This is a genomic window from Seonamhaeicola aphaedonensis, assembly GCF_003386195.1.
GTDB lineage: Bacteria > Bacteroidota > Bacteroidia > Flavobacteriales > Flavobacteriaceae > Seonamhaeicola > Seonamhaeicola aphaedonensis.
Map to the genome: position 1 here is coordinate 230,686 of NZ_QRDX01000006.1, position 57,671 is coordinate 288,356.

Sequence of the window (57,671 nt, forward strand, 5' to 3'; positions counted from 1 at the left end):
TTGTGAATCAAATTTTAAACGAATTACCCGAAGGAGAAGTTGGTATTATTTCTCAAGATTCCTATTATAAAGACACATCGCATTTAACTTATGATGAACGGGCAAACATTAATTTTGACCATCCGCGTTCTATAGATTTCGAACTATTAGAGACACATCTCAAAAAACTTAAAAAAAATAAACCTATACAGCAACCTGTTTATTCATTTGTTAACCACAATAGAACTGGAGACACCATTTTAACGCATCCAAGAAAAGTCATGATTGTTGAGGGTATTTTAATTCTTACCAATCCTGAATTAAGAACCATGTTCGATATAAAAATTTTTGTTCATGCCGATTCTGATGAACGTTTAATTAGACGATTGAAAAGGGATATTGCTGAACGCGGCAGAGATTTAGACGAGGTTTTAACACGCTATCAAAACACCTTAAAACCTATGCATGATCAATTCATTGAGCCCATGAAAGAATATGCAGATATCATAATACCCAACAATAAATACAATACGGTAGCGGTAGATATTGTTAGAACCATAATTAATGAGAAGTTATAATGAGCCTTTTTAAACATAAATTTTTTAAACCTTTTAGGAATATTTTTATTCTCATTTTGGTGGCATTTGTTGTGTGGATGTTATTTTTCGATGCTAATTCTTGGCTAATTCATCATGAATTAAATTCTGAAATTAACGATTTAGAAGCTGAAAAAAAATATTATCAAAAAGAAATAGAAAAAGACAATAAAGAAATTAAAAAACTAAGTACAGAGGAAGGCTTAGAAAAGTTTGCACGTGAAGAATATTATATGAAGCGTGAAAACGAGGAAATCTTTATAATTGAATACGAAGACAGTTTAAAACTTAAAAAGAATGAGTAAACGCTTGTTTAGCGAATTTGATTCAGTATCAGCAAAGCAGTGGAAACAAAAAATCCAGTTCGATTTAAAAGGGGCTGATTACAATCAAGCACTTGTTTGGAAGACAAATGATGATATTTCGGTTAAACCTTTTTACCATTCTGATGATTTTGATGAGCCCCCAATGCCCTCAAAAACCAAAGCTAAAGAGTGGAATATCTGCGAAACTATTTTTGTAGCCAATGTCAAAAATTCCAACCTAAAAGCTCAAGAATCTCTAAGCAGAGGAGCTGAAAGTATTAAGTTTATTATTCCTTCAGAAGATATTTCAATTAAATTATTATTAGAAAATATTGATGTATCATCCACCCCTATCTATTTCGAACTACAATTTTTATCACCAGATTTTGTAAAAAAAATAGCCTCTTTTTCAGAAAAAGGAAAAATCTATATAAACAGCGATATTATTGGAAACATAGCTAAAAACGGTAATTGGTTTAAAAATTTAAACATAGACTTTTCAAAATTTGAAACCATAGTAAATCTAACCCAATTATTTAGCATTGACACATGCCTTTACCAAAATGCAGGAGCTATTACTGTACAGCAATTAGCGTATGGCTTAGCACATGCTAATGAATATTTAAATAGATTGGATAATGAGCAATCATTTAACGCAATTTTCAATGTGTCAATCGGCACTAATTATTTCTTTGAAATAGCCAAGATTAGAGCCTTACGTTTGCTTTGGCATACATTGGCTGCGGAATATCAAATGAATACAGAATGCCAGATTTTTGCAACACCAACAAAGCGTAATAAAACCCTTTATGACCACAACACCAATATGTTACGCACAACAACCGAATGTATGAGTGCTATCTTAGGTGGCGCCAATACTATAAGTAATTTACCTTACGATACACTTTACCGTAAGCGCAATGAATTTGGAGATAGGATAGCAAGAAATCAGTTGTTAATACTAAAGCATGAAAGCTATTTTAACAAGGTTAACAATCCTGCAGATGGTGCCTATTATATAGAATCTATTACCCATCAGTTAGCAGAAAAAGCATTAGAATTATTCAAAAATATTGAAACTAATGGTGGCTTTTTAAATCAGTTAAAGGATGGCACTATTCAACGAAAAATAAAGGAAAGTGCCAACAAAGAACAAGAACAGTTTAATACAGGAAAAGAAGTTCTTTTAGGCTCCAATAAATACCCCAATGAAAAGGATAAAATGAATGATCAGTTAGAATTGTATCCATTTTTAAAAACCAACAAACGAAAAACATTAATTGAACCAATATTAGAAAAACGATTATCAGAAAATTTAGAACAACAACGATTAAAAAATGAAAATTAAAATGAAATCTATTTTAAAGCTTACAACAGTCACCCTAATACTTATTTTATTCAATTGTAAAAATAAAACTGTCCAAATAGAGTATCATTACTCTGATAAGCCTGTGGCAGTAACATGTAACGATTTAAATACTAAATTATATCATGAAGCACTTTATTCTTTTGAAAATGACATTTTAAACTTTTATGGAAAAAACAGAGGGAACACGAATGCCACACCAAATCTTACTATGGCGTACAATCAATTTGTAAGGAATGCCATTTCAGGCAGAGTTCCTTATCAAAGTATTGTATCTACTCATACTAAAAGAGTTTTTGAAGCATTAAAACAAGACAAAACGTTGTGGGATTCAGAAAACACTAAAAGTCATCTAAATTATAGCAGTCCATTAATTGATTGTATTGCTAATAACATAAATGATAACAATTTAAAAACTACTTTTAATGCTCTTTTATCCATAAACGACTTAAGTCCAAAACTTTTTGGTGCACCACTTACCAGTAAATATAGAAATGCACTTAACGATAAATATCTAGCATCATACATAGCCTTTGACTTATATTATTCGAGGCTTTTTGATGTAGACCTATCGATGGTCAATTTAGAAACACTAGAAACAAACGTTGATTTTAACAATATACCTTCTCAAAATGACCCTCATGCTGGACATAATCACTAATTAGCAATCTTGAGAAAAAACATTCAACATATTACCATAAAAGTTTCTGAAGAGATTAAGAAAACTGAAAATTCTAGTTTTTCTACTGCTGAAGGTATTAATATAAAATCATCATATTCTAAAGATGATATTCAAGGTTTAGAGCATTTAGATTTTGTTGCAGGAATAGCCCCTTATTTACGCGGTCCATACAGCACCATGTATGTTCGAAGACCCTGGACTATTAGGCAATATGCGGGTTTCTCAACAGCTGAAGAAAGCAATGCATTTTACAGACGTAATTTAGCTGCTGGCCAAAAGGGTCTGTCTATTGCTTTTGATTTAGCCACCCATAGAGGTTACGATAGTGACCATGAACGTGTTGTTGGTGATGTTGGAAAAGCTGGTGTAGCCATGGACTCAGTGGAGGACATGAAGGTACTTTTCAACCAAATTCCTTTAGATAAGATGTCGGTCTCTATGACCATGAATGGTGCTGTACTACCTATTATGGCATTTTATATAGTAGCTGCTGAAGAACAGGGTGTTACCCCACATCAACTTTCAGGTACCATTCAAAATGATATTCTAAAGGAATTTATGGTACGTAACACCTACATTTACCCACCAACGCCTTCCATGAAAATCATATCCGATATTTTTGAATTTACAAGTAAACATATGCCTAAATTCAATAGTATTAGTATTTCTGGATATCACATGCAAGAAGCTGGTGCCTCCTGTGATATTGAATTAGCTTATACATTGGCAGACGGATTGGAATATATCAGAAAAGGATTAGCTATTGGAATGGATATTGACACTTTTGCACCGCGTCTTTCCTTCTTTTGGGCTATTGGTATGAACCATTTTATGGAAATTGCCAAAATGCGAGCTGCTAGAATGCTTTGGGCTAAATTGGTAAAACAATTTAACCCTAAAAACCCAAAATCTTTGGCGTTAAGAACACATTGCCAAACCTCTGGCTGGAGTTTAACAGAACAAGACCCCTTTAACAATGTAGCCAGAACCACCATTGAAGCTGCTGCCGCGGCATTTGGTGGCACACAAAGTTTGCATACCAATGCTTTAGACGAAGCCATTGCTCTACCAACCGATTTTTCAGCTAGAATTGCTAGAAACACGCAAATATATCTTCAAGAGGAAACAAAAATTACTAAAACCGTAGACCCTTGGGCAGGAAGCTATTATGTAGAAAAACTAACTCATGATATTGCGCAAAAAGCCTGGTTACTGATTGAAGAAATTGAAGCTCACGGTGGCATGACCAAAGCCATTGAAGCAGGAATCCCAAAAATGCGTATTGAAGAAACCGCTGCAAGGAAACAGGCTAGGATTGATTCAGGCAAAGATATAATAATAGGTGTAAACAAATACGGGCTAGAAGAAGAAGCTCCTATTTCGACGTTAGAAATTGATAACCAAACTGTAAGAAATCAACAAATTGAGAGTCTTCAGCAAATAAAAGCAAAAAGAAATTCTGAAAAAGTAAAAGCAACACTTTTAAAATTAACAGAAGCTGCTAAAGAATGGCGAGATTCTAAAGATTCCCTTTTGCAAGGAAACAAGAATTTATTAGCTTTAGCTATTGAAGCTGCTAGAGAGCGAGCTACCTTAGGAGAAATTAGTGATGCGCTTGAGGAAGTTTTTGGGCGTTACAAGGCTCAAATCAAATCGTTTTCGGGTGTTTATAGCAAAGAAGTGAAAGAAGACAAATCATTCAAAAGAGCACAGGAATTAGCTGATATATTTACAGAACAGGATGGAAGACGTCCGCGTATCATGATTGCTAAAATGGGTCAAGATGGTCATGATCGTGGAGCCAAAGTGGTTGCCACTGGTTACGCCGATGTTGGCTTTGATGTAGATATCGGACCATTATTTCAAACACCACAAGAAGCCGCTAAACAAGCCGTGGAAAATGATGTTCACATTTTGGGCGTATCCTCTTTGGCCGCAGGTCATAAAACACTGGTTCCTCAGGTTATCGAAGAGCTAAAAAAATACGGTCGGGATGATATTATGGTTATAGTTGGTGGCGTCATCCCAAAACAAGATTATCAATTTTTATTTGATGCTGGAGCTATTGCAGTTTTTGGTCCTGGAACTAAAATAAGTGAAGCCGCCATAAAAATTTTAGAGATCTTAATTGATAATTAAACCTTACATCTTTTGAGAAAAAAGAAAACCATCTTAATTATTCTTATTGTAATTATTCTTATTGCAATTATTATGATGCTTATCCCTATGTTTCATTCTGTTAGAAGTGGCTCACCAGATTTTATGCCAAAAAGTACTGATGAAGCCATAGAACTTGAACCTCAATATAGCTGCCCCATGGATTGTGAACCGGGTAAAACATATTCAAGAAATGGTATTTGTGATGTTTGTGAAATGCCCTTAAGAATAGTACAAACAAAAGATGTTTTTGACAATGTTCTCAAGGAGGAAAACTCTATACAAGAACACAAAGAAAAACCATCGAGTTCTAGCCAGAAATAAAACATTTCTTTTAAAAATTGTCGATTGAATATAAGTATCATAATTTTTGTAACACTGTTAACAAGTTACGTTTTTATTACTCATAAATAATCGTATTTTTACCACTTAATAAACCAAATCATTTAATGGGTAAAATCATAGCAATTGCTAATCAAAAAGGTGGCGTAGGAAAGACAACAACATCTATCAATTTAGCAGCATCCCTAGGTGTTTTAGAGAAAAAAGTATTATTAATTGATGCTGACCCGCAAGCCAATGCTACTTCTGGAATAGGTGTTGATGTTGAGACTGTAGAAGTAGGAACATATCAGCTTTTAGAACACTCTAATTCTGCCAAAGAAGCTATTGTAAAAACCGAAACTCCAAATCTTGATATTATTCCTGCTCATATAGACTTGGTTGCTATTGAAATTGAACTGGTTGATAAAGAGTCTCGTGAGTATATGCTAAAAACAGCTATTGAACCAATCAAAGATGAATATGATTATATTTTAATAGATTGTGCACCATCATTAGGTTTATTAACCCTTAATGCCTTAACAGCTGCTGATGCAGTTATCATTCCAATACAATGTGAATATTTTGCTTTGGAAGGTTTAGGGAAATTACTCAACACTATCAAAAGTGTTCAAAAAATACACAATCAAGATTTAGATATAGAAGGTTTATTATTAACTATGTATGATTCGCGTCTGCGTTTGTCTAACCAAGTGGTTGAAGAAGTTCAAAAACATTTTAATAATATGGTTTTTCAAACCATTATTCAAAGAAATGTACGTTTAAGTGAAGCCCCCAGCTATGGTGAAAGCATAATTAATTATGATGCCAGTAGCAAAGGTGCTAACAATTACTTAAGTTTGGCAAACGAAATTATCAATAAAAACGCTTAAAAATGGCCAAAGCAACCAAGAAACAAGCTTTAGGTAGAGGCTTATCAGCACTTTTGAAAGATCCAGATAACGATATACAATCGGTTCAGGATAAAGATGCCGATAAAGTTATTGGTAATATTATTGAACTCGATTTAGATTTTATAGAGGTTAATCCGTTTCAACCTAGAACCAATTTTAGTGAGGAATCCTTGCAAGAACTGGCAACCAGCATTAAAGAATTGGGTATCATTCAACCTATCACAGTAAGGAAATTAGGTTTCAACAAGTACCAATTGGTTTCTGGAGAGCGTCGTTTTAGAGCCTCAAAACTGATTGGTTTAGAAACTATTCCTGCTTATGTAAGAATAGCAAACGACCAGGAGTCTCTTGAAATGGCCTTAGTTGAAAATATTCAACGTCAGGACTTAGACCCCATTGAAATTGCATTATCCTATCAGCGATTAATTGATGAAATACAACTAACACAGGAACAATTAAGTGAGCGTGTAGGTAAAAAGCGTTCAACAATTACAAACTACCTCAGACTTTTAAAATTGGACCCTATCATTCAAACTGGTATGCGTGATGGTTTTATTTCTATGGGTCATGGTAGAGCACTCATTGCAATTGAGGACCAAGCTTCTCAACTTGATATTTACGAAAAAGTGTTAGAAAATGAACTTTCTGTTAGAGCTACCGAAAACTTAATTAGAAACTTCAATACCTCTAAAGAGGTTCAAGTTCCTTCAAAAGAAAGTACTGTAGAGACTCCTAAATATATTAAAAAAGGGGTTAGTGTATTTTCAGAATACTTTGGGCACAAAATTGACGTTAAAGTCTCTAAAAATGGAAAAGGAAAAATAACCATTCCCTTTCATTCAGAAGAAGACTTTAATCGTATTAAAAAATTAATTCAGGGTGCTAAATAAATCGCTAATATTAAGTGTATTTGCCTTATTATTTTGTTTTTCGGTAGTCGCTCAAGAAAAAGAGAAAAAAACAAAACGCAAAAAACTTCCAAAAGAAATAGTAATAGATACCGTGCTCACTAGAGAGCCCATTAACCCTCTATCACCTGCAAAAGCTGCTTTTTATTCGGCTATTTTACCAGGTTTAGGTCAAGCTTACAACAAAAAATACTGGAAAATCCCCCTTGTTTATGGAGCTTTAGGTACTGGTATTTACTTTTACAGCACCAATAATAAAGAATACAACCGTTACCGAGATGCCTACAAAAGACGATTAGCTGGTTTTACTGATGATGAGTTTTATTTTGATTCTAACGGTAACCAACTATCATCTCCCAGAGTAACCACCCAAGGATTGGAGCGTGGACAGAAATTTTACCGAAGGAATAAAGAAATATCGCTCTTAGTTACGCTTGGTTTATATGCTTTAAATATTATTGACGCCAATGTTGATGCTCATTTATTGCAATATAATGTAGATGAAAACTTATCTTTGGCACCGCATTACAGGTTCAATGAGTTTGATGCAAAAAGTAATGTTGGACTAACCTTAAATTTAAAATTCTAGTCCATAATGGACATCTAACAATATAAAATAGTACAAAATGAAAATTGCTTTATTAGGATACGGACGCATGGGGCAAACCATAGAGAAAATAGCAATTAGCCGAGGGCATGATGTTGTTCTTAAAATTGATAAAGACGACAAAGACTATGATATAACAAAGGCTGATGTTGCCATAGATTTTAGTTTACCCTCTGCAGCATTTGGCAATATTACCAATTGCCTCAACAATGGAGTACCTGTGGTTTCTGGGACTACAGGATGGTTAGAAAATTATGATAAAGCTTTAGCACTTTGCAAAGAAAAAAAGGGTGCTTTTATTTATGCCTCTAACTTTAGTTTAGGAGTTAACATTTTTTTTGAGCTAAATAAAACACTAGCAAAAATGATGCGTAATTTAAAAGAGTACCAAGTGACCATGGAGGAAATTCATCATACCAAAAAATTAGATGCACCTAGTGGAACAGCTATTACATTGGCAGAGGGTGTCATTGAAAACAACAACAACTATAATGCTTGGGAATTAGATACTACAAATAAAAAAAGTACTATTCCTATTGCTGCCAAACGCATTGAAGATGTTCCAGGAACACATTCTGTAAATTACGCCAGCGAAGTTGACACTATTAATATTGAACATATAGCCCATAACAGGCAGGGGTTTGCGCTGGGGGCTGTTGTAGCCGCCGAATGGCTTGTTGGAAAAACAGGGGTTTTTTCAATGAAAGATGTGTTAGGGCTGTAAAAACTTAGAATTGATAATTTGTAAATCTTTGTTAAATGAAGCTTCTGAACTAACCAAAATTTTTATTTCATCTAGAAAAACTGCAAATTTGAACCTTAAATATTAATCAATTGTCATCAGGCAATTATCAATAAACTAAGATTATGACGTTAATGCAATGGTTTATATTCATTTTAATTATTCAAGTTGTTCATGGTTTAGGTACTTGGAAACTTTACACTAAAGCAGGAAGACAAGCTTGGGAAGCTTTTGCTCCCATTTATAATGGTATTGTGTTGATGAAAATAATAAACCGTCCATGGTGGTGGATTATCTTATTATTTCTTCCCATTGTAAACCTAATCATGCTCATGATTGTTTGGGTAGAAACCGCCAGAAGCTTTGGCAAAAATAAAATAGCAGATACCTTTTTAGCCATTGTTTCTTTAGGGTTTTACAACTATTATTTAAACTATGTTGCTGATGTAAACTATGTTGAAAACCGTGATTTAAATCCTAAATCATCATCGGGTGAATGGACCAGCTCTATTTTATTTGCTATTGTTGCTGCTACCATTGTGCACACCTATTTTATGCAACCGTTTACCATTCCGTCATCATCATTAGAAAAATCGTTGTTGGTGGGCGACTTTCTGTTTGTAAGTAAATTTCATTATGGCGCCAGAGTACCTATGACAACCGTTGCAGCCCCCATGGTACATGATACCATACCTAAATTAGGCACAAAATCTTATTTGTTTGACGACCATAAAGGCAGTAATTCTTGGATAAACAAATTGCAACTACCCTATTTAAGAATTCCAGGGTTTGAAAAGATTGAACGTAACGATATTGTTGTTTTTAACCAACCTGCGGATACTCTATTAGATATGAATAATTTCCATCCAGACAGAAATTATTACAAGCCTATTGATAAGAAAACAAACTTAGTAAAACGTTGTGTTGGTATTCCTGGTGATTCCTTGGAAGTTAGAGATGGTTTTGTGTACATCAATGGTGAGCAAAATGTATTACCAGACAGAGCACATCTTCAATTCAGTTATCTTGTGCAACCCAAAACGCATCAATTTAATCCTGAAATCATGAAGAAACGCTATGATATTACAGATGGTTTTGGTATTATTAATAGTAATAACACATATCTTTTTTCTGCAATTTCTGACGAAGCCCTATCTAAATTTAAAAACCACCCTAACGTTGGCGGTATAACCCCAAATAAGCAACCCAAAGGCGAAAGAGATTCAGACATTTTTCCTCACGACCCAAATTATTCTTGGAATAGGGATTTCTTTGGTCCACTGTATATTCCTGAAAAAGGAAAAACTATAGACCTAAATTTAGATGTTTTACCGCTTTACAAACGAGTGATTTCAGAATACGAACGTAACGAATTACAAGTAAAAGGAAATCAAATTTTAATTAATGGTGAAGTGGCTAACACTTACACTTTTAAACAAGATTATTATTGGATGATGGGAGATAACCGTCATAACTCCATTGATGCTCGTGCTTGGGGATTTGTGCCTTTTGACCATGTTGTTGGAAAACCCGTTTTCATTTGGATGAGTTGGGATGGTATAAAAAATCCGCGTTGGGAGCGTTTCTTTACAACTGTTGGTGGAAAAGGTAAAGCTACTTCTTATTTTATTCCTTTTCTGGCTATTTTGATTGCCTCTATTGGATTTAATAAATGGAGAAAACGTAATAAAAAGTCTAAAAGTTAATAATATCTGTCATTCCTGCGGATGCAGGAATCCACTTTAATAGATTTCTACTAAATTTATGAGATTCCCACCTTCGTGGGAATGACAAAACGTAATGAACATCATCATCCACCCCACATATTTCTCAAGCATTGCTCATTTTGTAGTAATGCTACAGGCAGATAACGTTGTATTTGAAGTGCATGATAATTTTTTGAAACAGACTTATAGAAACCGCACCTATATCTATGGAGCCAATGGTAGGCAAACCCTTAATATTCCTGTAGTTCATTCTCAAAAAAACAGGCAAAAGTATAAAGATGTAAAAATTTTTAATGAAGAACCGTGGCAAGCAAATCATTGGAAATCGTTGCTTTCAGCATACAGAACTTCTCCTTTTTTTGAATTTTACGAAGACGACATTCAGCCTTTATTCCATCAAAAAACCGATTATATTTTAGATTTTAACCTAAAATGTTTTGAGGTTATTTGTGATTGTTTGCAATTAGATTTAAACGTATCAGAATCTCAATCTTTTGAAAAAATTGTTGAAGATAAAACAGATTACAGATATTTGGTAAACGCTAAAAAGGAACAATCGCAACCATTTGATTCTTACACTCAAGTTTTTAGCAACAAACATGGTTTTATCAGTAACTTAAGTATCTTGGATTTATTATTTAATGAAGGTCCTAATACCTTAAATTATTTGGAATCTCAAACCATAAACCCTTTGTAATGCTACAGCCGATTGCTCATTACGGTTGTCATTTTTTAATGCCGCTAGTTGTGGCTCTAATTTGGTATAAACCCAAATGGATGATGGCTTACTTTATTATGATTTTGGGTATGTTAATAGATTTAGATCATTTAATTGCCACACCTGTTTTTGACCCTAATAGGTGTAGTATTAATTTTCATCCGTTGCACACCTACTATGCTATGGTGTTTTACATTTTACTGTTAATCCCAAAGAAAACACGCTTGATTGGTTTAGGATTGGTAATTCACATAATTGCGGATGTGGTAGACTGTTCTTTTATGTAAACTATTCTTTCAAAGCCAGCGTTGTCATTATAGGAAAGTGATCTGAAAACTGTTCTGTGTACGACTTAAATCCGTTTATTTGGAATGCCTCATCTGCAAAAACAAAATCAATTCTAACAGGGAAAAACTTAAAGTTGTAAGTACGTCCAAAACCACTTCCGGCTTCTTTAAAAGTATCTTGTAAATCACCTTTAATTTTCTTGTAAACATAAGAGAACGCAGTATTATTAAAATCGCCACAGATAATCATTTTATATTTACACTGTTCTTTATGTATTAAAAACAATTCCGTTTGAAACTGTTGCATTTTAAATGTTGAACCAATACGTTTTAATAACCTTTCAGAATCTTCATTTTTAAGACTTTCTACGTCTGCATTGATATGTAACGATTCTAAGTGAATATTATAAACTCTCATGGTATCATTGCCTTTTACAACATCAGCAAAAATAGCATTGTTACCTGTGTTTGGAAATTCAATTGAACCTGAATTTATAATAGGGAATTGCGAAAAAATAGCCTGACCGTATTTGGTTTTCTTTCCAGAAAGCTTTTCAAATTTGTATTTAAAAAAAGACAGGTTAATGTCTTTGTGAGGATGATACTCCTGAACACTCAAAATATCTGGTGCTTCGGTTTTTATTAAATCAACAATTTTAGTTTCAATAGCGTCTTCTTTTATCCATTCGTATAAATTAAACAACCTAACGTTATAATTCATAACCTTAAAGTTATCCTCATTTTCTATGTCTTTTGAAGATGAAAACTTGTATAACGACCCATAAGAAATATAACCAATTAATAACACCAAAAAAGACAATACAAACTGTCTTTTAACTCTTATTAACCAGTACAATGCCAGTAGAATATTAAGCATAATTAATAAAGAAACTCCCAAATTAAGTACTGATAAAACGGCAAATGTTTTTGGTGGCAAATACGGAAGAACAAATGATAACAGAAGCGCCAGAGCAACAACAACATTGATGAAGTAAATAATTTTATTTAAAAAACTCAACTTTTTCATTCTTCAAGTACCACAATTAGAGTATTATGCTATAATGTTGTTTTTTATCATAAGATTGATTTCTTGTCATGCTGAATTCATTTCAACATCTCAGAAAAATTGTATTAATATAGTGCAAATAGACCCTGAAATAAATTCAGGGTGACAGATGAGTTCATAACTTATGAGACATTCGTTTTTCTAATTATCATTTTATTGACTGTTCATAAGTGATAAAGGTTTCTATTTTCCAGCCCTAAACAGAAAATCTTTTTCTTCGTTAGTTAAACTATCATAGCCACTTTTACTTATTTTATCTAAAATAACATCAATTTTTTTCTGGTTGTTGAACTCGTTAAATTCGGTTTTAGCATACCCACCTACTTTACTTTTCTTTTTATGAACGGTTTTTAACTTACTCTTTTTTGAAGACTTAAACATACTTGTTAAAGTATCCATGAAACGTTCAAAGCCTTTACCAATATCTGTTCCTTTAGCCAATTGTTTCGCATACAGATATCCTAAAAAAGCCCCACCTAAATGTGCTAGATGTCCGCCTTGGTTGACTAAACCAAATAAACCAATGATATCTAAAACCACAATAGCGGCGCCAATGTACCAAAGCTTGAGGTTAAAAGCAATTAACCTAACTTCTTGATTGGGCATATAGGCACAAACAAAAATTAATAAGGCTCTCACCGCTGCCGAAGCTCCAACCAATTTAGCATTAGCTCCAAACAAACTAGGAAACAATTGATAGCCTAATATAAACAAGAGTCCGCCACAAATAGCCCCTAAAAAATAAATATTCAGTGCCATTTTAGGGCTAAATAGGTTTAAAATCATTCGACCGATAAAATACAACCAAAGCATATTAAAAAGAATATGCAGTACATCGCCATGTAAAAAAGCATATGAAATAAGACTCCAAGGTTGTACAATAAAATCTAAAAAACCACTGGGTAACTTAAACCAATCTAGGGTTAGTCTGAATAATTTTTCAATAATAAAAACCACTGCATTAACCACAATGATTTTCTCTAATACATTAAGCCGTTTTAATTTGTCCTTTATATCTTGAGTAAGTGTTGTCATTTTAATACCAACGGTTTTGGTTAAACTGGTTTTTCTTCCAGTACCACATAATTAAAAAACCAGTAAGGGCACCTCCTACGTGAGCAAAATGAGCTACATTACCATAACCAAAAATAGACTGACCACTAATACCAGAAATTAAATCTAATGCAATAAGTCCAGGGATAAAATATTTAGCCTTTATAGGTATTGGTAAGAATATGAGCATTAATTCCGCATTAGGATTCATCATGCCAAATGCTGCTAAAATCCCCATTAAACATCCTGAAGCTCCAACCATAGAGCTATTGAACACACCAACAAAATCTCCTAATTGTTGATTAGTGAGTACTGATTTCCAACGTGTATCATACATATTGTAACCTGACTTTAATGTTTCAATAGTATCCATTTGGTTAAATCCTGCCTCTTCTAATATTGATAAACCTGAATAAAACTTAAAGTAGTAGTATAAAAGTTGTAATACCACAGCCCCTAAACCAGCAGAAAAGTATATAAACAAAAATCTTTTAGAGCCTAACACTTGCTCTACAGGTGTCCCAAACATCCAAAGCCCGAACATATTAAAAAACAAATGAGACCAACCTCCATGCATAAACATATGGGTTAATATTTGCCATAATTGAAAACCTTCATTTTGTGGAAAACGTAACGCAAACCAATTGTAAAATAGTTCCCCGCCTCCAATCGCTAAAGTCCCTATAAACATAATCACATTAATGATAAGTAAGTGCTTGACGGTTTCTGAAATTCGCATCATATTCTAAATAAATTTTTTATCTAATTCATCAACACTCATAGTTATAAATGTTATTTTATTAGTTGGTGATACATTAGGTTCTTTACAAGCAAATAACTTGTTTACCAAATGTTCTTGTTCATCTCTTTCTAAACTTTGGCCAGTTTTTATTGCTAAACTCTTTGCCATAGATTTTGCTAATAAATCGGTAGCACTAAAATGGGCATCGGGTACTTCATTTTCAACATCGCTTATTAGTTGTTCTAAAATAATAGAAACCTCACTTTCAGGCACACTAATGGGAACTCCTGTAATTTCTAACGATTCTTTTAAAACGTTAGAAAATACAAAACCGGTATGTTCTAGATCATCTTTTAACTTATTTAAAATTTGAATTTCTTGAACCGAAAAATGCAACTGCAACGGAAACAACAACTGTTGACTTACACCTTCTTTAATGGTCATGTTTTTAAGAAAATCTTCATACAAAATACGCTGGTGCGCCCGGTGCTGATCAATAACCAACATACCCGACTTAATAGTACTTACTATGTACTTATTATGAAGCTGATAGGTGGTTTGAACCTGAGCTACCGGATTGTCACTATCAAAAATAGAAGCAGTAGATTCCTCACTTTCAAATTGTACTTCTCTAAAACTATTTGGATCATTATTTTCATTCGATTCTAAACCAATATATAAACTTTCCCAATTGTTTACGGTTGGTTTAAAAGCTGTTGTTTGCCTTCCTGAAACTTTTATATCCTCCCTAAAAGGATTAAAACTTCTATCTATATCTATTGATGGCGTATTGGTTTCTTTTTTATTAAAATTATATGGCGTATCTAAACTAGCATCGCGTTCAAAATCTAAAACAGGGGCTATATTAAACTGCCCTAGACTGTGCTTTACAGCAGAACGTAACAAAGCATAAAGCGTATGTTCATCATCAAACTTAATCTCTGTTTTTGTTGGATGAATATTAATATCAATGGTTTGAGGGTCTACCTTTAAATTTAAAAAATAACTGGCATGTGTACCACTCCTTAATAAACCCTCAAATGCCGAAGCGATTGCATGGTTTAAATAGGCACTTTTTATAAATCTATTATTTACAAAAAAGTATTGCTCTCCCCTAGTTTTTTTTGCAAATTCAGGCTTACCTACAAATCCCGAAATTTTAAGTACTTCGGTATCCTCTTCAACAGGAACTAATTTCTCGTTAGTCTTGTTTCCAAATATATTAACAATACGTTGCCTAAAATTACTAATTGGTAAATTAAAGGTTTCACTACCATTATTATACATCACAAAATTTATATCACAATGTACTAAGGCGACTCTATGAAATTCATCAATAATATGACGAAGTTCGACAGTATTCGATTTTAAAAAATTCCGTCGAGCTGGGATATTAAAAAAGAGATTTTTTACAGAAACTGATGTACCTTTTGGGGTTACCACAACCTCCTGTGATGTGACTTCACTACCCTCAATAACAATAGTGGTTCCAACATCGTCTTGCTCTTGTTTTGTTTTTAATTCTACATGTGCAATGGCCGCAATACTTGCTAAAGCCTCTCCGCGAAATCCTTTGGTATTGAGTTGAAATAAATCATCGGCAGTTCTTATTTTGGAAGTCGCATGACGCTCAAAACTCAATCTAGCATCAGTGACACTCATGCCTTTGCCATCATCAATAACCTGAATAAGCGTTTTACCTGCGTCTTTTACAATAAGTTTTATGGTTTTTGCCCCTGCATCAATAGCATTTTCCAACAACTCCTTAACCACCGAAGCAGGACGTTGTACAACTTCTCCGGCGGCAATTTGATTAGCTACGTGATCGGGTAAAAGTTGTATAATGTCTGCCATATATTATTTTGAAAAGAAAATAGATAAATCAAACCCAATAATGAACAAGAAAATTAAAACTAGAATACCAACTATAATAAGTACGCGCTTATTTGCTTCACTATTTGGGTTATGCTTATAATCGTTTACTGCGTTATTAAATTTAGTTTTCAAACCAGAATTATTACCTATCGTAGTTCTATGTTCATCAAACTTATGCTTAATTTCAAACGGATTACCTTCTCCCTTATAATATCGAGGAGTGTAATTAAACTTTTTGTTCTTACGCAATTTTAAAAGCCCCATAATGTCTTGATTTTTTGAGTTACATGTATCTTTTTTCTAATACATACATAAGAATCAATAATAGTACCAAAGCTAAAATTAAAATTCTTAAAGGCATAGCTCCTTTAACTTTTCTCTTAGCGTCTTTAGTGGCTCTCCATCTAGAAACAAATTCTTTTTCAGATTTGAAATCTATTTTATTCTCTTTAGAAAACCTGGGTTGATAGTTGAATCTTTTATTTTTTCTCTGTTTGAACAAATTTAACCATGTTAAACTCCAAAAATACAAACTAAAGTTTGAAGTTAAAAGCAGAAAACATGAAGATAACCGAAAGTTATGAAGACATGGAAAGGACTGGTGACCGATGACAGAAGACCAATGATTGACAACTGAATAATGTAAACTGAGTACTGCCTACTTAAAACAACTAGCTATTTTTACGAAGTTCGGCCATTTTAATGGCCGCTATGGCAGCTTCGGTTCCTTTATTACCGTGCTTGCCACCAGAACGTGCTTGGGCCTGTGCCAAAGTATTGTCAGTAAGAACACAAAAAATTACTGGAACGTCTCGCATGACATTAAGGTCTTTAATGCCTTGTGATACCGCTTCGCAAACAAAATCGAAATGCTTAGTTTCACCCTGAATAACACTACCAATAGCAATGACTGCATTTACCATTTGTTCTTGCATTTTCTTACTGCCATAAATAAGCTCAAAGCTTCCAGGAACATTCCAACGAATAATATTATTGGGCAACACACCATTATCTATTAAAGCCTCATAAGCCCCTTGATAAAGTGACTCAGTGATAGAATCGTTCCATTCAGAAACAACAATCCCAAACCGAAATTTACTCGCGTTTGGGATTGTGGTTTTATCGTATTCTGATAAGTTCTTGTTTTCTGTTGCCATTTTACTCGATAACCGAGATTAAATTATTCTGGGCTTTACTTATTAGCTAACACAGTAGCTTTACCTATAAATACATCTATGTTTGAAGCCTCTGAGGATTCAGAGTAATCGGCTTTAATTCTTTCAAAGTAAGATAAGGCTTTATCGGCTTTTCCTAAATCTAATGCAATATTACCAGCTTTATACAAATACATAGGTGTTGTAAACTCATTGTCACGCAATTTAATAGCTTGCTCGTAATAATCTAAAGCGTCCTCTGGCTGATTTAACTGCACAAAAGCGTCACCAATATTACCTTTAGCTAAGGGTGCTAAAATCTCGTCATCACTTTTAAAGTTACTCAAATGTTCTACTGCATTTTTATAATCCTTCAATCTTAAATACGCAGTTCCAGCATAATAACTCGCTAAATTAGCAGCGTCTGTGCCACTGTATTCATTTATAATATCAAGCATTCCAAACTTTCCTTCACCTCCGTTTAAGGCTAAGTTATAAAGTGAATCTTTTTCAACTGCCGTTTGGGCTTCATCAAAATATTTTTGCGCTTGAAACATGTCGTTCATGGCGGTTATTTGCTTAGGTTTAGCTATAAACTCTTTATAACCCATAGTTCCTAAAACCACAGCAGCCACAACCCCAATGATAATAAAAATATATTTTTGGTTTTTTTCAACAAAAGCTTCTGTTTTTGAAGCGCCTTCATCAAGGGTATTAAAAACCTCAGCTGTTGTAGATCCTTCTTCAATGTTCTGCTGCTTTTCTTCCTTGGTTTTTGGTTTATATCCTCTCTTCTTGTACGTTGCCATATATTATAAATTAATGCGCCGCAAAAATATAATTTTTCTTAATAACTAAAAGGCTATTTATTTGATATTTTTCAATAATTTGCACTTCTTTTTACAGGTTTTTTCCCTTAAATAGACTTAAAATTGCTTTTGGCTACATGATTTTAAAATCACTTTCATTACTTAACTACAAAAATTTTGATAGCAAATCGTTTATTTTCAATGAAAAAATAAATTGTATTGTTGGTAATAATGGTATTGGAAAAACCAATGTTTTAGATGCCATCTACCATTTGTCTTTTGGGAAAAGTTATTTTAATCCGGTGGCCACTCAAAATATAAAACACGGTGAAGATTTTTTTGTAGTTAATGGTGACTATGTTAAGGATGAGAAAACCGAAAAAATAGTTGTTAGCCTTAAACGTGGACAGAAAAAAGTCATTAAACGCAATGGTAAAGCCTACGAAAAATTCAGCGAACATATTGGTTTCTTACCTTTAGTAATTATTTCACCAGCAGATAGGGATTTGATCATTGAAGGCAGTGATACCAGACGAAAGTTCATTGATAGCGTAATCTCGCAAAGTGATAAAATGTATTTAAGCCTCCTAATTAATTACAATAAAATATTGGCGCAACGCAATGCCTTATTAAAATATTTTGCGCTAAACCATACATTTAATAAGGATACCCTTGAGGTTTACAATAACCAACTCACTGAATACGGTACGCAAATTTTTGAAAAGCGAAACACGTTTTTAAAAGCCTTTATTCCCATTTTTAAAAAACGTTATCACGCCATTAGTAACGTTAATGAAGAGGTTGATTTGGTGTATCACAGCCATTTGTTTGATGATGATTTAAACGCGCTTTTAATAAACGTACTCAACAAAGACAAAGCCCTACAATACACCAGTGTAGGTATTCATAAAGACGATTTACATTTCAATATTGAAACCCATCCTATAAAAAAGTTTGGAAGTCAAGGACAACAAAAATCGTTTTTAATTGCTTTAAAGCTGGCTCAATTTGATTTTATAAAAGCCCAAAGTGGCGTACTGCCAATTTTATTGCTAGATGATATTTTTGATAAACTAGACGAACAACGTGTTGCTCAAATTATTAAATTAGTAGATGATGAAAATTTTGGACAGTTATTTATAAGTGACACCCATGCAGACCGTACCGAAAAAGCTGTTAAACAAGTGCATCAATCTTATGAGATTTTTAAACTTTAAAAATGCCTAAACGCCATAATGAACATATCAGTATTAAAGATGCCCTAAAAGAGTTTGTAGAAGCTAACAATCTAGAAAAAGGCTTAGACAAGGTTAATGTTGCCGATGCTTGGAAAAAGCTTATGGGTAATGGCGTAAACAACTACACAACTGCCATTAATTTACAAAGAGATACGCTGCATATTCAGTTAAGTTCAAGTGTTTTACGCGAAGAGTTAAGCTACGGTAAACAAAAAATCATCAACATGCTTAACGAAGAATTAGGCAAAGACATTATCAAAAAACTGATTCTTCGTTAGTTATACAATTTAATTAATCGAAATAAATTGATTAAAACCAACAACCTATTGTTTTTTAGGTTACCTTTGACGCTTAATTATTATTTTAATACAAATACAATGAGTAAAGGTACCGTAAAATTCTTCAATGATTCTAAAGGTTTTGGATTTATTGTTGAAGAGGACAACAACAAAGAACATTTCGTACACATTTCAGGAATTATCGATGAAATTCGTGAAGGCGACAATGTTGAGTTCGATCTACAAGAAGGTAGAAAAGGATTAAACGCCGTAAACGTAAAAGTAATCTAAAAGATATACACTTTAACAATTACAAAACAGAAAGTCTACTAATTTATTTTGGTAGACTTTTTTTATTTCTTATCTTTTCGGAACATATTTATGTTGAATATTAAAAACTTACTATTTAACATTAAATATGACATTTAGTAATAATTTAATATTTTTAAAATGAGTAAAGGAACAGTTAAATTCTTTAATGACTCAAAAGGTTATGGGTTCATTACAGAAGAAGGTTCAAAAAAAGAACATTTTGTTCACATTTCTGGATTGATTGATGAGATTAAAGAAGGTGATGATGTTGAATTCGATCTACAGGAAGGTAGAAAAGGTTTAAACGCAGTAAACGTAAAAGTTATCTAATTATAATTATTTTACTTTTTATTGACAATTTAAAAAGCCCGCAACGTTGTTGCGGGCTTTTTGTATAAGTTAGGATTTTATTTATCACTTCGACTGCGCTCAGCGTGATATTAAAATGAGTTCTTCAGTTAAAACTGCTCTCTCCCTGAAAAATGAAATGCACCTTCTATAGCGGCATTTTCATCACTATCACTTCCGTGAATAGCATTTTCGCTAATAGAGTTTGCATATAATTTTCTAATAGTACCTTCGGCAGCATCAGCAGGATTTGTAGCACCAATTAAAGTTCTAAAGTCTTCAACGGCATTTTCTTTTTCTAAGATAGCCGCTACAATGGGGCCGCGAGTCATATATTCAACCAATTCTCCAAAAAACGGACGCTCATTATGGATTGCATAAAACGTTTCAGCGTCGGCTTTGGTCATTTGTGTTAATTTCATTGCTACAATTCTAAATCCTGAAGCTGAAATCTTTTCTAATATTGCCCCAATGTGTCCTTTTTCAACAGCATCTGGCTTAAGCATTGTAAATGTTCTATTTGTTGCCATTATAATATTTTAAGTTGGCGCAAAAGTAATGTATTTCTGTTGAAACCCAAATAATCCAATTTTAAAAAATTGTATATTCGTCCTCTATGAATAAACAAGATATTAATAATATAAAACAGTTATTATCAAGCCCCAAAAAGATTATAATTGTTCCTCATAAAAACCCCGATGGCGATGCTATTGGTTCTAGCCTAGGTCTGCTAAATTATCTATTAAAAGGAAACCACAAAGCGCAGGTAATCACCCCAAACGATTATCCTGGCTTTCTAAAATGGATGCCCAATGAAGTTTCTATCCTAAAACACGACTCACAAACCAAACAGTGTGATGATTTAATTAATGAGGCTGATATTATTTTCACTTTAGATTTCAATGCGTTTCACAGAACAGGCAACATGGAAGCAGTGCTTACTGAAAGTAAGGCTCTTAAAATAATGATAGACCATCATCAATCACCTGATGATTATGCTACTTATATGTATAGTGATGTAAGTATGAGTTCAACTTGCGAAATGATTTACAATTTCATTGATATGCTAGGTGATTTGGATTTAGTTGACGCTGATATAGCCACCTGTTTATACACTGGTATTATGACAGACACAGGCTCTTTTAGGTTTTCATCAACCACCAGTACAACACACAGAATTGTAGCCAACCTTATTGAAAAAGGTGCTAATAATGCCAAAATTCATGATAATATCTACGATACTAATAGCTATAATAAATTACAACTTTTGGGTTGTGCCCTTAATAATTTAAAGGTCATTCCAGAATCTAGAACTGCCTACATCACACTATCACAAGACGAATTAAATCAATACAACTACACCAAAGGAGACACTGAAGGCGTTGTTAATTATGGCTTATCGCTTGATGGTATTGTACTTGCCGCTATATTTATTGAAGACAAGCAAGAAGGCATTATTAAAATATCGCTCCGGTCTAAAGGCAATTTCTCTGTAAACGACATGTCTCGCACTCATTTTAACGGTGGCGGACACATAAATGCTGCTGGCGGAAAGAGCTATTCCTCTTTAAAAGATACGGTTGAAAAATTTATTAGTATATTACCTACTTATAATAAAGCCCTAAACAATGAATAAAATATTCACCCTAGCCTTACTTTTTGCGATTTTTGGCTGTAAAATGCCTGAAGCCAGAAGGCCAATTTCATCAAAATCTGGTTCTTTTATAAACGAGTCCGTAGCTCGTAACAAAGCTTTAAACAAAAAAGAGCAAGCTGCTTTTGAAACCATTATGCAGCAAACAAACCAAGACTATATAGCCTCAGAAAGTGGTTTTTGGTATTATTATAATACCAAAGTTGAAGCAGACACTTTAAAAACACCTGATTTTGGAGATATTGTAAATTATGATTACGATGTAAGAGCGCTGAATGGCCAACTCATATATTCTAAAGAAGATTTAAAAACGCAGAACTACACTATGGATAAACAAGAACTTTTTACTGGTCTTCGTGAAGGTTTAAAGCTCATGAAAACAGGTGAAACAGTTACATTTCTATTTCCATCACAAAAAGCATATGGTTATTATGGCGATGATAACAAAATAGGCACTAACGTCCCTCTAATATGTGAAGTGACCGTAAACTCTATAACTGCAAACCAAGACCAATAAATGCGCTGTTTTACTAATAGCATCAATTTCCTTTTTCTACTTTATTTAGTAGTTTTATCGTCTTGTAAAAAGTCATACTCTAATCTTGAAGATGGACTTTATGCTGAAATAAAAACTAGTAAAGGTGATATGGTTGCCAAATTAGCGTATAAAAAAGTTCCCGTGACTGTTGCTAATTTTGTATCCCTTGCTGAAGGTACCAATACCCTTGTAGACAGTATTTATTTACAAAAGAAATTTTACAACGGACTCACATTTCACAGAGTAATAGACTCTTTTATGATTCAAGGTGGTGACCCTTTAGCCAATGGTAGAGGAAATCCAGGATATAGATTTAAAAATGAATTTCATCCAGACCTAAACCACAATAAACCTGGTATATTGGCCATGGCTAACGGTGGTCCAAACACTAATGGTAGTCAGTTTTATATCACTGAAGTTCCAAGACCCGACCTTAATAACCATTACAGTGTTTTTGGTGAATTGGTAGTAGGCACCAACATTCAAGATAGCATTTCTAATGTTAAAACTGATGCAAAGGATAAACCTCTTGAAGAGGTCATTATTGAAGAAATAAATATTATTAGAAAAGGAAAAGATGCTGAAAATTTTAATGCTCCAAAAATTTTCAAAAATCATTTTATTCAAGAAATACGAAAAGAAAAAAAGAGAAAAGAAAGAGCTAAAGCTATTATTAGAGACACAAAAGAAAAATTTATTGAGCAGCAAGAAGAAGCCACAACACTGCCTTCTGGTTTACAATATTTTGTTTCAAAATCTGGTAAAGGTGAAAAACTTTCAGAAAACGCTGTTGTAAAAACTCACTACACCGTATACTTCAGTAGCGGAAAACTCATTCAAACCAGTAGCCTTGAAAAAGCAAAAGCCTTAGAAGCCGTTAACGAAAAACGTTTAAGCGCCAATGGTTACCAACCCATTCATGCAGATATTAGTCCAGATGCTGATATGATTCCTGGTTTTAAAGAAGGCTTACAACAGCTGCATGTTGGTGACAAAGCCACCTTGTTTATACCGTACCATTTAGCCTATGGCGAAGCTGGAAATAGAGGTATTCCTCCTAAAACAGACCTCGTTTTTGAAGTAGAAATTCTTGAAATAGTTAAGTGATTATAGTGTAAATTTTGATTTTGCAACAATAACCTCATAACACCCTACAACTCTAACCATTTCAAATTGCTATTATTACGTATGTCAACATAATTTTAACACTTAAGTTATAGTAAACACTTATATTTACAACTTAAAATTACCTCATGCAAGCATTAAAATTTGATTGGAACCCTATCACTGGTATTGACATTGTTGGCAACTTTAAATTACACTTTTATAGCCTCATGTGGGTGGTTGCCTTTGTAATTGGATGGTATATTATGAAACGTATTTTCACTAAAGAAAAAGTTTCACTCACCTACTTAGACCCCTTATTTATTTATACTGTTTTAGCAACCATGTTAGGGGCACGCCTTGGTCATGTTCTATTTTATCAAAGAGAATTAATATCTCAAGATTTTTGGAGTATTTTCCTGCCATTCAGTTTTAAAGACGGCATAGAATTTACAGGCTTCCAAGGGTTAGCCAGTCATGGAGCTGCCATTGGTATCATAATCGGTATGTATTTGTACCGAAGAAAATATAAATACAAAACACTACTTTGGATATTAGACAGAGTGGTTATTTCGGTAGCATCAGGTGCTGTTTTTATTAGAATTGGAAATTTTATTAATTCTGAAATCATTGGAAGAGAATCAGGAGATTTCCCTTTGGGTGTGCGCTTTATTCAAGATCATTATTATAAAAGTCAAATCAAGCAACTAACAGGAATCAAAGACGTTCAAAAAGCCTATGATGCTGTTACAGAAAACCCACAATTTTCCGAATTACTAAACGCTGTTCCATACCGTCATCCAGCACAGTTATACGAATCGTTCAGCTACATTTTTGTGTTTTTAATTCTCTGGTATTTTTACACAAAAACTACCAAAAAAGACCAATCTGGTTTTTTATTTGGATTATTCCTTATTCTACTTTGGACCGTGCGTTTCTTTGTAGAGTTTGTAAAAGAACCTCAAGGAGAAGAATATATTAATTGGTTTGGGCTACAAACTGGGCAATGGTTAAGTATTCCATTTATTTTTATTGGCTTGTACTTTATGTTTGTTTACAAAGCAAAACTCGTTAAATAATGTTTCTTCGAGTTCTTATTATAGCGCTTTTTATCTCTTGTTTAATTTCTTGTAGACAGGATAAAAAAGTAATTAAGCAAACTGAAATTTCCTTTAAAAAAGAAGGTGAACTAGTTCTTCATAAGATTAAAACAGACACTTCAAAAATTATATTAGATATTGAAATAGCCGATACCGATTTTGATATTCAAACAGGATTGATGTATCGTAATTCAATGAAAACCAACCAAGGGATGTTATTTGTTTTTGATGATGAAACTGAACGGTTTTTTTATATGAAAAACACTAAAATTCCGTTAGACCTTATCTTTATTAACTCTAATAAAACTATTGTTAGTTTTCAAAAAAACACTAAACCCTTTGATGAATCGTCGCTACCATCAAATGCTTCTGCTAAATATGTACTAGAAATTAATGCGGGATTAGTAGACGCTTGGGGGCTTTCAGTGGGTGATAGTTTGAGTTTTTAAAATCTCTACTAAATCTCACAAACCTAGTTTTACTATTTTTCAAAAAATTGAAGTTGTTAAGTTTTCAATTCATGACTTGTAAGTAATTGGACTTAATAGACACAAAGTATTATAGCCAAACAGATATAAAAGTTACTTCTAGATGAATAGCCAAAAAAATGTGCTTCCTTTAATTGTAATTTCACAGTTATTCTGTACTTCTCTGTGGTTTGCAGGTAATGCCATTTTAGACGATTTAACCAGTAGCTTGGATCTCCAAGAAAACGCACTTGGATATTTAACATCTACTGTTCAATTTGGTTTTATTACAGGAACGTTAATATTTGCATTGCTTTCAATAGCTGATCGTTTTTCCCCTTCTAAAGTATTTTTTACTTGTGCGCTTTTAGGTGCTCTAGCCAACTTAAGTATTACTTGGCAAGGCAATACGTTTTTAAGTATTCTCATACTTAGATTTCTCACCGGATTTTTTCTTGCCGGTATCTATCCCGTTGGTATGAAAATAGCTGCTGATTACTATAACAAAGGTCTAGGAAAATCTCTGGGATTTTTGGTTGGCGCTTTGGTAATTGGCACTGCTTTACCGCACTTATTAAAAGGTGTAAAAGGTGATTATTCTTGGGAAATAGTATTGATAATAACCTCATCTTTAGCCCTTTTAGGAGGCTTGTTAATTCTATATTTTGTGCCTAATGGCCCGTACAGAACCCCTAATAACAAGCTAGACATCTATGCCATATTAAAAATCTTTAAAGTAAAACCTTTTAGATCTTCGGCTTTTGGATATTTTGGTCATATGTGGGAGTTATATACCTTTTGGGCTTTTGTTCCTGTGATTTTACAATATTACACTAAAATGCATCCTGAAACCTTCTTTAACATCCCTTTATTATCATTTATCATTATTGGGGTTGGTGGGATTTCCTGTGTATTAGGAGGTTATTTGGCTCAAAAAGTAGGTACAAAAAAAATAGCCTCAATATCATTATCTTTATCGGTGCTCTGTTGTCTTATATCTCCAGTGCTATTCTTTTCAAACTCTCAATATCTATTTGTGCTTTTTCTTATTTTTTGGGGTATGGTTGTAATTGCAGATTCTCCTCTGTTATCAACACTAGTTGCTCAAAATGCTCCTCCTAAGTTTAAAGGAACCGCATTAACCATAGTTAACTCTGTTGGTTTTGCTATAACAATTGTGAGCATTCAGCTTACTACTTTTTTAAGAGAGGTGTCAGACACACCAGTTATACTAATTGTTTTAGTAATAGGACCTATTCTCGGGTTAATATCGCTCAGAAATAAAAAAGCCTATTAACAAACGTTAATAGGCTTCAAAAAGAATGAGTTAGTTAAGTTTTAGTCCTTCTTCTTTTTATCATCTAGTTTTTGTACTGTGTTGTACATAATTGGCGTTGCAATAAACAACGATGAATAGGTACCTACAATAACACCAACGATTAATGCAAACATAAACCCTCTAATAGAATCGCCACCAAAAATAAAGATAGCCAATAATACCACCAAGGTAGTTAAAGAGGTGTTTAATGTTCTGCTCAATGTACTGCTTAAAGATTCGTTTACTACACGGAAGAACTTCCAGCTAGTGTGCTCATTAAAGAACTCACGAATTCTATCAAATACAACTACCGTATCGTTTAACGAGTAACCTATTACCGTTAATACGGCCGCAATGAATGCTTGGTTAATTTCCATGTTAAATGGCATAAACTTATAGGTTAATGAAAATATACCTAATACAATTAATACATCATGGAATACAGCTGCAACGGCACCTAATGAGTATTGCCAACGTTTAAAACGTATTAAAATGTATAAAAATACCACAATTAGAGAACCCAACACTGCCCAAACCGAAGCTTGCTTGATATCATCAGCAATGGTTGGACTAACCTTGTAAGACTCCATTAAACCAACTTGTTTGTTTTCATTACTTAAATCAACAAATTGTTCATAATTTACGCCTTCTAAATAAGGTTGTAAACCACTAAAAAGTTTTTCTTTAATTTCTTCATCTACCTCAATACCGCTTTCATTTACTTTGTATTTAGTAGTCACTTTTAATTGGTTTGAAGCTCCAAAGGTTTTAGCATCGGCACTACCAAATACATCCGGACTTGATAACGCACCTGTAATTTCAGAAGCACTTACGTCATTTGCAAAACGTACTAAATACGTTCTACCTCCAACAAAATCAACGCCTTGATCTAATCCGTTTGTAAATAATGATCCTAAACTTAAGGCGATAATAGTTCCAGAAATAATGAAAGCCATCTTACGTTTCTTCAAGAAATCGATATTGATATTTCTGAAAAGGTTTTTAGTGATTGCTGTAGAGAACGTTAATTTACCACCTCTATTTACATACCAATCAATTAATAATCTGGTAATGAAAATAGCTGTAAATAATGATGTACCAATACCAATTAATAAGGTTGTTGCAAACCCTTTAATAGGTCCTGTTCCAAAAATGAATAGTATTAATGCTGTTAAACCTGTGGTAATATTGGCATCTAAAATAGAAGACAGTGCATTTCCAAAACCGTCTGCAATAGCCTCTTTTTGCCCCTTACCTTTGGCAAGTTCTTCTCTTATGCGTTCAAAGATAAGTACATTAGCATCCACCGACATACCAATGGTTAATACAATACCCGCAATACCTGGTAATGTTAGTACAGCTCCTAATCCTGATAGTATACCAAAGATTAATAAAATGTTTAATGCCATGGCAATATCTGCCATTCCACCAGCTTTTCCGTAGTAAAAAATCATCCAAAGCAATACCACTATTAGGGCTATTATGAACGACATTGTACCACTATCAATAGCTTCTTGACCTAACGATGGCCCTACAACCTCACTAGATATAATATCGGCCGATGCTGGTAACTTACCTGCACGTAATACGTTAGCTAAATCGCTTGCTTCAGCTACTGAAAAATCACCAGAAATTGATGAATTACCACCAGCAATTGGTCCAGAGGTTACCCCTGGAGCCGAATAAACAACATTATCTAAAACAATGGCTATTTGACTACCTTTAGAAAAAGCTTCACCGGTCATTTTTTCCCAGATTTTAGCGCCTTTAGAATTCATTTGCATAGACACTTCTGGTCTACCAGTAAGGCCGTAACTAACGCGTGCATCTGTAACAACCGCACCACTTAACTGCGGAATATCATCTCTATTTCCAACTAAAGCATACAGATCTACAAGCTCTGAGTTTTTGTCTGGTTTTCCAAACACAAACTTAGCGAAGCGCTGCTCTGCAGGAAGTAAAGACCTTACCTCTCTTTTGTTTAAATACTCAAGTACTTTTTCTTTGTCCTTAAGTTCAAACTTAGCTATTATTGGTCCGCCTTGGTAACCAGGTCCTCTAATTAAATCCAATAAGGGGTTAACCGTACTGGCAACCTCTGTTGAGTCTGTTGTGGCATCACCCAATAGTTCATCAACCGTATCTTGGGCTGTAGCATCTTCTGTATCATTACTTTCGGCTAAGTCAGTGGCAGTTTCTACTTCTACTAAAGGTTTTAGAGCCTCATTTGCCTGACCTAAAAAGTTAAAGAACAAGTCACCTCTGTAGGCATCCCAAAATTGTAATTGGGCCATGGTAGTAAAATTACGCTCTGCTCTTTCAATATCTTTAGCTCCTGGTAACTCAATTAAAATTCTTCCTGAATTTCCTAAACGTTGAATATTAGGTGACGTTACCCCCAACCCATCAATACGTTTGCGTAATACTTCAAAAGCAGACACTACAGACTCATCAATCTTTCTTTGGATAATGGTTTTCACCTCATCGTCACTCATGCTTCCATCAATCTCACCATCCAGCTCTTTTGTGTAAAAAATATCTGGTGACGCTAACTTCGTATCACCTTTAATTTTATCAAATTCAATAAAGAAATCTTCCAGATAGGTATTCTGACTGTTCTTTTGGACTTCTGAAGCATTCTCTAAAGCTGTATTAAAAACTGGATCTTGTGTGTTATTAGCTAAGCCTTTTAAAATATCTTTTACAGACACTTGAAGGATGACGTTAATACCTCCTTTTAGGTCTAAACCTAAATTCATAGCATTATCCTTTACTTCATCGTAGGTATAATCTAAAACACCTAAAATACTATAAACCGTATCCTTTGAAATGGCATTTAAATAATTGGCTTCTTCCTGACTTCTCTTTGCGCGGAAGTCTTCTTCTGTTTCCGCTATTGTTTCAATAGCATGAGCTTCGGCTTCACTCTCAACTTGACTTGCTTTAAATGTGAACGATAATTGGTAAATACTCACCAACCCAAACAATAAAGCAAACAACTTTACTACTCCTTTATTTTGCATTCTTTTGTTATTTTGTGTTATGTTCTTCTGAGTGTATATCACACCCGTTTTAGAACCTAACCATTGTTTTTGTTATTATAATTGAAATTTAAACGCTCTAGCGCTTTTGTCTTTTTATGATAGTTGGATTGTCATTCTGAGTGGAATTAAAAATTCATAAATTGCAATGAAATTATCCGTTACAGTATACCACACGCAAACTCAACTATGTGCTATATATTTAGAATGACCAAAGTTTTTCAGCATTTAGGACCTGCTCTTACCTCAGGTTCTGTATATGAAGTATCGTTTATTGCAATAGCAATATTATGGCTTACTTTATAAGCTATTTTTAATAAGTGATTTGACTTATCAATAGTTTGGTTTCCTAATGAAAAATACACATTAGGGTTACTAAATCTGTCGTAATCGTATTTTATTTCTAAAACATACTTACCTCCTAAATTTGATGATTCAGGACCTTTTCTAATATCAAAAACATCCAGATTATAGTTGGAAGGGTTTTTATCATCACCAGAATCTTGATTATTTGAAGTATAATCAAATACCAAATGCTTTTCTTTTGAAAGCATTTCTTTTATGCTAGCAGCCTTAACCTTGCTATGGTAAGTGATTTTTAGAGTACCATTTTCAGTCTGATGAACTTTAATGTTTTTAGCACCAACTTCACACAACTGTTTTTCAACATCTGCAATGGCTTTTTGAACTTCCGCTTCAGTAGTCTCCAGATTAACAAATTCCAAAACAATTTCCTGATTGGGAACAGGATCTTGTTTTTGGCAAACACCAAGAAGTGTTAATGCTATTATTAATATACTAAAGTACCATTTTGCGTTCATGCGCCAAATATATAAAAATAAAGACTGTATTGCTACAGTCTTTATTGATAAATTATGTAAGTGAATATTAAGCCTCTACACTTAATAATCCGTTAGTTTTTCTAACACCTTCGGCGCTTGACTGCATGTGTGCTTTTTCGGCATCACTTAATGGTATATCAACAATCTTTTCAATGCCATCTTTTCCTAAGACAACAGGTACACCAATACAAATATCATTTAATCCGTACTCGCCCTCCAATAAAGTAGAACATGGGAAGATTTTCTTTTGATCACAAGCTATAGCTTGTACTAAAGCACTCACCGCAGCTCCAGGTGCATACCACGCCGAAGTACCCAACAACTTAGTTAATGTAGCACCACCAACTTTAGTATCTGCTGCAACTTGCTCTAATCTTTCAGCGCTTAAAAACTCAGAAACTTTTACGCTGTTTCTTGTAGCGTGACTTGTTAAAGGTACCATACCGGTATCACTATGTCCTCCAATTACCATGCCATCTACATCAGAAATAGGGGCTCCTAAAGCTTCTGCTAACCTATATTTAAAACGAGCAGAATCTAACGCACCACCCATACCAATAATTTTATTTTTAGGTAAATCTGTAGATTGATGTACTAAATAAGTCATAGTATCCATTGGGTTACTAACCACAATGATGATGGTATCTGGCGAATACTCTAATAAGCTTGAAGACACTGTTTTAACAATACCTGCGTTAATTCCAATTAACTCCTCACGCGTCATACCAGGCTTTCTTGGAATACCTGAAGTAATCACACAAATATCACTACCAGCTGTTATACTATAATCGTTTGTAACACCCGTTATTTTAGTGTCAAATCCATTTAATGATGCTGTTTGCATTAAATCCATAGCTTTACCCTCAGCATACCCTTCTTTGATGTCTAGTAAAACTACTTCTGAAGCAAAATCTTTTATGGCAATATACTCAGCGCAACTTGCACCTACTGCTCCTGCTCCTACTACTGTTACTTTCATGTTCTTAATAATTATTTGTTAAATTTTGAATAGTTTTCGGTTTTATATATCCAAGCTTTATGGTATTTAGTCTTTTTATAGATATATTTAAGACCAAAGTCCTGCAAAATTAAGAATTAAAACGCTCTAAATAAAAAAAGTACAAGATTAAATCCTGTACTTTTTTAAAACATAAAATTAAATATAAACTAACTAAAATTAAAACATATATATTGAAAACAAGTTAATAACTGTTCTGTTATTTTATCTAAATCCAAAATTAATACCAACAGAAAAAGCATTGAAATCTGATAAATGATACTCGGCGTTAATTCTGAAAAAACCTAATTTCAATTTTGTCCCTAGTGTTCCTCTTACCGAAGATACTTCACTTTTTACTGAAAATGGATCTACAATAGGTTCAGCCGTTAGTAAACCATTGGAAACTATGTAGGTACCTAACATATCAGAATTTGATTCTCCTTTAATATAACCAATACCACCATAAAAATTTATTACTGGTAACTTTGTTGATGCAATTAATTGCAGTAACCAAGTGTTGGTATCATTCTCTAAACGTTGGTCTTCTCCCAGTATTCCAGAACTCTCTGTTAAATTATAAGTGGCATCGAGATGTGTATATGCTACCAAACCAGAAACAGCCACTGGCAGCAACTTATCTGCTGGCAACCATTTAGTGAACTCCACCTGTAAACCGGCACCATAAGCATTAAATTTCACATCTTCGGTATCTATCTTAGGTATAAAACGCGCTTTGAGTTCAATACCTTTACTTAACCCTAATGCTCCTTGAATAAATGCAGAAGGTATCATATTTACGTTTTCTGAAGCCAATCCTGTTGGTAAGGTGATTTGCTCAGTTTGTTGACCAAACAAAGGATCATCATAGGTAACTTCAACAACCACATCGGGGTCATTATGACCCAGTACAGAAGCAACATTTTGAACTTGCCCCCCTTGAACAAACTGAACGTTATTGTAATCGGCTGTATTCATTAAAAAGGTTTTGCTTTCGCTTTTAGGCTGTGCGGCACTGGCAATGATAGAGATTTCAAAACCTCCTAACGGTTTAGCATCTGCTGTATTAAACCAGTTAGAGTTAATGCTGTGTATTAGACCATCGGTTCCTGGCATTAAATAATCGCTTGCAAAACGTGCAGCATCTTCTACACCCGCAGCCAATAAAGCGTCAATATCATTTTGAGCTTTTGAAGTAAGCACCATAAAACACAGTAGCATGAATAAGGTTAATTTTTTCATCAGTTTTTAATTTAGGCAGAACAAACATATGAAAATATTTGCTAAATATAACGTTTAATCGTCTAAAATTACATTTAATCGATTTTTTTGTATTACAATAAACTACTCAAACCCTCATTTATTAGACACTTTATTCTTTCTCACTACAATAATCAACAAACATTTATCAATAACATTATCTCAATTACCATGGTATTTAGCAACTCATTTAACAATAAAAACCCCTGCAATGAAAATAATTACAGGGGTTTTAGATTAAACTTTATTGTTTAAAATTATGCGTCTATATTTGCATAAATAGCATTTTTTTCAATAAAATCCCTCCTTGGTGGAACTTCATCACCCATTAGCATAGAGAAAATTCTATCTGCCTCAGAACCATTTTCAATTTGCACTTGTCGCATGGTTCTAAATTCTGGGTTCATTGTAGTATCCCATAATTGTTCAGCGTTCATTTCACCAAGACCTTTATAACGTTGTATTTTACAACCATCTCCAAACTCCGCTATAATCTCATCGCGTTCTTTATCAGACCAAGCATAACGCTTTTTAGCACCTCTTCTTACTAAATATAACGGCGGTGTTGCAATATATATATGACCGTTCTCAATCAATTCTTTCATGTACCTAAAGAAGAATGTTAAGATTAGAGTTGCAATGTGGCTACCATCTATATCGGCATCACACATAATCACAATTTTGTGATAACGTAATTTCGAAATATTTAATGCCTTACTGTCCTCTTCGGTACCAATAGTTACACCAAGTGCTGTAAAGATGTTCTTAATTTCTTCATTTTCGAAAACCTTATGTTGCATTGCTTTTTCAACATTCAGAATTTTACCTCTTAGCGGCAGTATAGCTTGAAAATTTCTATCCCTACCTGCTTTAGCAGTTCCACCTGCCGAATCACCCTCTACTAAATATAACTCACATTTTTCTGGATCTTGTTCTGAACAATCTGTTAATTTACCAGGTAAGCCACCAATACTCATGACGGTTTTACGCTGTACCATTTCACGAGCTTTTTGAGCTGCATGACGCGCTTGAGCCGCTAAAATTACTTTTTGAACAATGGTTTTCGCATCGTCTGGGTGCTCCTCCAAATAATCAGTTAACATCTCAGAAACCGCTTGACTTACAGAAGCAGACACTTCTCTATTACCAAGTTTTGTTTTGGTTTGCCCCTCAAACTGAGGTTCGGCTACCTTTACAGAAATGATAGCCGTTAAACCTTCTCGGAAATCATCTCCTGAAATATCAAACTTCAACTTATCTGTTAATCCTGACGAATCAGCATATTTTTTTAGAGTATGGGTTAACCCTCGTCTGAAGCCAGTTAGATGTGTTCCTCCTTCGTGTGTATTAATATTATTTACATAAGAATGCAGATTCTCTGCATAAGAGGTGTTATAAATCATGGCTACCTCAACAGGAACGCCATTTTTATCTCCTTCAAAAGCAATAACACTTTGCATTAAGGGTTCTCTATTCCCGTCTAGATACTTTACAAATTCTGTAAGACCATTTTCTGAATGAAATGTCTCTCCTTCAAACTCACCCTTTTCATTTTTGTGACGCCTATCTGTAAGAGTAATGGTAATTCCCTTATTTAGGAATGCCAATTCTCTAAGTCGACTTGCCAAAGTATCGTAATTATATTCTATTTCTGTTTGAGTAAAAATAGTAGGATCAGGTTTAAAAGTTACAAGTGTTCCTGTTTTATCAGAATCACCTACTGTTTTTACAGGATACAAAGTTTTACCACGTTCATACTCCTGTTCCCATATTTTTCCTTCTCTATGAACAGTAGCTTTTAAGTGCTCAGACAAGGCATTCACACAACTTACTCCCACTCCATGCAAACCACCAGATACTTTGTAAGAATCTTTATCGAATTTACCACCAGCTCCAATTTTAGTCATAACCACCTCTAGTGCAGACACCCCTTCTTTTTTGTGCATACCCACGGGAATACCACGACCATTGTCTTCAGTAGTGATGGAATTATCTTCGTTTATAGTAACTTTTATAGTATCACAATGTCCAGCCAAAGCCTCATCAATAGAGTTATCCACCACCTCATACACTAAATGATGTAAACCTCTTACCCCAACATCACCAATATACATAGAAGGACGCATACGTACATGCTCCATTCCTTCTAGCGCCTGAATACTATCGGCTGAATAATTGTGTTTTTTAGCTTCTTCGCTCATATTTTTCTTTAATTTTGCTTTTGTTTGTTAAGTTCCCGTTTTTAAACGGGATTAATTCATTTCACAGATTATTTATCGATTTCATCTAGAAAATCTAGAATCTCATTTACACAAAAAAATGACGCACATGCATCATTCTACCACTAACAAATATACGAAATGCAGAAGCCTTTGAAAAGCTTTTTATGGAGTTTGTGCAAAAATTATCAACAATTGTTAATTAGTATGAAAGTCGCTTAAAAAGGCTTAAAAGTATCTTAAAATTGATTTTGATGGTTTATTTTACAAATGCAAAACCTCAACCTTAACAAAAATCTTTTACACCTCATGATTTACTCTAAGACAAGTATTTGAAACTAGTTAAAAAAGATTAGTTTGAGCTTTTATTTAAATAAAGCTATTAAAACATGACTCTTATCACTTTATATAATCTATATTACTTTTAGTTTTGCCCTTTAAATCTTTTAAAAATAGTTTAAAATGATATTTTCTAGAAACGCCAGGGAAAGATTTGTTGTTACCTTGATGCTATTGACTCCCTTTTTATTTTTTTCTCAAGAGAATAAAGAAGAGAAACCAAAAATAAACTGGAATATAACTTCACAAATATGGCTACGGTATTCCGACTTAAATGAAGGATCTGTAATTCAAGGTGAGCCTACCTCTGAGTTTTTCGATATATCTATTCGTAGGTTACGTATCCCTGTGAACTGCCAAGTTACACCAAAAATATATTTATACGCCATTTTTGGTGGCAACAATTTTAATTTTAAACAAAAGGACCTTCCTCTAGAAATACTGGATCTTTATGCCGAATATACATTTGCTAAGTATTTTGAAGTTGGTGTAGGTAAATCTGGTTGGCAAGGTTTAAGCCGATGGAATATACGTTCTAGTAAGTCATTAATGGGTTTAGACTCACCACTTTTTACGCTAAACTCGGTTGAAAAAAATGATGATATTGGTAGGTTGTTTGGCGCATGGATTAAAGGACAGGCTGGAAAATTTGATTATAGATTAGCTTTTAACAGACCTTTTTTTGTCACATCAATCCCAGAAGGTGATGTGAATTTTGCCAACAACAAACCCAGAGTAAAAACTTCAGGGTATGTCAAATATCAATTTTTTGAAAATGAATCTAATAAATCTGCCTACCAAACAGGCACCTATATACAAAATAAAAAAGTATTTAATATAGGTGCTGGTTTTCAATTCCAGTCTGATGCCATGAGTGATGGTGACGCCCAATTAGAAACAACTACATTATACGACATGTCTCACTTCGCAGTAGACTCGTTTTTAAACTTACCTCTCGTAAATGGGGATGCTATTACCGCTTACCTTGGCTATTATGATTATGATTTTGGTAAAGATTATATAAGAAATGTTGGTGCCAATAACCCAACATCTGGTGGTGGCATCGATTTTAATGGATCTGGTGTTGGTTTCCCTATGATTGGTACAGGAACAACATGGTACATGCAATTTGGATATGCGTTTAAACAAACAGACATTTTAAATCAAAACGTTGTGATTCAACCTAATATAGCCATACAACACTCTAATTGGGATAAATTATCAGATAAAATGACAGTGTATGATTTTACGATAAATTTTTTAGTAAATGGTTCACACGATAATAAAATAAGTTTAGGATACCAACACAGACCGATATTTGATGCCGATAATTTTCAACAAAAAGATTATAAAGGAATGGCTGTGATGCAGTATCAAATATCATTAAAATAAAGTCTATTTATATCTTCATAAGTAAAAGCAAATAACAAATAATTCTTTACAGAACCTATAGTTAAACTTGAAGATAGACCAAAAATAGGTGTGTAATTAAAATTTAGTTCCTCATGAAAAATAACCATGTGACAATGTTAAATTTATCATCCGTAGGTTATAGAGAAACTAGATCATAACTTAACACTAAATCATTTATTTGAGCAAAACTATTGAAAGAGTAACAATTTATTATACAAAACGAACTTTAAACATTAAGAATTACAATAAATAGTTTAAAAACCATAAAATTAAAATCAAAATTTTATCAATTTGACAATAATGAAATGGACATTGAAAAAAAATACGGTTACTACGTATATTCTGTATATATTTGGCGTGTTAAAATGAGAAATAACAACAACAATAATAATTTCAATAATCCTAAATTTTAGGACAGGAAGGTTATTGTTCAAAAATATTAAAAGCCTTCCAAAAACGGGAGGCTTTTTTAATTAAAAAATTTGAAACATGAGTAAAATTATGACAGTCGACGTTCTGTCGAGTATTAAAGGCTCAAAACCCTCAGAAGCGGTAAGTAAACTATTTGATGTGATTAAAAATGCACACCCATCAAATAACAGCACTTTTAATAGTAATCATAATAAAGCGGTATCAATAGATGATTTAAGAGAGGATGTCGTAATTGAAAGTTCGGCCACCGAAAGACAAATCATAAAAGACAATTTTCCTAAAGAGAAAAATGGGTACTTAGTTGTTTCCAAAGTGATTGAAGAATAATGATGGAGTCTCAAATTAAAGCCATACACCAAAAACTAGTCAAAAAAGAAATTTCTTGTTCAGACCTAGTAAAAGAAAAACTAAACTTATTAAAACCCAATACACACAACACGGTTAATAGTCTTTTGGAAGACTATGCCTTAGCTTTAGCCATTAAAGTTGACGAAAAGATAGCGAACGGAGAAACCATTGGTTTATTAGAGGGTATTCCGTTTGGCATTAAAGATGTTTATATGCTTAAGGGCACCTATACTACAGCTAGTTCAGACTTATTAAAAAATTACAAATCGGCCTATACTGCAACAGCTATTCAGAAACTTCTAGATGTTGGTGCCATTCCTATTGTTAAAGAAAACTGCGATAGTTTTGGACATGGATCATCCAGTGAAAATACCATTTTTGGTGCGGTTAAAAATGCTATAAACCCAGAATTAGTAGCAGGGGGTTCAAGTGGTGGTTCTGCAGTTAATGTTGCCAAAGAATTTACGGTATTTTCCATTGGTGGAGATACAGGAGGTTCTATTCGTCAACCTGCAGGATATAATGGTATTTATGGTTTAAAACCTACTTATGGGCGTATTTCAAGATATGGTTTAATGGCCTACGCCTCATCAACAGATTGTGTTGGACCTATTGCTAAATCTATTGAAGATATTAGGATTGTACTGAACGTTATGAGTGGTAAGGATGTTAAAGACCAAACCACTTATGTTTCAGAACCTATTACCGAAGAAACAATAGCTTCAAATGGTTCCGTCAAATCTGTTGGATATTTTAAAAATTTTATTAAAAGTGAGGCTATAGATCCTAAGGTAAAAAGCGATTTTATTTCAGTTGTTGAAAAGATTAAAGCTAAAGGTATTAAAGTAAAAGCTTTAGATTTCTTTAAATCTGACACTTTGGTTTCAACGTATTATACTTTAGCAATGGCCGAAACTGCCTCTAACCTATCTCGCTTAGATGGTACCAACTACGGAAATAGAATAGAGGGCGACAACTTAAAAGACAGTTATTCTATAACGCGTTCTAAAAATTTTTCTGAAGAAACGAAACGAAGAATTGTTGGTGGAAATCAAGTTTTATCGCAAGGATTTAGTGACGAAATTTATTTAAAGGGACTCGCATTAAGAGACCAAATTTCACGAAATTTTGAAGATGATTTTAACGAGGTTGACGTAATTATTTCTCCAGTAACACCCGGTACGCCACCAAAAATTGGCGATAGTTTGAAAGACCCACTAGCCATGTATTTAAGTGACGCTTACACTGTAGGGTTTAGTTTAGGGCAGCTACCAACTTTAACAGTACCTCAGGGCACTGAGACAGGCTTACAAATAACAGCCGCAAAAGACAATGACGAACTTGTTTTGAAGTTTGCTAACTTCTTAAAAGATACGATATAATGGATTTAGAGCAATTAAACGAGATACTAAAAGCCCATGAATTAGAATTGGTTATTGGGTTGGAAACTCACATCCGGTTAAATACAAAAACCAAACTTTTCTGCTCTTGTCCTAATGAAGAAACAGAAACACCCAATGAGCATATTTGCTCGGTTTGCACTGGTCAAATGGGGGTACTTCCAGCCGTAAACAAAGAAGCCATTACTAAAGCTATTTACTTTGGAAAAGCCGTAAAATCAACCTTTAGTAATGATGTTATTTCATGGGACCGAAAGCATTATGAGTATCCAGACAACCCAAAAAATATACAAATAACTCAGTTTCATAATCCAATTATTCCAGACGGACAAGTGTCTTGTTTCAGAAACGATGGAAGTGAATTTACAGTCAATCTAACCCAAGTTCATATTGAAGAAGATGCTGCCAAATTAATGCATGAAAAAACAGTATCACTAGTAGATTTCAACAAAGCTGGTGTGCCACTTATAGAGATTGTAACAGAGCCTTGTATCCATCATATTGAAGATGCTTCAACATATGCACAATACCTTCAACGTATTGTTCAGAACTTAAAAATTTCTGAAGCAAACCTTGAAAAAGGAGAGTTTAAATCGGATGTTTCGGTGTCGCTTCGAAAAAAACGTAGTTATAACTTAAACCCAAGAACTGAGATTAAAAACCTCAACTCATTTAAGTTTATGACTGAGGCTTTAAAAGAAGAAGTTGAAAAACAACTAAATTATTATTTAGAGCATAAAGAATTTAGACCAGACCAAACCACCGTGCTCTTTGATGCAGATTTAAAGCAAACCAAAACCATGCGCAAAAAGGAGTATGAAGCTGATTATCGGTTCATCTCTGAGCCAGATTTACCGTTTGTAAACATCAAAAACGTTGTAGAATCTATTGATGTTGATATTAGCGCATTGCCATACTCTGTAGAACGTATTCTAATAAGAGGTGGCGTATTGCCTCAAGATGCTAAATTCTTTACTGCCGATGCCCTACGTTCTAAAACGTTTATGACTCTAAACAAAGAGCTTAATGACCCATCTTTTGTTGCTAAAACACTGGTAAATAATATCGGTGCCGATGACTATGCCGATATTTATAGAATTGAACATCTTATTGAAATTTTCAAACTGTTTAAAGAGGAAAAAATAACCTCTGTCCTAGTTCAAAATGCTATTACTTCGTATTTGAAAGATAGAACTTTTGATTACAACAAATATTTTGAAGACAATACCATTTCAAAAGAAAAAATTGACCATGCTATTGCCAAAATTATTAATGAAAATGAGGCTATTGCAAACGATATTAAAGCTGGAAACCAAGGTAAAGCTGGTATTTTAGTCGGAAAAGTTATTGGCATAATTGGCAAAGGGGCTTCTGGAAAAGTGATTCGAAAAGGTATTTTAAATGCTTTATCTACCGAAAATGACAGTAAACCAGAGACCGAAGACCGCAATAAAAAGGGTGCCACTGCCGATATTGAACGACCAACAACGAAACAACAAGAAGAGGTATTGCCAGAAATACCCATAATTGTAAAAGATGAATACAGAACACATATTGCTACAGACCTATCGGAAGCCTCAATTACTAAAAAAGTGACCTTAGCAGGTTGGGTTTCTAGTGTTCGTGACCATGGTGAATTGATGTTCATTGACTTACGAGATTCCAGTAATGAGATTTTTCAAGTACGTTTAAGCAGAGAATCATTCCCTAACTTAGATGACTTGGTGAAATTAAAACCAGAATCTGTTATCATGGTAACAGGTAACATTGTGAGACGTCATGAAGATGATTTTAACCCAAGTTTAAGAACAGGAACCATTGAGATGAAAACTTCGGAATTAGAAATTCTGAACCTTTCTAGAACCTTACCTTTTGAAATTAAACGCGCCACCAAAACAAACGAAACTACGCGTTTTCAGTACAAGTTCTTAGACCACAGAAATGCCGACGTACATCGCGTGATTAGAAATAGACACAAGGTCATTAAACTCTTGCGAGATATTTTAGACCAACAGGACTTCCTTGAAATAGAAACACCAATTTTGAGTGCAGGAACCGATGAGGGTGCTCGAGAATTTATTGTTCCAACAAGAAAAGAAGCTGGTTCGTTTTATACCTTACCACAGGCACCACAGCAATTTAAGCAAATGTTAATGGTTAGTGGTTATGAAAAATATTTTCAGATTGCACGCTGTTTTAGAGACGAGGACTCTAGAGGTGACCGTCAACCAGAATTCACCCAGTTAGATATTGAAATGGCCTATGCTAGTATGCAACAAATTATGGATTTGAACACCTACATGTTCAATGAAATTGTTGAAAATGTTTATGGCAAAAAATGGATTTTAAAACCTTTTAAAGTTTTAACTTACAAAGAGGCTATGGACAAGTATGGGTGTGATAGACCTGACCTTCGTTTTGGTTTAGAAATGCAAGACATTACTGAGATTGTAAAAGACACAACTTTCCAAGTATTCAGCAAACCTATTGATGAGGGTGGTATTGTAAAATGCATTAAAGTTTCTGCAAAAGAACAGGGTAAGCAACGCATGTCTAAAGGGCAAATAGAAAAATTAACCGCTATTGCTCAAGAGCATGGTTTGGGTGGTTTAGCCTACATTATTGTTAACGAAAACGATTTACAATCGCCTATCATTAAATTTTTAGGAGAAGATATCGCTGCCAATATTATAAAAGCAACCCATGCTGAAGTTGGTGATATTGTATTCTTTTCTGCGGCCGATTATGCTACCGCAAATAAAGCCTTAGATGCTGTAAGGCAAGAAATGGGTAAAATGCTTAGGCTAATAAATCCAAAAGAACTAAGACCTGCCTGGGTTATTGATTTTCCTATGTTTGAAAAAACCGATGAAGGCAAATGGACTTTTACACATAACCCCTTCTCAATGCCAGCTACCTATGACATTGAAAAACACTTAAATGGTGATGAGAGCGAAATTGGCTCAATTATAGCCCAACAATATGATTTAATATTGAATGGTTATGAAATCGGAGGTGGTTCAGTACGTGCCCACAAACCTGAAATACTAGAGGCTACTTACAAAAATATGGGCTATAACAAAGAAGACATGATGAAGAGTGTAGGTACCATGTACAAGGCTTTTCATTATGGTGCACCACCTCATGGTGGTATTGCTTGGGGGGTAGACCGTTTGATGATGATTCTTGAAAAGAAAGCCTCTATTAGAGAAGTTATGGCATTCCCAAAAACAGGAACCAGTGAAGATTTATTATTTGGAGCACCATCACCACTATCAGATAAAAAAGTAGAGGAAATGAATGTGAAGGTGATAAAGAAATAACTTCATTTATATCGTTGAGTTAAAAAGCTTCGGTATTCCTGAAGTTTTTTTGTAAACTTTAACACTCTTTATGTTAAGTTTTGTATTAACTTGAAGACACAATACTAAATTCAAAATCAAAAACTATAATTATGAAAAAATCACTAATCATCTGCTTACTGGCTTTAACTTTTATTATGTTATGTTCAACTAACCTAAGTGCACAAAAATTCAGGGGTTTAGATAAAAGCCCAATGGATGCAGCTGCATTTCCCGCAAGTTATAAAGAAGCCAACAAAGCAATTAGAATTATTTATAGTAGACCTCAACTAAAAGATAGAGATTTAAGTTCACTTGCTCCTAATGGTAAAGTTTGGAGAACAGGTGCAAATGAAGCTCCAGAATTAACTCTTTACAAAGATATGCACCTAGGAAATACTCTAATTAAAGCTGGCACTTATACTTTTTATGTTATTCCTGGTGATAAAGAATGGACAGCTATTATTAGTAAAGATATTAATGTTTGGGGGGCCTATTCTTATAATGAGGCTAATGATGTTGCAAGACTTTCTGTTCCAGTTGTCTCAGATGAAGAGTCTCTTGAAGCTTTCTCAATAGTTTTTGACGAAAAAAACAATGTTATTAACATGCATTTAGGTTGGGGAACCACTAGAGTTACTGTACCCTTTACTAAATAACTTTTGATGGAAATCACAAAAAAATCTTGATTTGTCGAAGCTTTTTTTGTGACTAAGGTATGTTCAAATATTTATGTGTTTGAAGTGACACTTTCCATTTAGGGTTTTGCATAACATAATCCACAATTAATGGAATAACTTTATCACGCTTGCTCCACTCAGGCTGCAAGTACAAAATACAGTTTTTATTCACTTTAGATGCCTGCTCTTCAGCAAATCTTAGGTCATCTTTATTATAGACTATCACTTTTAGTTCATGAGCTTTTTCATAAACTTCATTAGTTGGTAATTTCATTTTTTTTGGTGATAAGCAAATCCAATCCCAATCGCCTGTAAGCTTATAAGCTCCAGAGGTTTCAATGTGGGTTTTCAACCCAAAAGCCTTTAGTTTGGTGGTCAACATAGTCATATCCCACATTAACGGTTCACCACCAGTTACCACAATAGTATCACTATATTTTTTGGCATTATCTACAATTTTTGAAGTAGCTGTTGGTGGGTGCAAATCAGCATTCCAACTTTCTTTTACGTCACACCAATGACACCCCACATCACAACCGCCAATTCTTATAAAATAAGCAGCAGTTCCTTTATGATACCCTTCTCCTTGAATGGTGTAAAATTCTTCCATTAAGGGTAACATATCTCCCTTATCTACCAATTTTTGTATTTCCGTATTCATAAGTCTGCAAAGATAATATATGACAATCAATTGTTAATTGTTTTGTAATAATGTTTACTCAATTTAATAAAGTAATGCTATTTTTATACAAAATAATAGTGTATGGATATAAAGGAAACTTTTTTTAATTATATAACCGAAGGGAATGAAACCAAAGGTGACTTTATACCCATTGGTGCCGCTATGTTAAATGGCGAAACAATAACTGGGGCTCATGTAAAAATACCTTTAAAGACCATGAATCGTCATGGCCTAATTGCTGGTGCAACGGGCACCGGAAAAACCAAATCACTGCAAGTTTTAGCCGAAAATTTAAGTGATAAAGGTATTCCGGTTTTGTTAATGGATATTAAGGGAGACTTGAGTGGATTAGCGCAACCTAGTTCAGGACATCCTAAAATTGACGAAAGGCACGAAAAAATAGGATTACCTTTTGAAGCCAAATCATTTCCTGTTGAAATACTAACCCTTTCAGAGCAAGACGGTGTGCGCTTAAGAGCCACAGTTAGCGAGTTTGGCCCCACTCTATTATCAAGAATTTTAGACCTTACTCAAGCTCAATCAGGTGTTATGGCAGTTCTGTTCCAATATTGTGACGACAACAAACTACCCTTATTAGACTTAAAAGATTTAAAAAAAATACTGCACTATGCTACTAATGAAGGCAAAGATGAATTTACTGAATCTTATGGTAGAATTTCTACGGCCTCAACAGGTGCTATACTCAGAAAGATTATTGAATTAGAACAACAAGGAGCCGATTTATTTTTTGGAGAAACCTCATTTGAAGTTGATGATCTATTGCGAATTGATGAAAATGGAAGAGGTTATATTAACATAATCAGGCTAACCGATATTCAGGATAGACCAAAACTTTTTTCAACATTCATGTTGAGTCTGCTAGCTGAAATATATGCTACGTTTCCTGAACAAGGAGATAGTGACCGTCCAGAATTAGTAATGTTTATAGATGAAGCGCATTTAATTTTTAACGAAGCTTCAAAACCTTTATTAAATCAAATAGAAAGTATTGTAAAACTCATAAGGAGTAAAGGGGTTGGCTTGTATTTTGTAACTCAAAATCCCACCGACGTTCCAGAGGAAGTATTAGGTCAATTAGGTTTAAAAATACAGCATGCCTTAAGAGCCTTTACTGCAAATGACAGAAAAGCTATTAAATTAACAGCGCAAAACTATCCAGACTCAGATTACTATGATACCACAGAAGTACTAACCTCTTTGGGCATTGGTGAAGCCTTAGTTTCTGCTCTAAACGAAAAAGGACGCCCAACGCCATTGGCAGCAACCATGATGCGAGCTCCTATGAGTAGAATGGATGTTTTAACAGACACTGAATTAAGCCACTTACTTTCGGAATCTAAACTTTCAAAAAAATACAACAAAGAAGTTGACCGTGAAAGTGCTTATGAATTATTAAATGAAAAGATAGAAAAAGCTGAAGCCGAAGAAGCTAAAGAAAAGGCAAAAAAAGAGCAAGAAGCTCTAAAACAAGAAGAAGCAAAACGAAAAAGTAGAAGTTCTTCAACAAGCCGTAGAAGCAAAAGAATGAACCCTGTTGTTAAAGTGTTAACAAGTGCTACATTTATTAGAAGTGTATTTGGCATTCTAAACAAGGTCATGAAAAAATAACACCTAAAATTTATATTAACCAATTTATAAAAAACTAATTTCAATAATGTATAAAACATTTTTAAGCCTCATTATACTTTGCCTAATTTTTACAAACTGTAAAACAGAACAAAACCCATTTGAAATTTCTAAACAGCATATTGGTTTGTTAACAGATTCTACTCAAGTCAAAGATTTAGAAGCTATTTTTATTAACGACTCTATTTCAAAATTTGATGGTAGTGAAGAATTCACAAGCAACATCAATAACATTGAAATATTTAGTAAAAATGGTGAAAAGCGCTTAATACTAACCCCAAAAACAATTTCAGATTCCACATCGGTTATTGAGAGTATCCAAATTTTAGACCCTCAATACAAAACTCCCAAAGGTATTTCTGTTTTAAGCACTTTTAAAGACATTAATAATGCCTACCAAATTTCTAAGATTGACAATGGTATAAATTCTATAGTGCTTTCGGTTAAAGAATTAAATGCTAGTTTTGTGATAGATAAAAAGGAATTACCTGCCAATTTAAGGTTTGATCTTAACCTAAAATTTGAAGAAACCCATATTCCTGACGCTGCTAAAATCAAATATTTTTTTCTAATTTGGAATAACTAACAATGAATAAATGAACCCCTTTTTAACTAAAATAATATTTGATTTAGCCAGAAAAAAGCTTGAAAAGACCAACCCTAAAAAAGCGGTTACCAAGAAAAAAATAGTACCACTTGTTAGACAACTTCAAGTAGAATTAACCCACACCATTGGGGAATATATTTGTATAGTGATTGGTATTTTTTCTGCAGGTTTTGGCTTGAAGGGTTTTTTACTACCTAATCAATTTATTGATGGTGGAGCAACAGGTATTTCATTATTACTAGAAAATATAACCTCTATTGAACTGGGTATCCTTTTAATTTTAGTGAATATCCCGTTTATCATATTAGCCTCTAAAACGGTTAGTCTAAAGTTTGCCATTCGCAGTATTGTAGCCATAGCACTTTTAGCGGTTGTTGTACATTTTGTTGATTACCCCAAAATAACAGAAGACAAACTCCTTATCGCCATTTTTGGTGGTTTTTTTCTAGGTTTGGGTATAGGTATGTCTATGCGCGGGCGCAGTGTGATTGATGGCACCGAGGTTCTCGCCATTTTTTTAAGTAGAAAGTTATCCTTAACCGTTGGCGATGTACTTTTAATCATAAACATTATTATATTTTCTTTTGGTGCCTACGTGCTTTCTGTAGAAACGGCGTTATATGCCATTTTAACCTACCTAGCGGCTGCTAGAACTGTTGATTTTGTAGTTGATGGTGTTGAAGAGTATGTAGGACTAACAATAATTTCAGAAAAACACGATGACATAAAATGGATGCTCACCAATAAATTGGGAAGAGCATGTACGGTTTATAGTGGTAAAGGTGGTTACGGAAAGCAAGGAGAAAGTGCAGAAAAAGAAATAATCTACAGTGTTGTTACCCGTTTAGAGCTACCCAGAATTAAAACTGAAATTGATAAAATAGACCGAAAAGCCTTTTTAATCATGGGTATTGTGAAAGACATTAAAGGTGGTATGATAAAACGAAAACCCTTTAAAGATTAAAATGAAGAACTACATTATTCAAAATAGTCCGTTTGTAGTACCAACCAATGACGGAAAATCTATAAAAGAACATTTTGGGTTAACCACCGATGGGAATTCTAATATAAGCATTGCCCATATGAAAGCGCCTGCTGGTTGGAAAGAACCTTTTCAAACCCCTGAATTTGATGAGTTCACTTTTATCATTAAAGGGAGAAAACAGTTTATAATTGAAGGTGAAACGATAGTTTTAGAAGCTGGTCAGTCTATAAAGATCAATAAAAATACCAGAGTTCAATACTCAAATCCGTTTACAGAACCCTGTGAATACATTGCTATTTGTACACCAGCATTTTCAATGGATTTAGTTAATAGAGAAGCTGAATAGTTGATGCAAAAATTCATTATTAAACTTGTTGGATCATACTTGAACGTACTAAGTTATGTCTCTGCTGATTATGCTGCAAACAAAGCCTTACATCTATTCTCCATTCCTAGAAAAGGAAAACTTAATGAATCTCAAAAACGATTTTTAAACTCAGCAAAAAAAGAACTATTGACCTTTGAAGATCTCGACATTGCCACATACCACTGGAAAGGGAATAAAGCAACCATACTTTTGGTGCATGGATGGGAAAGCAACTCCGCCCGTTGGAAAAACAAAATTAAACGTTTCACAAACCAAGGATTTAATGTTGTAGCTTTAGATGCTCCAGCTCATGGGGCTTCAGGAGGTAAATTATTCAATGCTCTTTTGTACTCTGAGTTTATTAACAAAGTTTCAAAAAAACATCAACCAGAAGTGATTATTGGGCACTCTGTTGGAGGTATGGCGTCTGTATTCTTTCAACAGAAATATCAGTTAGCATCAGTAAAAAAAATGATATTGCTTGGTACGCCCTCAGAGTTTGAAGGCCTCTTAAAAAGTTATATCAAGCTTTTGGGATACAACAAAAAAATTAAAAAAAGTCTCAATAAAATTATTTTTAAAAAGTTTGGAGCAACACCTAGTGATTTTTCAACCTCTAAATTTTCTAAAGACATTGAAACCGAAGGTCTTATAATTCATGATGTTAAAGACACCGTTATACCATATAGCGATGCTAAACTCATTAACAAAAGCTTACGAAATAGTAAACTCATTACTACTAAGGGCCTTGGTCACTCTTTGAACGACAACGCAGTAACTGAGAATATTTTAGAATTTTTAGAAAAATAAGATGCTTACTTTTGTAACATGAACGAACCCTTAAAAAGAATAAATAAATACTTAAGTGAAGTTGGTTATTGCTCTCGAAGAGAAGCAGATAAGTTAATTGAGGCAGGACGGGTAACCGTAAATGGGAATGTACCCGAAAAAGGTACAAAGCTATCTCCAGATGATAAAGTGTATGTTGATGGCGAATTAGTTGAAAACACTAAAAATAAGTTTACATACCTGGCTTTTAACAAGCCTATTGGCATTGTTTGTACAACCGATACTCGAGTTGAAAAGAATAATATTATCGATTATATTAATTACCATAAACGCATTTTCCCTATTGGAAGATTAGACAAACCTAGCGAAGGTCTCATTTTACTTACAGATGATGGTGATATTGTAAACAAAATTCTTAGAGCCAGCAACAATCATGAAAAAGAATATATAGTTACTGTTGATAAACCTATCTCACAAACTTTTGTGGAGCGTATGTCAAAAGGTATTTACTTAGAAGAATTAAAACAAACTACAAAACCTTGCATTGTAAAAAAACTAAGCTCAAATAAATTTAAAATCATACTTACCCAAGGTTTGAATAGGCAAATTAGAAGAATGTGTTCTCATTTAAACTATGAGGTGCAGACATTAAGACGCATTCGAATCATGAATATAAAACTGGATATACCTGTTGGGAAATTTCGGGAACTTTCAAAAGAAGAATATAGAGAGCTCAGTAAACTTATCAGTGATTCAACGAAAGAATTTAAACCTAAAACCGTTAAAAGAAAACGATAAATTAAGCCTTTCTTTCTCTTGCTAACAGTGTATTTTTAAGAAGCATAGCAATGGTCATAGGCCCTACTCCTCCAGGAACAGGTGTAATGTAACTAGCTTTCTTGCTCACACTTTCAAAATGCACATCACCAGCAAGCCTATATCCACTTTTTTTGGTTTGGTCTGGCACGCGAGTAATACCAACATCTATAACCACAACATCCTCTTTTACCATATCGCCGGTTAAAAACTCCGAGATACCTATGGCTGCCACAATGATATCGGCTCCTTTAGTTATTTCCTTTAAATTTTTAGATCGACTATGAACCACCGTAACTGTAGCATCACCAGCTGGACGCTTTTGACTCATTAGAATACTCATAGGGCGACCAACAATATGGCTTCTTCCCATAACTACAACATTTTTACCTGAAGTTTCAATCTGGTATCTTTCTAATAATTCCATAATACCAAAAGGTGTCGCTGGTAAAAAGGTTGGTAAATCTAAGGCCATTTTACCAACATTGGTAGGATGAAATCCGTCAACATCTTTATCCGGATCTACAGCCATTAATACCTTTTGCTCATCAATCTGATCTGGTAAGGGAAGCTGAACTATAAAACCATCGATAGTATCATTAGTATTCAATTCATGAATTTTATCTAATAATTCTTCTTCAGAAGTGTATTCGGGTAATTCAATTAAAGTAGATTCAAAACCTATTTTCTCACAAGCCTTAACTTTAGCATTAACATAGGTCATGCTTGCACCGTCACTCCCAACCAAAATAGCTGCCAAATGGGGAACTTTTTCACCTTTTGAAACCATTGAAGCCACGTGTTCTGCAATCTCTTCTTTAATATCATTACTAACTTTTTTACCGTCTAAAATTGTCATATTGTTTCTCGCAAAGGCGCTAAGACGCCAAGTTTTTATTTCATTTTTTAAGATGCTTCGACTACGCTCAGCATGACACTTCTAACTTCTAACTTCTAACTTCTAACAAGGTTAACGCATGTTCTGCATCATCTGCATCATCTTTCTACCGCCAGCTCCTTGCATCATCTTCATCATTTTACTCATTTGATTGAATTGCTTTAAAAGCTGATTTACTTCTTGAACTGAAGTTCCAGATCCTTTTCCTATACGCTTTTTTCTACTCGCATCTATAATGGATGGATTTGATCTTTCTTTGGGTGTCATAGAATGAATGATGGCTTCAATACTTTTAAAAGCGTCATCATCAATATCAACATCCTTCATCATTTTTCCAGCGCCAGGAATCATACCTACAAGGTCTTTCATATTTCCCATTTTCTTTATCTGCTGAATCTGTTTTAAGAAATCATCAAAACCAAACTTGTTCTTTGCAATTTTCTTTTGAAGTTTTCTAGCCTCCTCTTCATCAAATTGCTCCTGAGCTCTCTCAACAAGGGACACAACATCTCCCATACCAAGAATACGATCAGCCATACGAGACGGATGGAATACATCAATGGCTTCCATTTTCTCACCGGTACCAATAAATTTGATTGGCTTATTTACAACCGATTTGATAGATATAGCAGCTCCTCCACGGGTATCACCATCTAGTTTGGTAAGGATAACACCATCAAAATTTAAGACATCATTAAAAGCTTTAGCCGTATTTACGGCATCCTGACCCGTCATAGAATCTACTACAAACAATGTTTCTTGTGGCTCAACAGCTTTATGGATGTTAGATATTTCAGTCATCATCGCTTCATCAACAGCTAAACGACCTGCGGTATCTATAATCACTACATTAAAACCATTGGCTTTTGCATGAGAAATAGCAGCCTTAGAAATGGCAACCGGATCGTTATTGCCTCTATCACTAAAAACCTCAACACCTATTTGATCTCCGACCACATGTAATTGGTCTATTGCCGCAGGACGATATACATCACAAGCGACCAACAAAGGGTTTTTGGTTTTTTTATTTTTGAGATAATTTGCAAGCTTACCAGAAAACGTTGTCTTACCAGAACCTTGTAAACCAGACATTAAAATAACACTTGGCGAACCAGACAAATTAATCCCCTCAGCATCACCACCCATGAGTTGAGTTAATTCATCTTTAACAATTTTAACCATGAGTTGTCCAGGTTGCAACGTAGTCAATACGTTTTGTCCTAGTGCTTTTTCTTTAACTCTGTTGGTGAAATCTTTAGCTATTTTAAAGTTTACATCGGCATCTAGTAAAGCCCGTCTTACCTCTTTTAAAGTCTCAGCAACATTAACCTCAGTAATACTTCCATGACCCTTTAAAACGTGTAGGGCTTTATCTAACTTATCACTTAAATTATTAAACATAATTTTGACACGTATAAATTTTAATAATTAATATCTTTATTATAATTATAAAATTGAGAACGTGTGCAACCGCTACGCTCTCACATTAAAAATTTTGAACATTCTCTTTGAGAAAATCTGTTTAAAATTTATTAATGCTCGTTTCTTGAAATTTTAAGAATTGCAAATTTAAGGAATTGAAGCTATTAATGGGTAATATTGTTTAAAAAAGGATATAAAAAAAGAGCTATTAATATTGTAATTAATAGCTCTTGTAAAGGAAACTCAGCTAACTAACCTAACAAACCGAAAATCCAAGTTTCTCTTTTTTATAAACCAAAAGCAATTTATTATTGTATTCTTTCTAAAACCAAGATATCTATTAATCCATCCCCACCGCTTATGTCTTTAAGCTCAATACGGTTTTCATTAATTTCAACTATTTTCCATCTTTCATTGAATTCATCAAAAGGTTGATTATTACTGAAATTAAAAGCTAATTTTAATTGTCCATCATCTCTAAAGGACAACCAAGATCCTCCAAATATTCCATTGTTTGGATCTGTAACTCTAACTCTTCCTGTTTCAAAGAAACTTATTTTGTAACCAAAATAGTCAGCAGTTTCGTTGACCCCACTATCTTCATAAAGTGCCACTTCCCATTCACTACTTACAAGAATATCTAAAATATAGTTTAAATCTCCATCTGTATTTGGACAGTGTCTTCTTAAAACCATTTCATTATTTTCGTTAGACAATTTTATCTTGTCTTCACCTAAGAAGGTTATTAACCATTGTAATTTTAAGTCTGGTCTTCCTTCTAAATTTATTTCCAAACCAATTCCAGCTGGTCTAACCAATACTTGGTAAGATCCTTCTATTAATTCACCTTCAACTCTAATTTTTACTACATTGTTTTCAAAAAATTTAAGAGGTGTACCAATATAATCTTCTTCTTTGTCAGAATCATTTACATCTAATTCAGTAACTCTCCACAAACATTCTTGTAGGTAGTTCTCAACGCGTTCTTTAGTGTGGTCTATCAATACATCACAGTTGCGTTTCATGATAATTCTACCAGTGTCTTCTTGATAAATTTTAACTCTACCTTCTTCTATTTCGTAGATATACCACTCTAGCGTAAAGTCTGCTAAATTTTCAAACTCCATTTTTAATTTAGCTCCCCTTCCTTCTACAACTCTAGTTTGCCATGTACCAGTAAGTATATCACCATTTCTTTCTCTCATTACTACTACACCACCTTCTTTAAAGTTGATAGCATATTCAAAATATCTATCTGTTAAAGAAACAGCATCTCTTTTAAATTCGTGCACTAACCAAGGACATTTAATTAAGTAGTTATCTAAACGCTCTTTGGTAAAGTCATCATCATTGTAGTCATTATCATCATCCTCATCACAAGTGTTTTTGGCTTCTCTGATAGTATTATGTAATTGTTCATTACTATTTACTTGAATCTCGCTGCCATCTGCTAATACCATAGTAACCGGATAATTAATACTAGCAATAACTTCATATTCTTTTACTCTCCTTATAAAGCGGTGTAATTGTCTGTCATTTTCAATTTCAACAGTATCTATAATTAAGAAGTCTGCATTAAAAATTGAAAATGAAATAGGATACTTAAAATCAATACATTCTATATCATCGTCTTCTTCATTTTCTCCACCACACGCTTCGGCATAAGCTTCAAACTGATCGGCATTATTAATAACTATTTCATCATGGTCTGCATTAATAATGGTAACAGGAAAAATCATTTCAAGATTATCGTCATCATTATCAAATTCGTCAAAAATAGCCTCAATAACTTCGAAGTCTTCCTCCGAATCGATAATAATTTCAACACCGTTAACTATGACTGTAAGTGGTAACTTAACAGAAATACAACTGGCACGGTCTATAATATTGTCTTTAGAACCGTCCATTTTAGAAGCAGCACTAACAAAAGCTGTTAGCTCTGAATCTGCTACTAAAGCTTCAGCTTCTGTTGGCTGTGTAATGTCAACTACTTCTTCTTGACAAGAAGTAAACATTAAAAGGGCAAAAAAAGGTAATAGTAATAAAATTCTCCAATTAGTTTTCATGATATTTGATTTTGGGTTCAACATAGCTTTTTGGTGATAAAACAATTTAACTTTAAAAATTCCTACCCTCCTACTCAAAAAAAATTAATTTTTTATTAAAAAGCTTTATTTTAGTGGCTCCAACTACCAATGAAAATGAGCAAGCCACTACATGATAATATTTGCGCAGAGCATATTTTTTCATCAATATTTAATAAACACGCCAAAGACCTACACAATTTTTTATACTATAAGTTTGGCGAATTGCTAAACCCTAAAGACAAAGCTCAAGAAGCTTTTGTAAAACTTTGGGAGAACTGTGCTAAGGTTACCCCAGATAAAGCCAAAAGCTTTTTATTTACCACCGCTAATAATTTAATGCTGAATGAAGCGGCTCACCAAAAGGTTGTCTTGAAACATCAAAAAATTGCTAAGCCAAAATTGAGTACCAATGAAAGCCCAGAGTTTTTAATGCGTGAAAAAGAATATAATGACAAATTACAAAAAGCACTGGCAAATTTAACAGAACCACAACGCGTTGCTTTTATGATGAACCGTGTGGAAGGAAAACGTTTTAAGGAAATAGCTGAGATTTTAGATATCTCAACCAAAGCCGTTGAAAAACGAATTTATGGAGCATTGGAAAAGTTGAGGAAGGAAATAAAGGAGTTGTGACAGATGACTGAAGACTGAAGACTGAAGACTGAAATTTAAGCTTTTGAAAAAAAATTAAATCATAGGGTAGGAAAAAATAAAAGTTAATTGTTTTATAGTTGAATAAAGGAAAAATGGATAGAGAAACTTTAATATTAAAATGGTTAAATAACAATCTGAATGATCAGGAACTTAAAGCCTTTAAAAATCTTGAAGACCACGATGATTTAGTAAAGTTAAATAATACCCTACAAGCTTTTAAAGCTCCCGAATACGATGCTGGTAAAGAGCTTGACAGTGTATTACAAACCATTAGAAGTAAGAAACAACCTAAAACGCATTGGATAAAACCTTTTATGCGTGTGGCTGCTATTCTTGCTATTTGTTTTAGTCTTTATTATTATACAACAACTATTGATACGACCATTACCACAGCTATGGCTCAAAAAACCACAGTAGAGTTGCCTGATGCTTCTAGTGTGTCTTTAAACGCAAAATCGGTTTTGGCATTCAATAAAAATTCATGGAAAAAAAACAGAGAAGTTGAGCTACAAGGCGAAGCCTTTTTTAAAGTAGCCAAAGGTTCTTCTTTCAACGTTATAACACAAACAGGAACCGTTACGGTTTATGGAACTCAATTTAATGTAAAACAACGGGACAATTATTTTGAGGTTATTTGCTACGAAGGTTTAGTAGGCGTTACTTTTAATTCTCAAGAAACAAAATTAAAACCTGGCGACAGTTTTTTAATTATTGATGGGAAAATAATTGCTAAAGAAAAAGAAAACAGCTTAACACCTTCGTGGTTAAATAACGAAAGTCAGTTCAAAAGTCTACCTTACAAACAAGTTATTGCAGAATTTGAAAGACAATACAATGTAGATATTATATTAATAGGTATTGACTCCGAAGAACTATTCACTGGTAATTTCACTCATGACAGCATTGAAGTTGCGTTAAAATCTATTACCTTACCTTTACATTTAACTTATAGTCAATCAAACGATTCTATAATTTTAAAGCGTGAATAGAAAAGGTTTTCATTCTTTTTTTGTCTTCTTGTTTTTTTTGAATATTACGCTGCTAAGCTCTCAAAACGTTCAAAAAGAAAAGCAACTACTTTCTAGTGTTATTAGTACTTTAGAAACGCGTTATAATGTTAGTTTTTCTTATGCCGATAAAACTATAAAAGACAAAAAAGCCATGCTACCCAACAAAAGTTTGTCGTTAGAGGAAGCCTTGGAACTTCTTAAAGAAGAAACAAAGCTTGATTTTGAGTTGTTGGATGACAGATTTATTGCTATAAAATTTGCTAAAAAAAAGAAGGCTAATAGCTTTAGAATACAAAATCTTGAAGAAGTATACATAACCAACTTCCTTACAACGGGTTTAACCAAACTAAATGATGGCTCTATAACTATAAAACCTGAAAGTTTTGGTATTCTACCCGGGCTTATAGAACCAGATGTTTTACAAACCATTCAAGCTTTACCAGGGGTTCTGAGTACAGACGAAACCGTTTCAAATATCAATGTAAGAGGTGGAACTCATGACCAAAACCTTCTACTTTGGGATGGTATTAAAATGTATCAATCTGGACATTTTTTTGGTCTTATTTCTGCTTTCAACCCATATATTACAAAAACCATCAACGTTTATAAAAATGGGAGTAGCGCTAAATATGGCGATGGTATTTCAAGCATTATAGACATGCAATTGCCCGATGACATTGATAATGAATTTAAAGCTGGTGTTGGACTAAACTTTATTAATGCCGATGGTTTTGCTAAAATTCCGCTTTCAAACAAAACCGAATTGCAAATTTCATCACGTCGTTCAGTCACCGATTTAATTGAAACAGCGACTTACGATCAATATTTCAAACGTATTTTCGAAGATTCTGACTTTAACAATAATAGAAATTCCATTTCTCAAAATGAGTCGTTTTATTTTTACGACATCACTGCAAAACTGCTATTTGACATTACAGAAAAAGATAAGCTCAGGTTTAACTTTTTAAACATTAACAATATGTTTGATTATGATGAGCAATCCACAATCAATGATAGAACCGAGGCATTGAACAGTAACCTATCACAACAAAACTTATCGGTTGGTCTTTCTTATACTCGAGATTGGACCAATCAATTATCAACCACATTACAGGCTTATGCTTCAAATTATAATTTAGATGCCACCAATAATGATGTTATTAATAACCAAAGATTAATTCAAGAAAACAGAGTAAATGACCGTGCCTTTAAACTAGATATTAACTATGAGCATAACTATCAACTAAAGTTTAATAGTGGCTATCAGTTAAACGAGGTAGGTATTAGCAATTTAGAAGATGTAAACAATCCTAACTTTAAAAGTTTTGTAAAGAATGTTGTAAAAAGTCATTCAATTTATGCGGAAACATCTCTTTTATCTTATGGTGCTCAAACCAAACTAAATTTAGGAGCGCGTTTAAACTATTTAGACAAGTTTAACATGGTTTTTGTAGAGCCCAGATTAAGTTTTAGCCAACGCTTTTTAAATGATTTTAGATTTGAGATTCTAGGTGAATACAAAAGCCAATTTACATCGCAAGTTATAGATCTACAAAACGATTTTTTGGGTATTGAAAAACGCCGCTGGATCCTTTCAAACAATAATACTGAAGTTATTATAGAAGGAAATCAAACTATATACCCAGTGCCTGTTTTAAAAAGCAAGCAAATTTCAGCAGGTATTCATTTCAATAAAAACAAGTTTTTAATTAGTGCCGAAACCTACATTAAAAAAGTAGATGGTATTACCACCAGAAGTCAGGGGTTTCAGAACCAATATCAATTTGTTCACAGCATTGGTAGCTACAAAATTACAGGTATAGATGTATTGCTAAATAAACAATTTGATAATGTAGCAAGTACTTGGATTTCATACTCCTTTAGCAGAAACAATTATCTATTCCCAGATTTAAACAACGGCAATGAATTCCCTAATAACAATGATATTAGACACGCAATTACTTTTGCTGGCACATACACTCAAAACAATTTCAAACTAGCCTTAGGTATAAACTGGAATTCTGGTATACCCACAACCTATCCTGCAGATCAAAATAACCAAAGTAATATTATTATTAATTATCAAAGCCCCAATGCAGAAAACTTAGATGATTACTTAAGGACAGATTTTTCGGCAACGTATTCATTTGATATTTCGAGGACATCAAAAGCTACAATTGGAGCTTCGGTTTGGAACGTACTAAACAGAAAAAACATCATAAATGAGTACTATACTCTGATTGAAGATAATATTGAACCTGTAAGAAATGAGTCTTTAGGCATCACTCCAAATGTAAGTTTTAGAGTTCATTTTTAGATAACAACTAACTAATACAGTGTATTTTATCGAATTCTCGTCTTGTTTTGTATTGGCAATTAAAATATTAATTACATTGAAAAAAATATAGTATGGCCTCATTAAATCCTCTAAGTTCCAACTTAGACCTAAGGAAAGCTAAGCACTTACTTAGAAGAGCTACTTTTAATTACACCAAAGAGCAGTTAGATACTTTTGTTGGCATGTCTGCTGCAGATGCTGTTAGTAATTTAACAACAAATATTCCATATATCTTAAATGAACCTTACGACCCTCTTCCAACAAGTAATCCAGATGGTTATTGGACGTCTTCAAGTGAACATCCCAATTCCTTTGATGGCCAAGGTAGAAAACGAGCACACGTAACAGCTTGGTGGTGGCACAATGCCATAAATCAAGTTAGCTTAAAATATAAATTATCTTTCTTTCTTCACACCTGTTTTACCGTTGGTAAAGACTCTGGAGTTGGAGCCGCATCTTTTTTCTTTGATCATCTTCGTCTTCTTGATTTTTATGCCTTAGGAAACATTAAAACCTTGGCTAAAAAAATTACATTAGACAATGCCATGCTAGATTATTTGGATAACACCCAAAATAACAAAAATAACCCCAACGAAAATTATGCTAGGGAGTATTTAGAACTCTTTACTATTTTAAAAGGAGAACAAATTGGAGAAGGCAACTACACTAACTACACAGAATTAGATATTCAA

The 57,671-nt window shown here is 33.8% G+C and carries 56 protein-coding genes (2 of these 56 only partly in view); 38 read left to right on the forward strand and 18 right to left on the reverse strand.

What is annotated here, in order from left to right; genetic code table 11:
- The 13 genes from udk to DFQ02_RS11190 all read left to right on the forward strand — a co-directional run.
- Positions 1 to 557: the 3' portion of a uridine kinase gene (udk, locus tag DFQ02_RS11130; protein ID WP_116524510.1), read on the forward strand. Its footprint begins 49 nt before the window's first position; 557 of the gene's 606 nt are visible here — the last part of the coding sequence; its start codon lies off the left edge, out of view; its stop codon occupies positions 555 to 557.
- Positions 557 to 880, forward strand: a complete 324-nt coding sequence (locus DFQ02_RS11135) for an FtsB family cell division protein (protein WP_116524511.1) — start codon at positions 557 to 559, stop codon at positions 878 to 880. The genes udk and DFQ02_RS11135 overlap by 1 nt, the downstream gene beginning before the upstream one ends.
- The gene (locus DFQ02_RS11140) at positions 873 to 2,228 is read left to right on the forward strand and encodes a methylmalonyl-CoA mutase subunit beta (RefSeq protein ID WP_116524512.1); all 1,356 of its coding nucleotides are present in this window, start codon (positions 873 to 875) and stop codon (positions 2,226 to 2,228) included. Before DFQ02_RS11135 ends, DFQ02_RS11140 begins: the two co-directional genes overlap by 8 nt.
- A 1-nt stretch (position 2,229) precedes the next feature.
- Complete coding sequence (locus DFQ02_RS11145; protein WP_147297763.1) at positions 2,230 to 2,907, forward strand: hypothetical protein; 678 nt, start codon at positions 2,230 to 2,232, stop codon at positions 2,905 to 2,907.
- 6 nt (positions 2,908 to 2,913) lie between these two features.
- On the forward strand, positions 2,914 to 5,067 hold the full coding sequence (gene scpA / locus DFQ02_RS11150) for a methylmalonyl-CoA mutase (protein WP_116524514.1): 2,154 nt from the start codon (positions 2,914 to 2,916) through the stop codon (positions 5,065 to 5,067).
- A gap of 12 nt (positions 5,068 to 5,079) precedes the next feature.
- Positions 5,080 to 5,409, forward strand: a complete 330-nt coding sequence (locus DFQ02_RS11155; RefSeq protein ID WP_116524515.1) for a heavy metal-binding domain-containing protein — start codon at positions 5,080 to 5,082, stop codon at positions 5,407 to 5,409.
- 125 nt (positions 5,410 to 5,534) lie between these two features.
- Positions 5,535 to 6,299: a ParA family protein gene (locus DFQ02_RS11160; RefSeq protein WP_116524516.1), complete on the forward strand. Its 765-nt coding sequence runs from the start codon at positions 5,535 to 5,537 to the stop codon at positions 6,297 to 6,299.
- Between the two features lie 2 nt (positions 6,300 to 6,301).
- Positions 6,302 to 7,210, forward strand: a complete 909-nt coding sequence (locus DFQ02_RS11165; RefSeq protein ID WP_116524517.1) for a ParB/RepB/Spo0J family partition protein — start codon at positions 6,302 to 6,304, stop codon at positions 7,208 to 7,210.
- Entirely contained in the window at positions 7,200 to 7,817 is a 618-nt protein-coding gene (locus DFQ02_RS11170; RefSeq protein ID WP_116524518.1) for a DUF5683 domain-containing protein, read from the forward strand. Before DFQ02_RS11165 ends, DFQ02_RS11170 begins: the two co-directional genes overlap by 11 nt.
- A 37-nt stretch (positions 7,818 to 7,854) precedes the next feature.
- The gene (gene dapB / locus DFQ02_RS11175; protein ID WP_116524519.1) at positions 7,855 to 8,559 is read left to right on the forward strand and encodes a 4-hydroxy-tetrahydrodipicolinate reductase; all 705 of its coding nucleotides are present in this window, start codon (positions 7,855 to 7,857) and stop codon (positions 8,557 to 8,559) included.
- A gap of 143 nt (positions 8,560 to 8,702) precedes the next feature.
- Positions 8,703 to 10,283 (forward strand): signal peptidase I, encoded by a 1,581-nt coding sequence (gene lepB, locus DFQ02_RS11180; RefSeq protein ID WP_116524520.1) that lies wholly within the window; start codon positions 8,703 to 8,705, stop codon positions 10,281 to 10,283.
- A gap of 94 nt (positions 10,284 to 10,377) precedes the next feature.
- Positions 10,378 to 11,001: a WbqC family protein gene (locus tag DFQ02_RS11185; RefSeq protein ID WP_116524521.1), complete on the forward strand. Its 624-nt coding sequence runs from the start codon at positions 10,378 to 10,380 to the stop codon at positions 10,999 to 11,001.
- A complete protein-coding gene (locus DFQ02_RS11190; RefSeq protein WP_116524522.1) occupies positions 11,001 to 11,309 on the forward strand; it encodes a DUF6122 family protein in 309 nt (102 codons plus the stop codon). The genes DFQ02_RS11185 and DFQ02_RS11190 overlap by 1 nt, the downstream gene beginning before the upstream one ends.
- Before the next feature lies 1 nt (position 11,310).
- Here DFQ02_RS11190 and DFQ02_RS11195 read toward each other — a convergent pair whose 3' ends face one another.
- The 8 genes from DFQ02_RS11195 to DFQ02_RS11230 form a co-directional block, all read right to left on the reverse strand.
- Positions 11,311 to 12,336: an endonuclease/exonuclease/phosphatase family protein gene (locus DFQ02_RS11195; protein WP_116524523.1), complete on the reverse strand. Its 1,026-nt coding sequence runs from the start codon at positions 12,334 to 12,336 to the stop codon at positions 11,311 to 11,313.
- Between the two features lie 222 nt (positions 12,337 to 12,558).
- Positions 12,559 to 13,410 carry a rhomboid family protein gene (locus DFQ02_RS11200; protein ID WP_116524524.1) on the reverse strand — a complete coding sequence of 284 codons (852 nt, stop codon included), beginning with the start codon at positions 13,408 to 13,410 and terminating at the stop codon, positions 12,559 to 12,561.
- A gap of 1 nt (position 13,411) precedes the next feature.
- Positions 13,412 to 14,170 carry a rhomboid family intramembrane serine protease gene (locus DFQ02_RS11205; protein WP_116524525.1) on the reverse strand — a complete coding sequence of 253 codons (759 nt, stop codon included), beginning with the start codon at positions 14,168 to 14,170 and terminating at the stop codon, positions 13,412 to 13,414.
- Positions 14,171 to 14,173: 3 nt separating this feature from the next.
- Positions 14,174 to 16,024 carry a DNA mismatch repair endonuclease MutL gene (gene mutL / locus DFQ02_RS11210; protein WP_116524526.1) on the reverse strand — a complete coding sequence of 617 codons (1,851 nt, stop codon included), beginning with the start codon at positions 16,022 to 16,024 and terminating at the stop codon, positions 14,174 to 14,176.
- A gap of 3 nt (positions 16,025 to 16,027) precedes the next feature.
- Positions 16,028 to 16,309 (reverse strand): riboflavin synthase subunit beta, encoded by a 282-nt coding sequence (locus DFQ02_RS11215; RefSeq protein ID WP_116524527.1) that lies wholly within the window; start codon positions 16,307 to 16,309, stop codon positions 16,028 to 16,030.
- A 19-nt stretch (positions 16,310 to 16,328) separates the two neighbouring features.
- Positions 16,329 to 16,547 carry a hypothetical protein gene (locus tag DFQ02_RS11220; RefSeq protein ID WP_147297764.1) on the reverse strand — a complete coding sequence of 73 codons (219 nt, stop codon included), beginning with the start codon at positions 16,545 to 16,547 and terminating at the stop codon, positions 16,329 to 16,331.
- A gap of 169 nt (positions 16,548 to 16,716) precedes the next feature.
- Positions 16,717 to 17,202, reverse strand: a complete 486-nt coding sequence (gene ribH / locus DFQ02_RS11225) for a 6,7-dimethyl-8-ribityllumazine synthase (RefSeq protein WP_116524529.1) — start codon at positions 17,200 to 17,202, stop codon at positions 16,717 to 16,719.
- A gap of 35 nt (positions 17,203 to 17,237) precedes the next feature.
- Positions 17,238 to 18,008, reverse strand: a complete 771-nt coding sequence (locus DFQ02_RS11230) for a tetratricopeptide repeat protein (protein ID WP_116524530.1) — start codon at positions 18,006 to 18,008, stop codon at positions 17,238 to 17,240.
- Between the two features lie 137 nt (positions 18,009 to 18,145).
- Here DFQ02_RS11230 and recF point away from each other — a divergent pair, with 137 nt between their 5' ends.
- The 4 genes from recF to DFQ02_RS11250 all read left to right on the forward strand — a co-directional run bounded on the left by recF (position 18,146) and on the right by DFQ02_RS11250 (position 20,166).
- Complete coding sequence (gene recF / locus DFQ02_RS11235; protein WP_116524531.1) at positions 18,146 to 19,225, forward strand: DNA replication/repair protein RecF; 1,080 nt, start codon at positions 18,146 to 18,148, stop codon at positions 19,223 to 19,225.
- A 2-nt stretch (positions 19,226 to 19,227) separates the two neighbouring features.
- Entirely contained in the window at positions 19,228 to 19,524 is a 297-nt protein-coding gene (locus tag DFQ02_RS11240) for a DUF721 domain-containing protein (RefSeq protein ID WP_116524532.1), read from the forward strand.
- A 99-nt stretch (positions 19,525 to 19,623) separates the two neighbouring features.
- Complete coding sequence (locus DFQ02_RS11245; protein WP_116524533.1) at positions 19,624 to 19,815, forward strand: cold-shock protein; 192 nt, start codon at positions 19,624 to 19,626, stop codon at positions 19,813 to 19,815.
- Between the two features lie 159 nt (positions 19,816 to 19,974).
- The gene (locus DFQ02_RS11250; RefSeq protein WP_116524534.1) at positions 19,975 to 20,166 is read left to right on the forward strand and encodes a cold-shock protein; all 192 of its coding nucleotides are present in this window, start codon (positions 19,975 to 19,977) and stop codon (positions 20,164 to 20,166) included.
- Between the two features lie 128 nt (positions 20,167 to 20,294).
- Here the strand turns inward: DFQ02_RS11250 and DFQ02_RS11255 are convergent, their stop codons facing one another.
- Positions 20,295 to 20,714, reverse strand: coding sequence for a nucleoside-diphosphate kinase (locus DFQ02_RS11255; protein WP_116524535.1), 420 nt, complete (start codon positions 20,712 to 20,714; stop codon positions 20,295 to 20,297).
- Positions 20,715 to 20,800: 86 nt separating this feature from the next.
- On the opposite strand from DFQ02_RS11255, the gene DFQ02_RS11260 reads away from it, so the two are divergent.
- The 6 genes from DFQ02_RS11260 to DFQ02_RS11285 all read left to right on the forward strand — a co-directional run bounded on the left by DFQ02_RS11260 (position 20,801) and on the right by DFQ02_RS11285 (position 26,344).
- Positions 20,801 to 21,820, forward strand: a complete 1,020-nt coding sequence (locus tag DFQ02_RS11260) for a DHH family phosphoesterase (protein WP_116524536.1) — start codon at positions 20,801 to 20,803, stop codon at positions 21,818 to 21,820.
- Positions 21,813 to 22,355, forward strand: a complete 543-nt coding sequence (gldI, locus tag DFQ02_RS11265) for a gliding motility-associated peptidyl-prolyl isomerase GldI (protein ID WP_116524537.1) — start codon at positions 21,813 to 21,815, stop codon at positions 22,353 to 22,355. Before DFQ02_RS11260 ends, gldI begins: the two co-directional genes overlap by 8 nt.
- Positions 22,356 to 23,483, forward strand: coding sequence for a peptidylprolyl isomerase (locus DFQ02_RS11270; RefSeq protein WP_116524538.1), 1,128 nt, complete (start codon positions 22,356 to 22,358; stop codon positions 23,481 to 23,483).
- Between the two features lie 146 nt (positions 23,484 to 23,629).
- Complete coding sequence (gene lgt, locus DFQ02_RS11275) at positions 23,630 to 24,559, forward strand: prolipoprotein diacylglyceryl transferase (RefSeq protein WP_116524539.1); 930 nt, start codon at positions 23,630 to 23,632, stop codon at positions 24,557 to 24,559.
- Positions 24,559 to 25,029 (forward strand): DUF192 domain-containing protein, encoded by a 471-nt coding sequence (locus DFQ02_RS11280; protein WP_116524540.1) that lies wholly within the window; start codon positions 24,559 to 24,561, stop codon positions 25,027 to 25,029. The genes lgt and DFQ02_RS11280 overlap by 1 nt, the downstream gene beginning before the upstream one ends.
- Positions 25,030 to 25,171: 142 nt before the next feature.
- Entirely contained in the window at positions 25,172 to 26,344 is a 1,173-nt protein-coding gene (locus DFQ02_RS11285; protein ID WP_116524541.1) for an MFS transporter, read from the forward strand.
- Positions 26,345 to 26,385: 41 nt separating this feature from the next.
- On the opposite strand, the gene secDF is transcribed toward DFQ02_RS11285, so the two are convergent.
- From secDF to gyrB, 5 genes are all read right to left on the reverse strand, one after another.
- Positions 26,386 to 29,388, reverse strand: a complete 3,003-nt coding sequence (gene secDF / locus DFQ02_RS11290; protein ID WP_116524542.1) for a protein translocase subunit SecDF — start codon at positions 29,386 to 29,388, stop codon at positions 26,386 to 26,388.
- Between the two features lie 239 nt (positions 29,389 to 29,627).
- Positions 29,628 to 30,227: a hypothetical protein gene (locus tag DFQ02_RS11295; RefSeq protein ID WP_116524543.1), complete on the reverse strand. Its 600-nt coding sequence runs from the start codon at positions 30,225 to 30,227 to the stop codon at positions 29,628 to 29,630.
- 67 nt (positions 30,228 to 30,294) lie between these two features.
- A complete protein-coding gene (locus tag DFQ02_RS11300; protein WP_116524544.1) occupies positions 30,295 to 31,227 on the reverse strand; it encodes a malate dehydrogenase in 933 nt (310 codons plus the stop codon).
- Positions 31,228 to 31,470: 243 nt separating this feature from the next.
- The gene (locus DFQ02_RS11305; protein ID WP_116524545.1) at positions 31,471 to 32,487 is read right to left on the reverse strand and encodes a DUF6588 family protein; all 1,017 of its coding nucleotides are present in this window, start codon (positions 32,485 to 32,487) and stop codon (positions 31,471 to 31,473) included.
- Positions 32,488 to 32,762: 275 nt separating this feature from the next.
- Complete coding sequence (gene gyrB / locus DFQ02_RS11310; RefSeq protein ID WP_116524546.1) at positions 32,763 to 34,706, reverse strand: DNA topoisomerase (ATP-hydrolyzing) subunit B; 1,944 nt, start codon at positions 34,704 to 34,706, stop codon at positions 32,763 to 32,765.
- Between the two features lie 480 nt (positions 34,707 to 35,186).
- Here gyrB and DFQ02_RS11315 point away from each other — a divergent pair, with 480 nt between their 5' ends.
- The 5 genes from DFQ02_RS11315 to DFQ02_RS11335 all read left to right on the forward strand — a co-directional run bounded on the left by DFQ02_RS11315 (position 35,187) and on the right by DFQ02_RS11335 (position 42,656).
- Positions 35,187 to 36,455, forward strand: coding sequence for a porin (locus DFQ02_RS11315; RefSeq protein WP_116524547.1), 1,269 nt, complete (start codon positions 35,187 to 35,189; stop codon positions 36,453 to 36,455).
- Positions 36,456 to 36,965: 510 nt separating this feature from the next.
- Positions 36,966 to 37,235: a hypothetical protein gene (locus tag DFQ02_RS11320; protein ID WP_181896408.1), complete on the forward strand. Its 270-nt coding sequence runs from the start codon at positions 36,966 to 36,968 to the stop codon at positions 37,233 to 37,235.
- A 2-nt stretch (positions 37,236 to 37,237) separates the two neighbouring features.
- Positions 37,238 to 38,638: an amidase family protein gene (locus tag DFQ02_RS11325; RefSeq protein WP_116524609.1), complete on the forward strand. Its 1,401-nt coding sequence runs from the start codon at positions 37,238 to 37,240 to the stop codon at positions 38,636 to 38,638.
- On the forward strand, positions 38,638 to 41,979 hold the full coding sequence (gene gatB/aspS, locus DFQ02_RS11330) for a bifunctional amidotransferase subunit GatB/aspartate--tRNA ligase AspS (protein WP_116524548.1): 3,342 nt from the start codon (positions 38,638 to 38,640) through the stop codon (positions 41,977 to 41,979). The genes DFQ02_RS11325 and gatB/aspS overlap by 1 nt, the downstream gene beginning before the upstream one ends.
- 131 nt (positions 41,980 to 42,110) lie before the next feature.
- Positions 42,111 to 42,656: a DUF2911 domain-containing protein gene (locus DFQ02_RS11335; RefSeq protein WP_116524549.1), complete on the forward strand. Its 546-nt coding sequence runs from the start codon at positions 42,111 to 42,113 to the stop codon at positions 42,654 to 42,656.
- 52 nt (positions 42,657 to 42,708) lie between these two features.
- Here DFQ02_RS11335 and DFQ02_RS11340 read toward each other — a convergent pair whose 3' ends face one another.
- The gene (locus DFQ02_RS11340) at positions 42,709 to 43,338 is read right to left on the reverse strand and encodes a 7-carboxy-7-deazaguanine synthase QueE (protein ID WP_116524550.1); all 630 of its coding nucleotides are present in this window, start codon (positions 43,336 to 43,338) and stop codon (positions 42,709 to 42,711) included.
- Between the two features lie 102 nt (positions 43,339 to 43,440).
- On the opposite strand from DFQ02_RS11340, the gene DFQ02_RS11345 reads away from it, so the two are divergent.
- The 6 genes from DFQ02_RS11345 to DFQ02_RS11370 are packed head-to-tail and all read left to right on the forward strand — an operon-like array spanning position 43,441 to position 48,552.
- A complete protein-coding gene (locus tag DFQ02_RS11345) occupies positions 43,441 to 44,988 on the forward strand; it encodes a helicase HerA-like domain-containing protein (protein ID WP_116524551.1) in 1,548 nt (515 codons plus the stop codon).
- A gap of 46 nt (positions 44,989 to 45,034) precedes the next feature.
- Positions 45,035 to 45,592, forward strand: coding sequence for a hypothetical protein (locus tag DFQ02_RS11350; RefSeq protein WP_116524552.1), 558 nt, complete (start codon positions 45,035 to 45,037; stop codon positions 45,590 to 45,592).
- 10 nt (positions 45,593 to 45,602) lie between these two features.
- On the forward strand, positions 45,603 to 46,577 hold the full coding sequence (locus tag DFQ02_RS11355; RefSeq protein ID WP_116524553.1) for a YitT family protein: 975 nt from the start codon (positions 45,603 to 45,605) through the stop codon (positions 46,575 to 46,577).
- A 1-nt stretch (position 46,578) separates the two neighbouring features.
- Entirely contained in the window at positions 46,579 to 46,944 is a 366-nt protein-coding gene (locus tag DFQ02_RS11360; protein ID WP_116524554.1) for a cupin domain-containing protein, read from the forward strand.
- Between the two features lie 3 nt (positions 46,945 to 46,947).
- Positions 46,948 to 47,775, forward strand: a complete 828-nt coding sequence (locus DFQ02_RS11365) for an alpha/beta hydrolase (protein ID WP_116524555.1) — start codon at positions 46,948 to 46,950, stop codon at positions 47,773 to 47,775.
- A gap of 18 nt (positions 47,776 to 47,793) precedes the next feature.
- A complete protein-coding gene (locus DFQ02_RS11370) occupies positions 47,794 to 48,552 on the forward strand; it encodes a pseudouridine synthase (protein ID WP_116524556.1) in 759 nt (252 codons plus the stop codon).
- Position 48,553: 1 nt separating this feature from the next.
- On the opposite strand, the gene folD is transcribed toward DFQ02_RS11370, so the two are convergent.
- The 3 genes from folD to DFQ02_RS11385 all read right to left on the reverse strand — a co-directional run bounded on the left by folD (position 48,554) and on the right by DFQ02_RS11385 (position 52,956).
- A complete protein-coding gene (folD, locus tag DFQ02_RS11375) occupies positions 48,554 to 49,429 on the reverse strand; it encodes a bifunctional methylenetetrahydrofolate dehydrogenase/methenyltetrahydrofolate cyclohydrolase FolD (protein WP_116524557.1) in 876 nt (291 codons plus the stop codon).
- 111 nt (positions 49,430 to 49,540) lie between these two features.
- Positions 49,541 to 50,869, reverse strand: a complete 1,329-nt coding sequence (ffh, locus tag DFQ02_RS11380; RefSeq protein ID WP_116524558.1) for a signal recognition particle protein — start codon at positions 50,867 to 50,869, stop codon at positions 49,541 to 49,543.
- Positions 50,870 to 51,198: 329 nt separating this feature from the next.
- The gene (locus DFQ02_RS11385) at positions 51,199 to 52,956 is read right to left on the reverse strand and encodes a hypothetical protein (RefSeq protein WP_147297765.1); all 1,758 of its coding nucleotides are present in this window, start codon (positions 52,954 to 52,956) and stop codon (positions 51,199 to 51,201) included.
- Positions 52,957 to 53,091: 135 nt separating this feature from the next.
- Here DFQ02_RS11385 and DFQ02_RS11390 point away from each other — a divergent pair, with 135 nt between their 5' ends.
- From DFQ02_RS11390 to DFQ02_RS11405, 4 genes are all read left to right on the forward strand, one after another.
- Positions 53,092 to 53,610, forward strand: a complete 519-nt coding sequence (locus tag DFQ02_RS11390; RefSeq protein WP_181896409.1) for an RNA polymerase sigma factor — start codon at positions 53,092 to 53,094, stop codon at positions 53,608 to 53,610.
- 98 nt (positions 53,611 to 53,708) lie between these two features.
- Entirely contained in the window at positions 53,709 to 54,620 is a 912-nt protein-coding gene (locus tag DFQ02_RS11395; RefSeq protein WP_245940256.1) for a FecR family protein, read from the forward strand.
- Entirely contained in the window at positions 54,613 to 56,958 is a 2,346-nt protein-coding gene (locus DFQ02_RS11400; protein ID WP_245940257.1) for a TonB-dependent receptor plug domain-containing protein, read from the forward strand. The genes DFQ02_RS11395 and DFQ02_RS11400 overlap by 8 nt, the downstream gene beginning before the upstream one ends.
- Positions 56,959 to 57,050: 92 nt before the next feature.
- Positions 57,051 to 57,671, forward strand: partial view of a DUF1800 domain-containing protein gene (locus DFQ02_RS11405; RefSeq protein ID WP_116524562.1) — the 5' end (the start) only. Its footprint extends 1,017 nt past the window's final position; only the first 621 of its 1,638 coding nucleotides appear in the window; its start codon is at positions 57,051 to 57,053; its stop codon lies off the right edge, out of view.

Coding starts and splice junctions, on each gene's coding strand:
- DFQ02_RS11135 (WP_116524511.1), top strand. CDS start 557: ATGAGCCTTTTTAAACATAAATTTTTTAAACCTTTTAGGAATATTTTT.
- DFQ02_RS11140 (WP_116524512.1), top strand. CDS start 873: ATGAGTAAACGCTTGTTTAGCGAATTTGATTCAGTATCAGCAAAGCAG.
- DFQ02_RS11145 (WP_147297763.1), top strand. CDS start 2,230: ATGAAATCTATTTTAAAGCTTACAACAGTCACCCTAATACTTATTTTA.
- DFQ02_RS11160 (WP_116524516.1), top strand. CDS start 5,535: ATGGGTAAAATCATAGCAATTGCTAATCAAAAAGGTGGCGTAGGAAAG.
- DFQ02_RS11165 (WP_116524517.1), top strand. CDS start 6,302: ATGGCCAAAGCAACCAAGAAACAAGCTTTAGGTAGAGGCTTATCAGCA.
- dapB (WP_116524519.1), top strand. CDS start 7,855: ATGAAAATTGCTTTATTAGGATACGGACGCATGGGGCAAACCATAGAG.
- lepB (WP_116524520.1), top strand. CDS start 8,703: ATGACGTTAATGCAATGGTTTATATTCATTTTAATTATTCAAGTTGTT.
- DFQ02_RS11185 (WP_116524521.1), top strand. CDS start 10,378: ATGAACATCATCATCCACCCCACATATTTCTCAAGCATTGCTCATTTT.
- DFQ02_RS11190 (WP_116524522.1), top strand. CDS start 11,001: ATGCTACAGCCGATTGCTCATTACGGTTGTCATTTTTTAATGCCGCTA.
- DFQ02_RS11195 (WP_116524523.1), bottom strand. CDS start 12,336: ATGAAAAAGTTGAGTTTTTTAAATAAAATTATTTACTTCATCAATGTT.
- DFQ02_RS11200 (WP_116524524.1), bottom strand. CDS start 13,410: ATGACAACACTTACTCAAGATATAAAGGACAAATTAAAACGGCTTAAT.
- DFQ02_RS11205 (WP_116524525.1), bottom strand. CDS start 14,170: ATGATGCGAATTTCAGAAACCGTCAAGCACTTACTTATCATTAATGTG.
- mutL (WP_116524526.1), bottom strand. CDS start 16,024: ATGGCAGACATTATACAACTTTTACCCGATCACGTAGCTAATCAAATT.
- DFQ02_RS11215 (WP_116524527.1), bottom strand. CDS start 16,309: ATGGGGCTTTTAAAATTGCGTAAGAACAAAAAGTTTAATTACACTCCT.
- ribH (WP_116524529.1), bottom strand. CDS start 17,202: ATGGCAACAGAAAACAAGAACTTATCAGAATACGATAAAACCACAATC.
- DFQ02_RS11230 (WP_116524530.1), bottom strand. CDS start 18,008: ATGGCAACGTACAAGAAGAGAGGATATAAACCAAAAACCAAGGAAGAA.
- recF (WP_116524531.1), top strand. CDS start 18,146: ATGATTTTAAAATCACTTTCATTACTTAACTACAAAAATTTTGATAGC.
- DFQ02_RS11240 (WP_116524532.1), top strand. CDS start 19,228: ATGCCTAAACGCCATAATGAACATATCAGTATTAAAGATGCCCTAAAA.
- DFQ02_RS11245 (WP_116524533.1), top strand. CDS start 19,624: ATGAGTAAAGGTACCGTAAAATTCTTCAATGATTCTAAAGGTTTTGGA.
- DFQ02_RS11250 (WP_116524534.1), top strand. CDS start 19,975: ATGAGTAAAGGAACAGTTAAATTCTTTAATGACTCAAAAGGTTATGGG.
- DFQ02_RS11255 (WP_116524535.1), bottom strand. CDS start 20,714: ATGGCAACAAATAGAACATTTACAATGCTTAAGCCAGATGCTGTTGAA.
- DFQ02_RS11260 (WP_116524536.1), top strand. CDS start 20,801: ATGAATAAACAAGATATTAATAATATAAAACAGTTATTATCAAGCCCC.
- gldI (WP_116524537.1), top strand. CDS start 21,813: ATGAATAAAATATTCACCCTAGCCTTACTTTTTGCGATTTTTGGCTGT.
- DFQ02_RS11270 (WP_116524538.1), top strand. CDS start 22,356: ATGCGCTGTTTTACTAATAGCATCAATTTCCTTTTTCTACTTTATTTA.
- lgt (WP_116524539.1), top strand. CDS start 23,630: ATGCAAGCATTAAAATTTGATTGGAACCCTATCACTGGTATTGACATT.
- DFQ02_RS11280 (WP_116524540.1), top strand. CDS start 24,559: ATGTTTCTTCGAGTTCTTATTATAGCGCTTTTTATCTCTTGTTTAATT.
- DFQ02_RS11285 (WP_116524541.1), top strand. CDS start 25,172: ATGAATAGCCAAAAAAATGTGCTTCCTTTAATTGTAATTTCACAGTTA.
- secDF (WP_116524542.1), bottom strand. CDS start 29,388: ATGCAAAATAAAGGAGTAGTAAAGTTGTTTGCTTTATTGTTTGGGTTG.
- DFQ02_RS11295 (WP_116524543.1), bottom strand. CDS start 30,227: ATGAACGCAAAATGGTACTTTAGTATATTAATAATAGCATTAACACTT.
- DFQ02_RS11300 (WP_116524544.1), bottom strand. CDS start 31,227: ATGAAAGTAACAGTAGTAGGAGCAGGAGCAGTAGGTGCAAGTTGCGCT.
- DFQ02_RS11305 (WP_116524545.1), bottom strand. CDS start 32,487: ATGAAAAAATTAACCTTATTCATGCTACTGTGTTTTATGGTGCTTACT.
- gyrB (WP_116524546.1), bottom strand. CDS start 34,706: ATGAGCGAAGAAGCTAAAAAACACAATTATTCAGCCGATAGTATTCAG.
- DFQ02_RS11315 (WP_116524547.1), top strand. CDS start 35,187: ATGATATTTTCTAGAAACGCCAGGGAAAGATTTGTTGTTACCTTGATG.
- DFQ02_RS11320 (WP_181896408.1), top strand. CDS start 36,966: ATGAGTAAAATTATGACAGTCGACGTTCTGTCGAGTATTAAAGGCTCA.
- DFQ02_RS11325 (WP_116524609.1), top strand. CDS start 37,238: ATGGAGTCTCAAATTAAAGCCATACACCAAAAACTAGTCAAAAAAGAA.
- gatB/aspS (WP_116524548.1), top strand. CDS start 38,638: ATGGATTTAGAGCAATTAAACGAGATACTAAAAGCCCATGAATTAGAA.
- DFQ02_RS11335 (WP_116524549.1), top strand. CDS start 42,111: ATGAAAAAATCACTAATCATCTGCTTACTGGCTTTAACTTTTATTATG.
- DFQ02_RS11340 (WP_116524550.1), bottom strand. CDS start 43,338: ATGAATACGGAAATACAAAAATTGGTAGATAAGGGAGATATGTTACCC.
- DFQ02_RS11345 (WP_116524551.1), top strand. CDS start 43,441: ATGGATATAAAGGAAACTTTTTTTAATTATATAACCGAAGGGAATGAA.
- DFQ02_RS11350 (WP_116524552.1), top strand. CDS start 45,035: ATGTATAAAACATTTTTAAGCCTCATTATACTTTGCCTAATTTTTACA.
- DFQ02_RS11355 (WP_116524553.1), top strand. CDS start 45,603: ATGAACCCCTTTTTAACTAAAATAATATTTGATTTAGCCAGAAAAAAG.
- DFQ02_RS11360 (WP_116524554.1), top strand. CDS start 46,579: ATGAAGAACTACATTATTCAAAATAGTCCGTTTGTAGTACCAACCAAT.
- DFQ02_RS11365 (WP_116524555.1), top strand. CDS start 46,948: ATGCAAAAATTCATTATTAAACTTGTTGGATCATACTTGAACGTACTA.
- DFQ02_RS11370 (WP_116524556.1), top strand. CDS start 47,794: ATGAACGAACCCTTAAAAAGAATAAATAAATACTTAAGTGAAGTTGGT.
- folD (WP_116524557.1), bottom strand. CDS start 49,429: ATGACAATTTTAGACGGTAAAAAAGTTAGTAATGATATTAAAGAAGAG.
- ffh (WP_116524558.1), bottom strand. CDS start 50,869: ATGTTTAATAATTTAAGTGATAAGTTAGATAAAGCCCTACACGTTTTA.
- DFQ02_RS11385 (WP_147297765.1), bottom strand. CDS start 52,956: ATGAAAACTAATTGGAGAATTTTATTACTATTACCTTTTTTTGCCCTT.
- DFQ02_RS11390 (WP_181896409.1), top strand. CDS start 53,092: ATGAGCAAGCCACTACATGATAATATTTGCGCAGAGCATATTTTTTCA.